Origin of the sequence: Kitasatospora sp. A2-31 (assembly GCF_022288725.1) — a bacterium.
Lineage (GTDB): Bacteria > Actinomycetota > Actinomycetes > Streptomycetales > Streptomycetaceae > Kitasatospora.
Genome location: NZ_JAKNTA010000019.1, coordinates 46997 through 103868, shown reverse-complemented (window position 1 = coordinate 103868; position 56872 = coordinate 46997). Strand labels below are relative to the sequence as shown.

Below are 56872 nucleotides of genomic sequence, written 5' to 3'. Positions count from 1 at the left end.
CCCGGCGTGACACGTCCGCGTCCGCAAGGCAGCCGCAAGGCATGAGGAGTCATACCATGGACCAGCCGACGGAGCAGGAGTTCCAGGCACAGCCAAAAGTCCCGGCTGACGACCGGCCGCCGCAGGCCGCGCCCGACCGCGCCGAACCGGTCCTCGCCCCGGCCGCCGCCTCCACCGTCGCCGTCGCCACGGCGGACTGCGGTTGCGACACCGCGCCGCTCACCGCGGAGAGCGGCGGACCGGAGACCGCCAACGCCTACGTGTACGTGCTCGGCCAGATCGACTTCCTGTTCCCGAGCCTGGCGGTCGAGAAGGAGGTCGCCCAGGCGGTGGCCCGGTCCCAGAGCGCGGAGCTGACGGACCGGCAAGCTCTCTGCGCGGTGATCTCGCAGCCGGAGAACCGTTACCTTGCAAGGCAGTTGTGCTACGTCCTGAGTGTGCAGGGAATCGAAACCTACATCCTCCGCCCGAGGGATCCGGTGGAGTTCGACCGGCTGGTCGAGGCCATCCGCCCGGAGCCCAAGGGCGCCGACCTGGACGTGGTCATCGGACACCGCGGGCCGCTCGCCCCGCCCTCCCTCTGCAACGGCCTGACGATCCCGGTCGTGAACTTCGAGCAGATCTACTGCTTCACCAGTGACGAGTTGGTGGCCGCCATCGGCCAGCCCCAGGGAATGAGCGACGAGCAGTTCGGGGCCTCCTCCCACGAACTGCTGCGCCGCGTGATGCAGTTGGCCGATAACGCGGGCGACACCGACGAGCACCGCGCCATCAACTACCTGGCCGTCCGCTATCCGCGGATCTACGAGAAGACCGTGGAGGCGTTCGCCGCCGACTCCTCGCTGAGCGGCGTGAGCTTCCACGAGTCCCGACTGAGCGGCGCCCGCCGGATCATCGACGTCGTGCTCTGCTACACGCACCGCCGGACGGACGTGAGCGAGAAGTTCTTCGTCCGGGTGGACGTGACTGAGCCCTTCCCCTTCCTGGTCAACAAGCTCTGTCCCTACTACGACCGTTGACCCCGCGCCCGGCCGGTGCGGGACCAAGGAGGTGTGAGAGATGAGTGTTCCGGGCTTCACCGCCGATTCGGCGGTCTACCGGACGAAACGCCACTACCGGAGGACGTCCGGCAGCGATCTCGCCGGTCACCGATCGGCCATCATCCCGCAGGGGCTCTGCGCGCTGGAGTGCAGCCACCTGTGCTCGCGTGAGTGTCACCGCAATCCCTTCAGCGCCGCCTGCGAGGAGTGCAGGTGGGAGTGCATGACGACCTGCGACGCCTAGGTCCGCCGGTCCGCCGGTCCGCCGTGGCGAACGAGCTGTGCCCGTACGACGCCGCTGACCCCGCGCCCGGCCGGTGCGGGACCAAGGAGGTGTGAGATGAGTGTTCCGGGCTTCACCGCCGATTCGGCGGTCTACCGGACGAAAGGCCACTACCGGGCGACGTCCGGCAGCGGTTTCGCCGGACCCCGGCAGGCCATCGTCCCGCAGGACGGGTTCTGCAGGCTGGTCGAGTGCCCGCAGGAATGTCGCTCCGCATGCCGTGGCGGGCCGGAGAGCGCCAGCTGCGAGCGGTGCATGAAGGACTGCCAGATGGACTGTGAGTCCCCAGGGAGCCGTTCGTTCACCACCCGCCGTGCCTGAACGTCCGGTGACGACCCGCGGCCGACGACCTCCGGCACCGAGGACGATGCGATGACGGCACCGCTGGACCAGGTCGGGCTCACGTCCCTGATGGCGCGCAGCGCCGGCCGGCCGGAGATCACCGTGGGGGTGGTCGACGGCCTCGTCGCCCTCGACCACCCGGGACTGGCTGGCGGTCACCTACGCCTGCTGCCCGGCGGCGTAAGCGGCGTAAGCGGCCTCGGCGGCGTCGGGGGTGCGGGGGCCGACACGGGCAACCGGAACGGGCACCGGGCCGACTGTGGCCGCGGCCGTACGGACCAGGATCCCTCCTGCCGTCACGGCACCTTCGTGGTCGGCCTGCTCGGCGCGAACCGGACGTCGGATCCGCCCGGCATCTGCCCCGGCTGCACGCTCCTGGTGCGCCCCATCTTCGGGACCGGCGGGACCGCCGGCGGAGCCACCGCACGGTTCGTCTCGGCCGCGTGGCCGGAGGACCTCGCAGCCGCCATCGTGGAGACCGTCGACGCGGGTGCCCGGGTGCTGAACCTGAGCGTCGCGCCGGAGCGGCCCTCCAGCGCCGGGCACCGCGAACTGGAGTGGGCGCTGGACCATGCGGCCGACCGCGGCGTCATCACGGCCGTGGCCGCGGGGAACCAGGGCGTGGTCGGCACCTCCGTGCTCACCCGCCACCCGTGGACCGTCCCCGTGGTCGCGTACGACCGGCGAGGGCGACCGATGGACCTGTCCAATCTGGGCGGATCGATCGGCGGACGCGGCATCGGTGCGCCCGGCGAGGCGGTCCTCGGTCTCGGCGTCGGCGGCCGCCCGCAGGCGCTCACCGGGACCAGCGCGGCCACCCCGTTCGTGGCCGGCACCGTCGCCCTGCTGCTGTCCGCCTTCCCCGCGGCTTCTCCCGCCGAGGTACGGGCGGCACTCCTGCGCACCGGTTCCGGGCGGCGCCGGACGGTGGTCCCGCCGCTGCTGGACGCCCGGGCCGCGTACGGCGCGCTGCACCGGACCGCAGGCGGATGACCGGGCTCAGAGTGCGCCGATCGGCGTGCCTTTCGACGATCGCCACCGAGACCAACGAGGAGCGGCTGAAGACCCTGCGCGAGGGACGGGCGTACTGCGCGGCGGGGCACCCCGTCGACGCCCGCGAGGACGCACTGCGCTCCTACAACGCGGTCCGCGCCCAGCTCCCTGCACTCCTCGAACTGCTTGGCGACCCGGCCGCGGAGATCCGCACCAAGACCGCGTACCTCTTCGGCTGGGCGCTGTCGGGGATCCGGGCGGGGTCTTCTGGAGGTCGTCCGCGTCCTCCTCCGTATCGAGGGCGGTGCGGCGCACCCCACCAACGCGGCTCTGCGCCTCCTGGACAACGCACGCCGTTCGGTGCGCTGCCTCCGGGCGCTCGCAGCCCTGGTGGGGCACGCGGCTTGTCAGGGAGTGTCAGCAGAGGAACTTGTGCGAGGCGTTCTGATTCTTCATCGTCGAGTTGAGATTGGCCCAATCCCATCGAGGGATGACCTGGTATGCACGACTCAGATCATAGTTTGAGTTGTAGTAAACGATGACATCACAACCGCTGTTGTTGTATACGGATGCCACATTGTTCCACACTCTCTGCCCCGCCCCATTGCAAAGCGGAGCATCCCCCCGGGACAGCTTACTGCAGACAAATTTGGCATACGACTGATCGCCAACAGGGAAACCATAATTCGCAATGTTGAAGCTCACATCGAAAATGGCCCCCGCATTGTCCGAGTTGTAGTAGAAACAGACCTCGCCCTGGTCGCACCAGCCGTCCAAGGACGATGGGTAACCAGGCGCCGCCTGTGCCTCGCTCGAGATTGCCAAGTTCGTACCGGCCAACAGGAGCGTCATCGCTCCAAGAGCTGCAACGCGCTTCAACAGCATGGTGGTCCTCTCGCTTTAGTAAAGCCGCCGACGCCTCGGTCTGAGACGATGCGACGACAAGTGAGCGCAACTGTAGCCCCTCTGACGCTGCCTCTCATTTGCCTACCGGAGTGTCAGCGGAATCCTTGGAGTCGCCGCCGGATCTGCAGGCGCCATCCCCACACGAACGAGCACAAATGCGACGAGAACCGCAGTGCGTCCGCACGCGGAACCGGCACAGGACAATGGCGAGGTGACGCCACCCCTGAGTCGCGACTGCTCCCTGGAAGAACTTGAAGCACACCCTGGCCGACCCTGTCAGCCGACACGACTACGTCTTGCCACCTCTGCGCAACGCTTTTGCGGCGCCGGCCAATCGGCGAGCCGACCGTTGAGGACATGCGCCTGCTGGTTAAGGCAGGACGCAGGACTGCCCTACTCCTGCCACTGACGCTGGAGGTGCTCCGACTGCCGGGCCCGGCTCGCGCGGCGCTGGGCGTGACCGCCTATCCGCACCTGCGGCACTACGTCTTCTCCCGTAGCCTGACCGGGAGCCCGGACGCGGCGGCCGAGGTGGTCTCCACCGACCCGCTCGCGAAGGTGCGCGAACTCAAAGCCCACGATGGCAAGGGGATCTGGCTGGTCGGCGGCGGCGAGCTGGCCGGAGCCCTCTACCGGAGATCGACGAACTCGTCCTCAAAGTCAACCCGGTCATCATCGGCGCAGGCATCCCGCTCTTCGCGGGGAAGGTCGAGGCGGATCCGCGAGCCTTCACGCTGACCGACCACACGGTACTGCCCAGCGGCGTCGCCTTTCTCACCCACGCCCGTGCCTGACGGCTGCATCAGGCAGCCGGCCCGAGACGGGAATCCGTCCGCCCCGCAACACTGACGGCGACCGTTGGCGAACGTCCCATCGCACTCCACGTGCTCGGGGCAGCGGAAGGCGCCGCCTCCCCTCGACCGTCGGCCTCCGCCCGCCCGCCGCCCCGGCACCCCACGGCCGCGCCCGCCGACCGGTGCGCGGGGCACCGGCCGGCGGGCGCGGCCTGCTGGTCGGGGATCGGCCAGGGCCTGGGGTCAGAACCGGGCGCTGACGGTGACGCCGCTGAAGTCGGTGACGGCGTAGAGGCTGATGTAGCGGTAGCCGGCCGTCGCGTTGGTCACGGTGATGGACTGGGTGGTGCCGCTCTGGGTCGACGAGGCCGTGAAGGCGGACGGTGAGGCCCAGGTGTCGGCGTTGTAGTACAGGTGGGCGGTGCCGGTGCCGCCGGAGGTGTCGACCTTCAGCGTGCTGGTGCCGGCCGGCAGGTAGACGTACAGGTAGTCCAGGTTGCCCTTGGTGCGGGCGCGGTCCGCGCGGGAGCAGTTCCTGCCGAGCTCGTCCTGGCGGGTCTGGGTGCAGGCCGGCAGGGTGACCGGGGCGCCGTCGACCGTGGTGGTCACGGTGGCCGGGGTGGTGGCCGAGCGGCCGGTGTCGTCGGTGGTGGTCAGCGCGACGGTGTAGGAGCCCGCCTTCGCGAAGGTGTGGCTGGGGTTGCGCTCCTGCGAGGCGGGGGAGCCGTCACCGAAGTACCAGCTCCACTTGACGATCCGTCCGGCACCGGTCTGCACCGAGCGGTCGGTGAGCTGGACGGTCGCGCCGTTCACGGTCTGGTCGAACAGCGAGGTCGGGCCGGGGGCGTCGCAGGCACCGGCGGCACAGGCGTTCAGCCACACGTCGAAGTCGGCGTCGTAGCGGGTGCCGAAGCCGTTGTAGAGCGCGTAGGCGCCCTGGTAGTCGGCGATCCGGAAGCGCTCCAGGATCGCCTTCACGTCGGCCGGGTGCTTCTCCAGCATGTAGCGGACCGCCAGGTAGCCCCAGGGGTAGACCCGGGTGGAGTCCGCGTTGCCGTAGGTGGTCTGGAACAGGTCACTGAGCTTGTAGGTGTGCTTGGCCGCCTGCGCCATCGCATCCACGTCGGTGGCGCCGCGGTAGGTGTAGGAGACGTACTCGGCCAGTCCCTCGACCCACCAGATGGTCGGCACCGACATCTGGGTGGAGAAGTTGCCCTTCATGTCGTAGATCGCGTCGAGGTAGTGGGTGTACTCGTGGTTGAGGTTCCACACCCGCGCCGGGTCGTTGACGTTCCATGCCTTCTGGTGCATCACGATGCGGGCCTGGTTGTTCGGGTCGGTGGCGTCCATCACGGTCTGGCCGCCGTTGTCGGTGCCGTTGTTGAAGATCGGCCACGAGTAGGTGACGTAGTCGGCCTTGTTGGCGAAGATCCCGACCACCACGGTCTTGGCGTACTGGTCGGGGATCGGGCCGTTGTCCTTGACGATGCCGTGAACGACGGCGTCCTCGTTGCGCAGGCTCGCACAGACCTCGTCCAGCTCGGCCCGGGACAGCGCCTGGGCTTTGATGATCCTGTTGTCGCAGGTGAGCTGGTTCGGCAGCACCTTGGCGGTCATCACGGCGGGCAGGTCACAGGTGCCGTAGTACCCGCAGTCGCCGGGCCAGCTGACGCTGACCTGGTAGGCCACCTTCACCCAGAGTGCGCCGTACGGGCCGGGGATCGGGGCCGATTCGAGCACCCGCTTCACCTGCGGACGGGCGACCGCCGCGATAGTGGCGTTGGCGCCGGAGAGCTTGGTCAGGTTGTTGCCCGCGTTGGCGGCCAGCGCGCCGTTCGCACCGGCGAACAGGTCGCGGTGGTTGACCGCGAAGTCGGCCAGCGTGGTGAGCAGGCTGGTGTCGGCTGTCAGCGCGTTGATGAACTGCGGGTTGGAGGCGCCGCGCCAGGTGGGGGTGCGGAAGATGGTGTTGACCGCGTTCGACATCTTCGCGTTGGCGTCGTACGAGGCGTCGTAGGCGTTCAGGTAGCGCTTGTAGACGTCGAGGAAGCTGCCCTGCAGGTTGATGCTGTCCGTCAGGATCAGCGCTTCCTTGAGGATGTCCGCGTTGGCGTCGGTGACGTCGTTGGAGCGCGGGTTGGCGAAGTAGGCGTCCGCGCCGAGTTTGACCGCGTTGGTCAGGCTGCCGTCGTAACCGCCCACCGTGCCGGAGAACTTGTACTGCGCGTAGTAGCCGGCCCGGAGGAACAGCACCAGTTGCTGGATTCCGTTGCCGTTGGTGCCGTTGTAGGCGTCGGCCTTCTCCTTGTACGCGGCGGCGACCGGCACCATCTGGGACTGCTTGAAGACGCCCGGCGCGGTGGTCGCGTCGACGCCCTCGAACAGCGTCGTGACGCAGTCGGTGGTCGAGCCCAGGATGAAGCTGACCAGTTCGGTGCCGGTCCGCGAGGAGAAGTCCGAGGGGGTGCAACCGGGCGCGGCGGCGGCAGCGGCCGCCAGACCGGTCGGCTTGCCGGCGGGCTCCGGGGTCCTGGTGGTGGCGCCGGGGACGGTCAGTTCGCTCGGCTGGCTGAGCACTTCGGGCGACAGCGGGGCGACCACGCTGTGGTGGTGCTCCTCGGTGCCCGTCTCGGTGGCCTGGTCCGTCGAGGCCCCTGCAGGCTTGGGGAATGCGGGGGCGGTGGCGGGGGCGGCTTTGCCGCCGACCGCGGCGGGCACGGCGGTCGCGGGGGCGGGCATCAGTGTGCCCGCCGCGATGCAGCCGGCCACCAAGCCGGCTGCGAGGGTGGGCAGGGGTATGCGCAGACGCACGGCCAAGTCCTCTTCGTCGTGGGGGTGAAGCTCGCGGGACCGTCAGGCAGGCATGGGGGAACCGGCATGCATCCTGCCACCCCTGAGGGAAGAGAGCAATGTCACAGTTCATATGTCATACCTGGAGCCTTCTCGGGCCCGCCGCTCGCCGGTCACCCCCGGCGCTCCCGGTCGGAGCCGCCCAGACCCGCACGGCCCCCCGGACGCTGCTCCGGAGTGCCCCTCAGACACCGGCCGGTACCGACGTCCCCGAGCCGGCCCGTGGAGGTCAGAGTCGGCTTGTCGGGCCGAACGTGGGGCCGGCGAGGCGCGTGTTGCGGTTTTGCGTTGCATGGTCAGACTGGGGTCTCTGTCCCCGTCGGCAACGCGTCGACGGAGACGAGTAGCCGAGGGCCACGCGAGCAGAGAGAGCCGCCGAAGCTGGGAAGGAGGCGGACCCGCGTCCGGACCCGCGTCCGAGGTGAAGACGGTCCCGAGTGCGGGGAGGAACGGCCTTCGGGTCCGATGCCCCGCCGGTTCGCCCCCGTCACAGGGCCGTCCCTCGGGGCGGTGAAAGTGCGGTGGCACCGCGAGTTCCCTTCTCGCCCGCACTCCCAAGGGATCATGACGACAGCCCCCTGACGACGGGCCGGATCCCGGCGAACGACCGCACGTGCACCTGACCCGCCGTGGAGCGGCCCCGACGAGACGGTGGCTGTTGGCCGCCCGCTTCTCGGCCCCGGCTGACTGGGGGTGGGAGGGTGGGTGCAGCACGCCGACACGGCGACCGGGCGGCCCGGGCCCGGCCGGCTCCCGGGCCCTCGCCTACCCCGGACCCGATTTCCGGGCGCACCGGTCCGTCGCGGGATGGCGCGGGCCCGGCTGGTGCACGATGGCTGCGTCGTGGCCGTGCCCGGAACGGCCACCGTCAGCCGGGAGGGTTTCCATGTCCGTGTCCCGCTCACGCGTTGTCGCCCGCGCCGTGACCGTCACCGCGTCGGCTGCCGCCGCCGTCGCGCTGACCGCCACCGCGGCCCTCGCGCACGTCGAGGTCGAGTCGGACGACGCCAGGGCCCTGGCCGTGAACGTGACGGTCACCTTCACCGGTGAGGCCGAGTCGGGCACCGCGGGTCTCGCGAAGGTCCAGGTCGTCCTGCCGGAGGGGATCGCCCCGGGCGACGTGGCCCTCGCCGGGGCCCCCGCCGGCTGGACCTTCGCCACCACGGCGGACGGCTACACGGTCGGCGGCCCCGCGCTCGCGGTGGGCCAGGACGTCACGCACAAGATCACGATCAGGCAGTTGCCCGACACTGACGAGGTGGCTTTCAAGACGCTGGAGACGTACGGCGACGGCCACGTCGACCGGTGGATCGAACTGCCGCAGGGCGGCGTGGAGCCGGCGCACCCGGCTCCCGTCCTGAAGCTCGCGCCGGCATCGCCGGGTGCCACGCCGCTCGCCCCCTCCACGGCCGCGCCGAGTACCGGTCCCGCGGGCACCGTCGCCCCAAGTGCCGCGCCGTCCGTGTCCCCGTCCGTGTCCCCGTCCGTCTCGTCGTCCGTCTCGCCCGTCGCCGCCACCTCCGCCGGCGACGACGGCGGTTCGTCCTCGGCCGTCCCCGTCGGCGTCGGCCTCGGCGTGCTCGCCGCTGCCGCCGGTGTCTGGTGGTGGCGGCGCGGACGGAGCCGGGACTCCACAGGCTGACCGGTCGCCCCGACGCCGCGTGCCCGCCCGCGTGGTGCGCGGGGCGGCGGGCACTCCGAACCGGGTCGGCTTCCCCCGAGCGTCGTGCAGCGGCCCGGCCTACCGTGGAAGTGGAAGGGGGCCCGCAGGGCGCTCACCAGGCGAAGGGCCCCGCGACGGCCCGATCGCCGCCCGGCTCCAGTGCGGCCGGCGCGCGCCCGTGGAACGGTGGCTCCCGTGCATGAACCCGTGATCGCCACAGCGCTGCTGATCGCCCTGACCGGCTTCTGTACGGTCCACTGCGTCCTCGTCGTCGTGGGACGCGGCTGCCACGACCGTCGGCTGGAACCGGCCGAGATCGTCATGGGTCTCGCCATGGTCGGGATGATGGCACCGGCGTTCGACCCCCTGTCACCCGTCCTGTGGGCGGCCCTGCTCACCGCTTCGGTGGTCTGGCCGACACTGCTCCTGGCGGGGCGGTTGGGCCGCCACCCCCGTACCGCGTTCGCGGGCACCTGGAGCCACTACCCCCACCACGTCCTCAGTGCGGCTGCGATGGCCGCACTGGTGCTGTGCGTGGCACCGGCGCACCAGCATGCCGGTGGCGGTGCCGCCCACGGGGGCGTCGTTTCGACCGTGCCGGAGTGGGCGCTGCTCGCCCTGGCCGCGTACTTCCTGGGCTACGCCGTCCGGGGCGCCGGCTCGCTGCTGCTGCGCCCGGCCACCGGCGCCCGGCTCACCCGCGCCGGCGGACCGGCCCTCCTGACCTCGTCCGGGCTGGTCTCCGCGCGGCGCACGGTGATGGCGATGGGCATGTTCTACATGCTGCTCGCCATGGGCTGACGAGCCGTCGCCCCCTCCCGCCGGTCCTCGTTCCCTCGACCGGCAGAGGACCTGCAGGGCGAGGGACCGGGGACCGGCGGGGCAGACGCCGCGCAGAGCCCGCACGGACGCCGCACGGAGCCCGGTCCAGCCCGATCGGAATCGTCGACCGTCCGTCAGTTGTCGCGCACTGTGGTTCTGGTCACTCCCCGTTGCCGCGGCCGTGGCAACGGGGAGTGACCGCCAGCGCCCCCGCCCGGGCTCCCCGCGCGTCGTACGGCGCCCCGGCCTACCTTGGAGAACGGGGGTAAGGCCACCGGAACGGGGGTTCCCGTGCAAGAGCCTGTGAGCGACACCGCCCTGCCCGCCGCAGCGACCGGCCGGCGCACGCGGCCCGCAGAGCCGGGTGCCCTGTGGGCCGCCCCTATCGCCGCGGCCCGGCCGGGCCGTCCGTCGACCGGGTTACACGCCGTCGCGTCGCACCGCGAGGAAGCTCGCGGTCTGCCCGGCGGGCGCGCCCCCATGAGGCTCCGCCCGCAGCACCGTCCCGGCGAGGACCTTCCGCTGGTCGACCCCGGTCTCCCAGTGGCGCAGGATGATGCCGTCGTACTCGTAGTGGAAATCGGCGATGGGCGGCCGGCCCCGGCCGCTCAGGGTGAACGAGACGCCGGACGAGGCCGATGCCCGTCCGGTCATATCCATGACGATCAACGGTTGCTCTCCCGGATCCGAGAGGATCAGCTCACCGCTGACGGAGCCGTCCGGTGCGGCCACCAGGTTCAGCTCCGCCTGTGCGAACCGCAGCTTGTTGAAGTCGTCGACGGGATCCGGAAGCTCCAGAAAGCTCCGGTACGTGTAGCTCCCGCTCAGCTCCGTGACGTTCATGTCGTCCCTCCTGGACAAGGTGAGGCACATCGAGCACCTCGTTCCAGGTTCCTGCGACCGCCACGCTCCGCCTGCGTCGCGCGTCCGGATAGCACGCGCGGTTCACCCGCCCGAGGTTTGTAGACGAAAGACATGTGCGGTGGTCGTCGCCGCCGGTACGAATCCGGGGCGCCCGACGAGGGCGTCCCGCCCAACCACAGGAGTGACATGTCGAACGGTACGTTCGTGCGACGAGACGCGAGCAAGATGGACGACTGGGACCCAGTGCTGTACTGGTACGCCCGGGCCGTGGGACGGCTGCAGCAGAGGCCCCTCACCGACCCGACCAGCTGGGTGTTCCAGGGGTGCATCCACGGCGTCCCTCCCACCGTGACGGAGGAGAACGAGGCCTTCACCCAGTGTCCGCACGGCGGCTGGTTCTTCCTGCCGTGGCACCGGGGCTACCTCTGGTACTTCGAGCGGATCATCCGTGCGGCCATCAAGGAGATCGCCGCCGAGGAGAACATCACCCCCGACCCCTCCGCGACCTGGGCGCTGCCCTACTGGAACTACGCCCTGGACGCACCCACCAAGACCCCGCCCACGACCTTCACCTCGCGCGCGCTCCCGGCGGCCTTCCGCAGCCCGAAGATGCCGGACCGCCCGGGCGGCACCAACCTCACGGTCGACAACCCGCTCTTCCTCCGGGACGACTTCGAGCCGGCGTCGGAGGCCGAGTTCTGGGAAATCCCGCACCGCGCCAAGAAGAAGAACTCCGCCCACCAGATCCTCCGATACCCGGACGTCAATCCCTTCAGAGCGATGAGCGAGACGATCTTCGCCGCCACGAAGAGCCAGGGGCAGTCGACCCAGCCGACCTTCGGCAGCGAGATCACCTACACCGACATGATCCACTTCCAGCTCGCCTTCGGCGACCTGGAGGACGTCCCGCACAACCAGGTGCACGGGGGTGTGGGCGGCTGGATGGGCCGGGTGGACGGATCCCCCCGTGATCCGATCTTCTGGCTGCACCACGCCAACCTCGATCGGCTCTGGACGGCCTGGCTGGACAAGGGCAATCACAACCCGGACCACGCGTCCTGGCTGGACCACGAGTTCATCTTCTTCGACGAGACCGGGAAGCAGAAGCGGCCCTCCACCGAGACGGTCCTGAAGGATGCGCAGGACTACACGTACGAGTCGCTGACCGACGGGGCGGGCACCCGCCCGGCGCGCGTACCGCCGGCCCAGGCCCCGCAGGCAGGCGAACGGGTCCTGGCGACCACCGCCGTCGGCAACCCCACGGCAGCTGCTCGACGCCCAGGCTGCGACGACGGTGTCCCTGGAGCCGAGCGGCGTCCAGGGGGCCATGCGCTCGCTCGCCGCCAGCGACGAGCCGCAGACCAACCTCATCCTCACCGTGCACAACGTGCACTCCGAGCTGCCGCCCGGGACACCGTTCCACGTCTTCCTCAACGGCCCCAGCGGTGACCTCGACCCGGAAGGCCCCTACTTCGTCGGCTGGATCTCCTTCTTCGGGATGGCCGGCGCCAGCGGGCACGACGCGAGCTACGACGTCACCGATCAGGTCCAACGGCTGACGGAACAGGGACTGCTACCGGACGGTCCGCTGACCGTCTCGATCGTGCCGTCCATCCCGCAGCCGGAGACACGTGCCCCGAAGCCCAGCTTCGAGAGCGTCAGCCTCACCAGCATCTGAGACGCTCCCGACAGCGGGCCGTCCGCCCGGTTCGTCGAGCCCCGGCAGGTCCTACGGGACCTGCCGGGGACCTTCGGGTCGGGCTCCGAGCGCGCGGAGCCGTTCGAGTGGACCTTCTCGTGGATCACCGCCCACCGACGCTTCGCACGGGACTACGAGAGCAGTCCGGCGCACGCGGAGACGATGATCCGCTGGGCGATGATCGGCGTGATGGCGCGCCGGTTGGCCCGGGGCCGAGCAGCCGTCCGGAGCGGCTCGCGGCTCCTCGTCGGCGCAGGTTCAGGTGTCGTAGCAGCCGTTCCAGGGCGCGTTGAAGCCTAGGCCATCGGGATGGAACTCGGCCCATACCCCGTCGTCTTCCTCCGCGTCTTCCTCGTCCACGTCGTCCTCCACCTGCGGGAAGGACCCTTTCCTGTGCTGCCGGTCGGCAGTGAGCTGGGTTGGGGCGCCGCCGATCGCGGGTGGCAGCCGGAGCGTGGCGTCAGGGTGTGCGGGCCTCGGCAAGGTAGCCGGAGACAGCCCGGGTAGTGGGATGGTCGGGGCCGAGCGCCTTGGTGAGACCGGCGATCGCCGCCTCGTAGAGGGGGATGGCGCGGTCCAGATGCCCGTCAGCCTGGTGCAGTCTGGCCAGTCCGCTGAGCGTGGTGAGGGTCTCGAAGTGGTGCTCGCCCAGCACCTGGGTGCGTCGGTCCAGTGCGGTGGTGAACAGGTCCCGGGCCCGGTCGAGGTCTCCGGCCTCTCGGCAGGCGGCGGCCAAGTTGTGGAGGTGGTTCAGGGCATCGGGGTGGTCAAGCCCGGAGAGCCGCTGCTGGCCGATCAGCGCCTTCTCGAACATCGGGACGGCCGCTGCGGCGTCCCCCAGCCGGAGGCGGCAGAACGCCAGGTTGGCCAGGGTGCGCAGGGTTGCGGGGTGCCCGCTCCCAAGAACCTTCTCGCGTTGACCGAGGGTCTCCTCGAACAGTTCGGCCGCCCGCTCCAGGTCGCCGGCGGACTCGTGGGCCGAGGCCAGCATGTTTCGGCTCAGCAGCGTGTCGACATGGGTCCGGCCCAGGATCTGCTCGCGCTGGACCAATGTTCGGTGGCACAGCTGCAGTCCGGCTTCCACCTGGCCATTCGTCAGGTACAGGTTGGCGAGGTTGCTCTGGCTCAGCAGGGTGTCGGGGTGGTCCTCGCCCAGGGTCGCCACCCGTTGCTCCAACACATCGTGGTAGATGGCGGAAGCTTCATCGAGTCGACCGGCCGACTCCAAGGCGTAGGCCAGGTTGCAGAGGCAGTCCACGGTGGTCGGGTGCCCGGCCCCGAGGAAGGCAGTCAGCTCGTTGTGGGCCTTGCGGTAGTGTGCGATCGACTCCTCGTACCGGCCGAGACTTTCGTACGCTCCGGCAAGGTTGTTCCGAACCCGGGCCACGTTCGGCGCCGGTAGGGTCGCGTCGTCGTCCCCCCGGACCAGAAGCCCATCGTCACGGAGCAGGTCTTCGTAGATGTCGATCGCCTGCTTGACCCGGCCGCTGTCCTGGTACGCCAGGGCTAGGCCGTTGCGAAGGGCCAGGGTCTGAGTGTGTGTCGGGCCCAGGTGTTCCGCGGCAACGGCGGTGACGTCGATGTACTCCTCGATCGCGGAATCGAATCGGCCGCTGTCGTGGTAGGCGGAGGCCAGGTTGGCGCGGATGTTCAGGGTTGGGAGGACGCCCGGGCCGAGCGCCCGGATGCTCCGCTCGCGCAATTCCTTCAGGGCCTCGATCGCGCCGCCGAGCTCGCCGGCCGCCGCCAAGGCGGAGGCGAACGCGTTGCAGCCGATCAGGGCCGTCGGATGGTCGGGCCCGAAGCCCGCCACGACCTGCCGTGAGTATGCCCGGAGGACCGGTAGGGCCCGAATGGTCTGACCCTGGCGGCGCAGGTGCTGTGCGGTGTCGTCGAAGAGCTGGGCAGGCCCGGGGCGGTAGGTGCCGGGGTCGGTGGTGGAGAGTGCGGTCGCGTGTGCTGCGAGCCGGGCGAGTTGGACGGTGTCGGGATTCTCCTCCGGCCCGTTGGGGTATACGGCTGCGAGCAGGATGCGCTCGGCGGCCTCCCGTCCGCGCGGTGCGGGAGGCGGCCCGTCTGCGGTGGCCCGCGCGGCCGCTTCGCGGGTGGCCCGGTCGCGCAGCACCTTCTGCACCAGCCGGTGGACGGTCACCTCCTCCAGGGAGAGGGTGACCATGTTGTACGCGCGCAGCAGACCGAGCGCTGTCGTCGCTCGAACCGGGCTGGTGGTGAGTCCGGCCAGCAGCCCCCGAGGGAAGCCGTCGGGGGCGAGCCAGGCCAGGGTGTGGAGCAGCTCGACGGAGAGCGGGTTGCTCTCGGCCAGCGCGGTCAGGGTCAGGGTCCAGACGCCGGCGATGGTCTGCTCGTCGCCGGCGTGGTCAAGGGCGGCCTCGTCCAGGATCTCGTGGAGGCTGCTTCGGTACTCCTCGATGCTGGTCATCGTCTGGTTCATGTAGGCGCCGGCCTGTTCCAGGGCGAGTGGCAAGTCGCCGAGTTCCCTGGCGAGCTGGCCGGCGTGCCACTCCTCCTGGGGGGAGGCGAACGGCACCCAGGAGCCGATCAGCGCCACGGAGTCGTTGCGGGGGAGGACGTTGAGGCCGACAAACCGTACCTGGCGATGTTGCCAGCCGGTGGCATTCCGGCTGGTGATCAGATGGTGTCCGCGCGGGAGACTGCCCAGGAGTTCCTCCAGCAGGGCCGGTTCCTCCACGTTGTTGTGGATCAGGAGCCACCTGTCGTGCTGTTGCAGCCAGGTCCTGGCCCAGGCGGCCCGGGCGGAGAGCGACGGCTCCGTGCCCGTCCAGTGCGGGCTCAGTTGCTCGGCGATCGCAGCGAGGGCCGCCTCGGTGGCTCCGGGGACGGCGGACTCGATCCACCAGATCAGGTCGTACGACTCACTGTGCAGGTGGGCGTACTGCAGGGCCAACTCGGTCTTGCCGACCCCGCCCAGACCGTGCAGGACCACGGCCGAAGTGCCGGTGCTCCGGGCCAGCTCGGCCCGCACCTCGGTCAGCTCGGCCGTCCGGCCGGTGAAGGTGTGCTTCCGGGCGCGCAGGGACACCACGCCACGGGCCTCGGTATCGGCGGCGTCGCGTACCGCACTGGCGGGCAGCACCGTGGTCCGGATGGTCACCGAACCGTGGATGCTGCCGCCGGCGGCTACCGACGCGATGCCCTCGGCGTGGACCGAGATGGCACCGGGTGTGTGAGGGTTCGTCACTCGGCGCCGCCCGGCGCCGCGGTGGGTGAGACGGGCGTGGTGGTGACGTTGGTGGTCACCGGGCCGTGGATGCTGCCGTTGACCGCGACCGAGCCGGCGCCACTGGCCTCCACCCTTGTGGTGCCTTGGGGTTCCCCGGCGGGCAGCAGTGCGGCCAACTCGGCCAGCAGTTCCGGATCGGAGCGCAGGGCACGCCGGATCTGGTGGCGCACGGCGCCCAGCGCGTCGTCGTCGCCCGGCCGGGTGGCATCGTCCAGGCAGGCCTCCAGCTCGGTTCGCTGCTGCGTGTCCCTGCGGCGCCAGACCGAGGCGATGATGCGTTGCCCCAGACCCACGGTCGCGTCGGCCGCGGCCTCCTCGGCCCGGATCAGGACCGTGCCGCCGTAGGCGGCCGCTGCGGAGGTGACGGCCGGACCGGCCAGTGCCATGAACGCATCGAGTTCCATGATCCCCAACTCCCCTTGACCGCACCGGATATGGGCGATCAAGGCCAAGTCTACGGAACTCCGGGACAGGGCGGCGGGAAAAGGTCCGGATCGGGTCAGGCGGGCCACTGTTCGTGGCGACCGAAGCCATGGGCCTTGTCGATCAGGCGGAGGTCGGTGGGGCGAGTTCCCAAAGGGCGGTGCGGGGCGAGGGCGGCGAGGGTTCGGAGCTGGAGCTGCGGCTTCGGGCGTCTGAGTCTGAACTCCATGGGACTCCATGCGGTTGACGTGCAGTGCTGCAGGTGGATCGAGGATGTCGTAACTGCAGGGATAACCATCCTGGCGCCGCAGCAGTCGAGGTTGTGGGTTCTGGGGCCGGGTGCGGGGCTGTGCCGCTGCCGCCGCCCGGGTCGGGGTGGGGTGATCAGGCCGGGGTTGGGAGGTGGGCGCGGGTAACCCCGTTGGTCACGGAAGTCCGGCTGCCGCCGGATCCGGTGCGATGCGTGCCGGTCCCCAGCGGCGCCTGGCGGGCCTTCGGGCTGCAGCCGCGGCGGACGGAGACCTTCAAGATCTCTCCGGACCCACTGCTGATCGACAAGATCCGGGACGTGGTCGGCCTCTATCTGGCCCCACCGGCGAACGCAGTGGTCTTCGCGGTGGACGAGAAGCGCAGATCCAGGCCCTGGAGCGGACCGCGCCGGTGCTGCCGATGGTGCCCGGGGTCCCCGAACGCCGCAGCTTCGACTACGTCCGCCACGGCACCGTGGATCTGTTCGCCGCGCTGAACGTCGCGACCGGCAAGGTCATCAGCCGAGTGTCCGCCCGGCACCGCGCCGTGGACTTTCGGGACTTCCTCGAGGAGATCGACCGCCAGACCGAGCCGGGCCTGGCGGTCCACGGGATCTGCGACAACCTGTCCACCCACAAGTCGCCCGTGGTGCACCGCTGGCTGGGCGCGCATCCCCGCATCCAGTTGCACTTCACGCCGACATACTCGTCCTGGATCAACCAGGTCGAGCGATGGTTCGCGGAGCTGGAACGGCGCTGCCTCGAGCGTGGAGTTGTTCTGCTCGCTCGACGACCCGAAGACCACGCTCGAGGACTGGATCAAGAACTGGAACGACAGCGCCCGCCCTTTCAAGTGGACCGAGACCGCCGACCAGATCATCGACCGAATCTGCCGATACTGCTCAGGAATCTCCGGACCAGCTCACTAGCGGGGGCTGAGCAGGCAGAACTCGTTGCCCTCCGGGTCGGTCAGGATCCGCCAGGAGATGGCGGACTGGTCGATGCCCGGGTCGGAGGCGCCCAGAGCACGCAGCCTGGCCTCCTCGGCTGCCGGGTCGTCACCGGGGTAGGGGCTCACGTCCAGGTGGACCCGGTTCCAGCCGCTCTTGGTGTCGGGGGTGCGGACGAACTCCAGGTAGGGACCGACGCCGTGGGCGGAACGCATGGTCGCGTGGTCGTCGGCCACCTCGTGCACCGTCCAGTCCATGGCCTCGCCCCAGAACCTGGCCATCGCCCGCGGGTCGGTGCAGTCGACCACCACCGCGGCGATCGGCCCGGTGTCCCGGTAGATCTCCCGGGGCTCCAGGACGCAGAACTCGTTGCCCTCGGGGTCGGCCATGACCGTCCAGGGGACGTCACCCTGGCCCACGTCGGCGAGCGTCGCGCCGAGGTCCTTCAGACGGGCGACCAGCTCGGCCTGATGGGCCGTCGACGTGGTGGCCAGGTCGACATGCACCCGGTTCTTCCCCGTCTTGGGCTCCGGGCGGGCGATGAGGTCGATGCAGACGGCCGTCGGGTCGGGGTAGGCGAAGCCGACCGGTTCGAGGTTGGTCACGCCCGGGCCTTCGCTGTCGACACCCCAACCGAGTGCCTCCGCCCAGAACCGGCCGAGCGCGGCGTCGTCCTGGGCCTTCATGTTGATCTGCACGAGTCGTGTTGCCATGCGCAGATCCTAGATCCACAGACGGCCGGTTTCAGCCGGATTTCCAGGGCGTCGAGCCAGCTCCGCGCGGTGGGCGGGCGGCGGGCGGCCCTGGAGCCCGGGGTGGCGGGGCGGTGTGTGCGGAACGGACCTGCGTCTGCGCGCCTCGACGATCCGGATCGACGACCCCGACGAGCGGCCGACCGAGCGCGACGTCACCCGGGCCCCTCGACCCAGTCCGCGCCGAACGGGGCGGAGAGCTCGGCCAGTTCGGACGGGTCGAGGTCGAGATCCGCGGCCGCGGCGGAGTCGCGGATGCTGGCCGAGCGGCGGGCGCCGGGGATCGGGACCATGGCGGGGGAGAGGGCGAGCAGCCAGGCGAGGCCGACCTGCTGGGGCGAGACCCCGCGCGCGGCGGCGATCCGGTGGAAGGCGCCGGTCGTGGCCGCCCGGTCCGCCGGGTCGTCCAGGACGCTGCGGGCCAGGCCGCCCAGCGGGCTCCACGGGAGGAAGGCCAGGCCCAGGCGTTCGCTCAGCCGCAGCTCCGGCTCCGCGGTGCGGACGGCGGGCGAGAACCGGTTCTGCACGGAGACCAGGGCCGGGCCGAGGATCTCCCGGGCCGTCAGGATCTGCTGCTCGTCGACGTTGGAGATCCCCGCCGTGCGGACCTTGCCCGCGTCCACCAGGTCGCGCAGGGCGCCCACCGACTCCGCCCACGGCACCCGCGGGTCGGGTTTGTGCAGCTGATAGAGCCCGACGGCCCCGATGCCGAGGCGCCGCAGCGAGCCCTCGCAGGCGCGGCGCAGGTGCTCCGGCCGACCGTCGACCGTCCAGGAGCCGTCGCCGGGCCGGCCGCGCCCGCCCTTGGTGGCGACCAGGACGGCCGCGCGGTCGCCGGCCGGGCGCTCGGCCAGGACGCGGGCCACCAGCCGCTCGTTGTGGCCGACCTCGGCGGCGTGCCAGTGGTAGGAGTCGGCGGTGTCGATCAGGGTGACGCCGGCGTCGAGCGCGGCGTGCAGGGTGGCCAGGGCGGTCTCCTCGTCCGGCCGGCCCTCGACCGAGAGCGGCATGGCACCGAGCCCGATCGCGCTGACCGCAGTCCCGCCGATGGTGCGCTGGCGCATGTCAGGCCGCCTTTCGCGCTGCCGCTGCCGCGGCGGCGTCGGTGACGGCCCCGGGCAGCCAGTCGGTCACCGGCGAGAAGCGCAGCCCCAGCCCGTGGGCGCGTCGGCCGTCCATCGGGTACCAGCGGTCGAAGGAGAACGGCGAGACCTCGCCGCCTTCGACCACCCGGTGGTGGGCGGTGGTGCCGAGCCGTTCGGCGACCAGGCCGGCCAGCGCGAGCACGTCCAGCGGCTCGGGGGAGCAGGCGTTGACCGGCCCGACGGCGTCGGCGGCGGCCACCCGGACCAGCGCGGCGGCGATCTCCTCGTGGTGGACGAAGGAGGTCGGCTGCGGCCGCGGGTGCACGGCGACCGGCCGGCCCGCGGCGATCAGCCCGGTGTAGTGCGTCAGCCGGCCGGTGAAGTCCAGGGCGCCGCCGCCCAGGACGTGCGCACTGCGCACGGTGGCCCAGGAGAACGGCGCGTCCTGGGCCAGGACGGCCTCGGCCTGCCGCTTGCCCTCCGCGTAGCGCGTCGCCTCGTCGAAGCGGCGGGCGAGCGCCGCTGCGTCCTGCCAGGGGAGGCCGAGGTCGACCGGCCACTGCGCCGGGTCCACGGTGTCCTCGGGCACCGGGACACCCGGGGTGGTGTGCACCAGGGGCGAGGTCGCCGGGTCGTAGACCTCCATCGTCGAGGTCATCACGTACCGGCCGGTGCGGCCGGCGAAGACCCGGCGGGCCACCACGGCCTCCGCGGGGGTGTACAGCACCTGGTCGAGCACCGCGTCGAAGGTGCGCCCGCCGAGCGCGGTGGCGAGGGCGGCCTCGTCGGACCGGTCGGCGACGACGTGGTCGACCCCGGGCGGCGGTGGTGCCGAGCCGCGGTTGACCAGGGTGACGCGGGCTCCGGAGTCCCGCAGGAGGGTGACCAGGCGGAGGCCGAAGTAGCGGCTGCCGCCGATGACGCAGACGTTTCGCAGGGCGTTGTTCACGGCCACCACTCTGCTCACCTATGCTCCCCAGCAGAACTGCCGACTTGCTGAACGCGTCATCAGCGGAGCTGTTGACCGGGAGCGCACCTCGACCGGGGAGCGCACCTGTGACCGGGGGAGTGCCATGATCGACGTCCGGAGGCTGACCGTGCTGCGCACGGTCGCCGAGCACGGCAGCTTCAACCGGGCGGCAGCAGCGCTGCTACTCACCCCGTCCGCGGTGTCCCAGCAGGTCGCGGCGCTCGAACGCGGGCTGGGGACGGCCGTGGTGGAGCGCTCCACGCGCGGGGTGCGGCTCACCGAGGCCGGGCGGCTCCTGGTGGACGCGGCCACGGCGATCTCCGCGGAGCTGCGGCACGCCGAGGAGCAGATCGGCCGCCTCGCCGCGGCCCGGCACCGGCTCACCCTCGCCACCTTCACCAGCGGCGGCCGCCACCTGCTGCCCGGGGTGCTGAGCCGGTTCGCCGCCGACCACCCGGACGTCGAACTGCGGATCCTCGAACGCGAGCCGGAGGACAGCCTGCCGATGGTCCGCGAGGGCACGGCCGACCTGGCCCTCGCCTACCACTTCGACGGGCCGCTGCCGGTCCTGCCCGGGGACCGTTCCGGGCTCGACTGGGAGCCGCTGATGGACGATCCGCTCTCGGTGGTGCTGCCGGAGGGCCACCGCCTGGCCGGCCGGGACGCCCTGGACCTCGCCGAACTCGCCGAGGAGCGCTGGGTGATGGGGTGCCTGAAGACGGAGGACTTCCTGCGCCGGCACGCGGCCGTGGCCGGGTTCGACCTCCGGGTGGCGGGCTCCACCACCGACTACTTCTTCGCCCGCTCCCTGGTCGCCGCGGGCGTCGGGGTCTCCCTGGTGCCGTACGTGGCGCTCGACCCGGTGCTGCCCGGCACCCGGACGGTGCCGGTGACGCCGCCGCGTCCGGCCCGGCACTTCGGGATCGCCCGCGCCCGGCGCCGCCCGCTCCCGCACGCCGACGCCCTGGCCGGGCTCCTGCACGAGGCCGTGCAGGAGCAGCGGCGGTCGGCGACCGGGTCGGCCGGCGGCGCCGCGCACGGGTGACGGCGCGGGCAGCCGGCCGGCACCCGGCTCACCGTTGCCACGCTGACTCCGGCCTGCGGGCCGGACCACCGGCCGCCAGCAGCCGGCCCGGTCAGCAGCCGGCCCGGTCAGCAGCCGACCGGCCCCTGGCCGTCCGGCTCAGACCTGCCCGGTGAGGCCCGCCCGGACGGCGACGTCCAGCGCAGGCTCCACGCTCAGCGGCCCGCGCTCCTCGTCCCCGGGGCCGGCCGCCGCCAGGAGCTCGGCGACCACCGTGGCGTCCACCGTCCGGGCCTCGGCACGCCGCAGGTACCGGGTGAGCGCGTCGGCGAACGCGGGCTCGTCGGGGCGGCGCACGCAGGCCAGCGCAGCCGCCTCGCGGCGGAACTCCTCCTCCGAGCCCAGCCACTCGGCGGCCCCCTCCAGACCGTCGTCGTCGAGCTGCTCGGGGTAGTCGATGCGGTGCCAGGTGCCGTCCTGGGACCAGTAGACGAAGCCGAACAGGTTGCCCTCGGCGTCCTCGCGCAGCTGCTCCCAGGGCAGCCAGTCCGGCCCGCCGGCCAGGAAGTCGATCTGCCGGCCGTCGAGGTGGGTGCGACTGCCGTCGGAGTCCTGGCCGCAGAAGACCACGTTCCCGTTCTCCGCCCGGCTGGCGCGCCACCAGTACGAGCCGGCGCTGGCGTCGCACCAGACGCCGTGCTCGTCCAGCCAGTGGCCCTCGGGCTTCCCGGTGGCGGCCTCCAGCAGGGCGAAGGCGACGGCCCGCGCCCACACCCGGTCGGCGTGGTCGAGGTCCTCGGGTCGGCTCGGCCTGTGCATGATCGTTCCCCTCCTGTGCGGTCGGGGCCCAGCGTGCCACACCCGGCCGACACCGGGCGCCGGGTGCGGCACGCTCCGAAGGAGAGGCCCCGGGCCGGACGGGCGCTACGCGGCCACGGGCCTCACCCGGACACTTCCCGGGCCCCGCCGGCGAGGTCGAGCAGCAGCTTCGCCGCCACCGACGCCCCGTCGGCGTCGATCGTGTCGGCCACGGCGGCAGCCCGGGCGCGGGTCTCCGGGGCCAGGGCGACCTCCAGCGCGGCCGACAGGGACTCGAAGGTCGGTGTCGGACCGTCGTGGGCCGCGCCGATGCCCAGGCCGGCCACGCGGCCGGCCCAGTACGGCTGGTCGGCCAGCTGGGGCACCACCACCTGGGGCGCGCCGGCCAGGGCGGCCGTCGTCGTCGTGCCCGCGCCGCCGTGGTGCACGACCGCGGCCACCCGGGGGAACAGCGCGTGGTGGTTCACCTCGCCGACGGCGAGGCAGTCGTCCTGGTCGTCGGTCAGGGCCAGGTCGGCCCAGCCGCCGGAGAGGAGCACGCGGCGGCCCTGCGCACGGACCGCCTCGACCGCCGCGCGGGCGACGTCCTGCGCGTCGCGGACCGGCATGCTGCCGAAGCCCACGTACACCGGGGGCGTGCCCGCCGCCAGGAACGCCTCCAGCCCGTCCGGGAGCGGGCGTTCGTCGGCCCGGAGCCACGCCCCCGTCTGCAGCACGTCGAGGTCCGACGGCTCCGGCCACGGGCTCAGCGTCGGGTCGGCCGCCAGCCACGGCCGGTCGGTGAGGACGTAGTCGCGGAAGTGGTCCACCGGCGGCAGGCCGACCGTCTCCCGGTGGGCGTTGAGGCCGGTGCCGAACAGGACGTTCATGTTCTCGACGTCGAGGTCCCACAGCACCCGGTTGTCCGTCACCTCCGGCGGGAACGGCCGCCCCGGCCGGGGGAACGGCGGGTGGTGCGGGGACGGCAGGTAGCTCGGGAAGTAGGCCACGAACACGTACGGGATGCCCAGCTTCTCGGCCGCCGACCGCGCCGCGGCCGCCGCCGGGAGCAGCCCGGTCGCCACCACCGCGTCGCAGTCCCCGGCCGCCGCGACGACCGCGTCGTAGGTCGTGGCGACCAGCGCGGCCGCGCGCTGGGCCAGGCCCTCCGCCGGCATCGGCGCCTTCCCGGTCACCGCCGCCGTCGCCACCGGGCGCAGCGGCTGTCCGATCGGCGCCAGCGGGAGGCCGGCGGCGTCCAGCAGCTCGGCGAAGTCCGGCGGCGCGCACACCCGCACCTCCGTGCCGAGCGCCCGTAGCCGTGCCGCCAGCCCGATCATCGGCTCGATGTCCCCGCGCGACCCGTAAGCCGTCAACAACACGCGCATGTCGCGGTCCCCCGTCTCCTGTGAGTTCTCGGTCTCGGTCCAAGATCATGCGTCATGATCACCGGCTTGCCGCAAGCCCCCCGGTGCGCGGTATGTTGACCGTGGAAGAGCGCGTGGAGTGCTCTCACGCACCGTCACATTGTCCTTCGATACGACGAGTTGATCGACCCTCAGTGGCGGGGCGGGTGAACCCTTGTCACCGCAGCGTGCGGCGCGCCGTCCGCTGGATGCCGAGGCCGACCACCGGGAGCGCCACCAGCAGGGCGGCCCAGAAGGCGCCGTGGCCCCAGAACTCGGCGACGGCCCCGAACTGCCCGCGTGCCACCGGGATGCGCAGCGCCTCCAGCGGGCCGAGCGGCGGCGGCCAGGAGCCGAGCACCATGGCGCCGACCACCCAGAGGCCCAGCAGCCGACGTGCGGTCCGCGGCGTGGCGAGGGCGCTCAGCGCGGCCAGGGCGGCGAACAGCAGCGCGAAGTCGGCCTGATAGCCGGCACCGACCTGACCGGTGCCCCAGGAGGCCGGGGTGGGGTGGTCGCCGGTGGCGGCCAGCCGGACCTCGACGGTCGCCCAGAGCAGGACCACCAGCAGATGGGTGGTGCCGAGGACGTACAGCACGCGGTCGGCCAGGCCCGCGCGACCGGGCCGCCACCGGGCCGGGTCCGGCGCGGGGGCGGGCGCGGGCTCGCGTGAGCCCCCACCTGCCGGTCGGCGCCGGGCGGCGAGGCGGCTCCACTCGCGGGCGGTGCGAGCCCGGGCCTCGTGCACGGGCTTCAGCATCCCGGTCGCGGCGCGTTCGACCAGGAACACGGTCAGCGGCACCACCAGGGCCGCGGCCACGCCGGCCCAGCTGCCCAGCCCGCCCTCGAACACCACGATGCGGTCGGCCAGCGCCTGCGGCGGCCGTGCGAACGTCATCGGCGGGCCGAGCCGCAGGTAGCCCACGGCGAACGCGGCGGCGGCGGCGAGCAGCAGCGTCCAGCGCCCGACCCGGGCCGGGAAGACGGCCGCGACGACCGCCGCCACCAGGGCCGCCCCGAGCTGGCCGACCACCTGCCGGGCTGCGAGCTCACCGGCGCCCCGCAGCGGGCCTCCGAAGCCGCCGTTCGGCAGGATCAGCAGCTCGGCCCGCGCGTCGAGGGCGAACCGCCACACCGCACCCGACCAGAGCATCAGGGCGAGGGCGAGGGTCACCAGCGCGACCGCGCCGACCTGTCGCGGCAGTGCCGTCCGCGCGTGGGGCCACCAGACGCCGAGCCGGTCCCGCCAGGCCGGCGGGCGGCGCCCGTTCGGGCCGGCCGCCGGGTTGGTCCTGGCCTGCAGCACCGCGGCGGCCACCAGGGCGGCCCGGCCGGGCACCGCGGCCGGGTCGGCGCCCACCGCCCGGCGTCGCAGCGCGGACCAGCGCCGGCGAACCGGATCCGGCGCCTCGCGGCGGACCGCGGTGCGCACCGCCAGGGCGGCGTCCACCGCGACGGCCGAGGCCACGGCCACCGGCGTGGACAGCCGCGCCGGTTCGGCGAGCCGGTGCAGGACGGCGGGCAACGGCGAGAGCCGGGCCACCAGCTCGGGGTGCTCCTCGGCGCGGACGGCCAGCAGGACCACCAGGCGGTACGCCTCGGTCCGCTCGTCCGCATTCAGCCCGTCGCCGCCGCGCCGGCCACCGCCGACCTCCCGGGCGGCCTCCTCCACCCCGGCCAGCACGGCGGGCAGCTCGGCCAGGGCGAGCAGCCGCGCGCACTGCTCGCCGAAGCACTCCGGGTGGTCGCAGTCGTACCGGGCCGCGACGGCCGGCACCGAGCCGGCGACCAGCTCGTCCACCAGCGCGACCAGCCCCGGGTCGGCGGCGAGCCGGGCCAGCCCGGCCGAGTCGATCGGGCGGTTCCGGTAGGAGGGCACGCTCCCCGGTGCGAACGCGGCGCCGAAGGCCAGGACGGCGACCGCGGCCGCGGCGGCCCGCTCGGGTCCGCGCAGCCGCTCCACGTCGCGGAGCTGGCTCAGGTCGACGACGGTGTCCCGCACGTCGTCGCTCAGCCACTCCCGCAGCCGCTGGGCGCCGCCCCGGGCCATCCAGTGCGCCGCGTCCGCGGACCGTCCGAGCATGGCCGCGGCCAGCGCGGCCGGGTCGTGGAAGAGGTCGCCGAGGAAGGTGATCGGGCGGTGGGCGGGCGCGACGGGCGTACCTCGCGGCGGGACGGCCGGCCGCACCACCTCGGGGCTGCCACCGGCCAGCCACGTCCGGACCTGCGGCGCGGTCCAGCGGTGCGCGGGGTTACGGGTGAGCAGGCCCTGGAGCAGCAGCTGCCGGCGCGGGTGGGCGACGCCGGACAGGTCCACCTCCGCGGCCATCACCAGGTCGTACTGCAGCACCTCGTCGCTCAGCAGCAGCCCGTCCGCGTCCAGGTAGCGGGGGCGGCCGGTGAACAGCTCGTACAGCACGTTGCCCAGCGCCCACCAGGGGCCCTCCGCGCGGTTGGTGCCGGCCAACTGCTCGGGCGCCATGTACGCGACGGTGACCTGCATCTCGGGGGAGAAGCTGCGGCTGGCGGTGAGGCGGGCGACGCCGCCGAAGTCCGCGATGACGAACTCGGGGGGCCCGGCCGTGCCGTCGGGTGCCGTGGTGGGGCGGAGCAGGATGTTGGACGGCTTGAAGTCGACGGGGTTGCGCCGGATCCGCTGCTGCCAGAAGTCGAGCAGCGCGACGAGCTCGCGCACGATCCGCTCGGTCTCCGCACCGTCGGCCGCCCGTCCCGCCCGCCGCAGCTCGGCGAAGTGGTCGGTCAGGGTGACCGGCAGGTACTCCATCGCCACCCAGTCGCAGTGCGCCCCGGCGTGCTCCACCCGGCCGTGCCCGGTGATCAGCGGTACGTGGCGGCGGTAGCCGTCGTCGCGCAGGTGCTCCAGCAGCTCCGGGTCCATGGCCTGCCCGGCCACGGTGACCTTCACCGCGGCGTCGCCGCCGCCGTCGGTGCGGCGTACGTGCCAGACCGTGCCCTCGGTGCCCGACCCGGCCACCCCGAGCGGTTCGTAGCGGTCGCGCAGCGCCGCCGGGAAGGCACCGCCGAAGTCGCTCCCGCGCCCGGGGGCGGGGACGGGGGCGGCGGGCGGGGGCGGCGGGCGGGGCGGCCGGGGGTGGGCCGGGCGGTGCGGGTTCGGCGGCGGGTTCGGCGGCCGGCGGGTCCACCGGGGCCGACGCGACCTGCAGCACCCGGGTCGGCGGGTTCGGGACGGCCTCGGGAGCCGGCCGGTGGGCGGGGATGCCGAGCCGCGAGGTCGGTTGCCGGGGCCCGTTCCGCCCGTCGCCGCGCCACCCGTGGAGCAGCCGGTCCACCTTGGTGCGCGGGACGCCCGGACGTTCCCGCCCGCCGTCCGCCGCGCCCGGCTGTGCCGTCGTGCCGTCGGCCATCCCGTTCCGCTCCCCTCCCCGCCCCCGGGCCGCCCGGGGGAGTGCCGCGCCGGCCGGCCGCCGGTCTCGCGGCCGCCGCCCACGCCCCGGCCGTCACCGTGGCGTCATGCCGGTCGGGACACCTTACTGCCCCCGGCGCCTGGCGTCGGCCGGTGCGTCAGGATCATTGACAGGGCGTCAGATCGAGGCGGCGGCGTCCTCGCAGCGTCGGCGATGCCCTCGGGCGGACCCGGATCGTGCCTGCTCGGGGCGGTGGCCCAGAATGTCCGGGTGAACGATGTGGACTACCGGGTACTGCTGGACGACGCCATGGAGACGGCCCGCCGGTCGCCGGAGCGCGGTCGGGTCGCCGACTACATCCCGGCGCTCGCGCAGGCCGACCCGACCGCCTTCGGGATGGCGATCGCCACCGTCGACGGCGAGGTGTTCGGCGCGGGGGACTGGCAGCACCCGTTCTCGATCCAGTCGGTGTCCAAGCTGTTCACCCTGGCGCTGGCCCTGGCGGAGGGCGGCGACGGCCTGTGGACCGGGGTGGGCCGCGAGCCCTCCGGCAACCCGTTCAACTCGTTGGTGCAGCTGGAGAGCGAGCAGGGGATCCCGCGCAACCCGTTCATCAACGCCGGCGCCCTGATCGTCACCGACCGGCTGCTGAAGCTGACCGGCGACGCGGTGGGGGCGGTCGGCGGCTTCCTGCGGGCGGAGTCGGGCAACCCGGAGGTCGGGGTGGACGACTCGGTGGCGTCCTCCGAGGCCCGGCACGGCCACCGCAACGCCGCCATGGCCCACTTCATGGCCAGCTACGGCAACCTGCGCAACCCGGTCGACAGCGTCCTCGCCCACTACTACGCCCACTGCGCCATCACGGCGAGCTGCCGCGACCTCGCCCTGGCCGGCCTCTTCCTGGCCCGCCACGGGATCCGGGCCGACGGCAGCCGGCTGCTCTCGCGCAGCGAGGCCAAGCGGATCAACGCCGTGCTGCTGACCTGCGGCACCTACGACGCGGCCGGCGAGTTCGCCTACCGGGTGGGCCTGCCGGGCAAGAGCGGCGTCGGCGGCGGGATCCTCGCCGTACTGCCGGGCCGGGGCACCGTCTGCGTCTGGAGCCCGGGCCTGGACGCGGCCGGCAACTCCGTCCTCGGCGTGGCCGCGCTGGACGCCCTCACCACGGCGACGGGCTGGTCGGTGTTCTGAGCGGCCTCGCAGCGACCGGTGTTCGCGGTCGGCTGTACGGACCCCCGGCAGTACGGACCCCCGGCAGTACGAACCCCCGGCTGTACGGACCCCGGATGCAGGCCGGCACCGAGCCGCGGCCGGCCCGTGTGCCGAGTGGTCCGGGCCCCGTCGCGTCGTCCGGGCCTGCGGCGGCCCCGGTCGCTGCGGACCGGAGCGACCGCGGCGACCGGGGCGACCGGCGCCGGGCCCGCGCGGGCTCGGGGGCGACCCGCGCGGGAGTCCCGCGGAGAGGGCCTACTGGCGAGCGGCGCCGCCCAGCGCGGCCACCTCGGTGCGCAGCGCCGGCAGGCTCGCGTACATCACGCCGCCCGGGCAGTCGGTGGCGAGCCAGTCGCGGTGGCCGCTGATCATGTCGACCGGCCTGGTCACACCGTTGACCGGGTTGACGTAGGTGACCTTCGCCTGCGGGTCGAGCCCGTGGGTGCCGGCGGCCAGGGCGAGCAGGCCGGTCAGCGAGCGGCGGGCCTGCGGCGTGGGCTCCTGGCCGGTGAGGGTGCCGAGCAGCGCGATGCCGAGGTTGCCGGAGTTGAAGCCGGCGGTGTGGAAGGCGGTCACCACCTTTCCGGTGGCGTCCTGCGCCGGGAGGCCGTCGTCGCCCGACCAGCGGCCCTCGTAGATCCGCCCGGCCTCGTCGATCAGGAAGTGGTAGCCGATGTCGCCCCAGTCCAGGGTGACGGCGTGGTACTCGTAGATCGCCCGGACGGTGGCCGCCGGGTCGGGGTCGGCGTTGGCGGTGTCCGTGTGGTGAACCGTCAGGGTCTGCAGCGGGTAGTACTTGGCGGGGGAGTTCTCCACGCCGTTCTTGAAGCGCTTCGACTCGTCGGCGCCCCACGCGGCCCGCGGCAGGTACTCGGCGCCGCAGAGCGAGGCCGGCGCGGCGGCGGCGACCACCGCGGTGCGGGCCGGGCCGTGCACGGTGTCCAGTGCGGTGGTGCGCAGGTTGCCCGCGCCGTCGGGCAGCCGCAGCTCGTAGCCGGAGGCGCCGTCGGCGGCGATCAGCGCGGTGGCGGAGCGGGGGCTCGCGTCGGCCTCCCGGTGGGCCGGGCGGTCGGGGCCGCCCGCGCAGCCGGCGGGCAGGGGGCGCCACGGGCCCGGTGCCGCGCCGTCCCGGTGGAGCCGGATCGCGGCACCGCGGTGCGGGCCGTCCCAGCTGACGCCGACGTACCGGATGGGGAAGTCGGCCTGCACGCTCGCGGCCTCCGCGCCGGCCGCGGAGTGCGCCCGGGTGGCGGGGACGCTGACGGTGCGGGCGGTCTGCGACCGACCCCCGGCGGCGCCCGTGCCGGGCGCGGGGGCGGTGGTCGCCGCGGCGGCCGCGGGGGCGGCGGGCGAGACGGCGAGTGCGGCGGCCGCCGCGCCGATCGCGCCGACGACGGCGCGCCGGCTGACGGCGGGGTGCGGAACGGGCATGGGCGTCCTGTCTCAGGGAGGGGCGGAAGGGGCGCCGGCGTGGTGCACGGCGGCATGCACCGCCGTGACAGCCCTGCCGACTGATCGTCAGACCTCCGTGAATCTACCCGAATGATCGTTTCCGTACCGAGCCCTTCCGATCACCTCTGCCCGAAGGTGCAGCTCCCACGGCCCCGGAGCGGCGGCCCCTTCCGCCGAGGTGCCCGGCCGTTCCGCTACGCGTCCGTGCCCGGGAGGGCGGCCTCGACGGCCGCCTTGATCCGGGAACCGAAGGCGGCCGCGTCCCGGCGTGCGGCGCTCAGCGCGAGGCCGACCAGCAGCTTGCCGAACCCGTGTCCCTCCAGGACGTTGAAGATCCGGATCCTGGTCGCCCCGGCCGACAGCGGCGCCAGGTCGTAGCCGCCCGAGGCGGAGGTCACCAGGTTCTTCGACGTCTCGGTCCACCGAAGCCGGGTCGGGCCGGTCAGCTCGGTGATCAGGATCTCCCGGCTCGTCCTCATCCCGGCGTCCTTGACCCGGCTGGTGAACACGGTGCCGACGGCGGTCGGGCCGTCCGGGTTCCGGCGGATCTCCAGGACGCGCGGGCTGAAGGCGGGATCGTTCCGGCCGTCGGCGAGGAAGGCGAAGACGTCCGCGATCGGGCGTTCGACGTCGACGGTCGCCTCGAACTGGCCTGGCATGCGTGCTCCTTCGGCATGGGGACGGCGCAGGGCGCTGCCGTCGCGCCATGCTCCCAGCCCGCCGGCGCGAACGGCGGAAGGCGCGGCGCGGCGCCGGACGCCGGGCCGGACGCGGCCGGCTTGCCGCGACCGCCCGCACCGGCCGGTAAATCCGGTGTGGGGCATGGCCCGACCGGTCTATCCTGCCTGCCGTGATCGACTGGAACCGGATCGAAGCGGCCGACTGCGCCGTCCCCGACGGCCTCCCGAAGGACGTGCTGGTGGGCGAACTCTCCCGCGCGCTCGCGGATCCCGACCCGCTCGTCCGGGACGGCGCCGCCTACACCGTCCTCGCCACCTGGATCGAGCGCGGCGTGATCGACCGGCCCCGGCGCCTGGCCCTCGGAGACGAGATGGCGGCGCGCTTCGGCGACCCGGAGGTCCAGGCCCGCACCTTCGCCCCCCTCGTGCTCGACATGATCGTGGAGCAGGGGGACGTCCGGCCTGCCTGGGTCGATGCGTTCGAGCGCTGGTACCCGGCCGAGCAGGACCTCCGCGGCCACGACGGGAAGCTCGGCTGGCTCCACGCCGTCGCCCACGGGGCGGACCTGCTGGCCCGGCTCGGCTGCCACCCCGACGTGGACCCGGTGCGGATGCTGGAGCTCGCCGCCGCACGGCTGACGGCGCCCACCGACCACGTCTTCGACCAGCTGGAGGACGACCGGCTGGCCCGGGCCGTCGGCCGCGTCCTCACCCGGACCGACCTCGGCGAACGCGCGGCCACGGCCTGGCTGGAGCCGATCGCCGCCCGCTACGGGGCCGATCGCATCACCACCCCGGTGCCCGCCGGCCTCACCAACTGCCTGCGCACGCTGCGCCTGCTCTACGTCATGGCCGACCGCGGCGTCCGTCCGGACAGCGAGTCCGCACCGCAGGCGATCCCCCACCGGGAGGCGGTGAAGACGCGCCTGGCCGACGTCCTCGACCGGATCGTCAGACGGTGAGCGGGGCGAGCGTTCCGGGGCACGGGCGGGGCGGCTCGACGGCTCCGCGGTGCGCGAGCGCCGGAGTCGGTGACGGCGGGCGCCGCCCTGCATAGACTCGGGCGGCAGCCGTCCGGACGAGCCGAGGAGCCGCCGCATGCCCACCCCGTCCCCGAGCCTCAGCGCCGGTACGTCGGCCACGCCGCTGCTGGACGAGACGATCGGCGCCGCCCTGGACCGCGCCGTCGCCGCCCACCCCGGGCGCGAGGCGCTGGTCGACGTGCCGGCCGGGCGCCGCTGGACGTACCGCGAACTGGCCGCCGAGGTGGACCGGGTGGCCGCCGGGCTGCTGGCTCTCGGTGTCGGCTGCGGCGACCGGGTCGGGATCTGGGCGCCGAACCGCGCCGAGTGGGTGTTCGTGCAGTACGCCACCGCACGGATCGGCGCCGTCCTGGTGACCGTCAACCCCGGCTACCGCGTGCACGAACTCCAGTACGTGCTGCAGCAGTCGGGCATCCGCACGGTGATCGCCGCGCCCTCCTTCAAGACCTCCGACTACGCGGCCATGCTGGCCGAGGCCGGCCCGCGCTGTCCGGACCTCAAGGACGTCCTGCTCCTCGGGTCGGACGCCTGGCACGACCTGCTCGCCGCCGGCGACCGCCTCGACCGCGGCCGGCTCGCCGAACTCGGTGCCGCCCTGCACCCGGACGACCCGATCAACATCCAGTACACCTCGGGCACCACCGGCTTCCCCAAGGGCGCGACGCTCTCCCACCGCAACATCCTCAACAACGGCTACTTCGTCGGCGAGCTCTGCGGCTACTCCGAAACCGACCGGATCTGCGTGCCGGTGCCCTTCTACCACTGCTTCGGCATGGTCATGGGCAACCTGGCGGCGCTCGCCCACGGCGCCTGCGTGGTGATCCCGGCGGCCGCCTTCGACCCCGCCGCCACGCTGCGCGCGGTCGCCGCCGAACGCTGCACCTCGCTCTACGGCGTGCCGACCATGTTCATCGCCGAGCTCAACGACGCGGGCTTCGCCGAGCACGACCTCAGCAGCCTGCGCACCGGGATCATGGCGGGCTCACCCTGCCCGACCGAGGTGATGAAGCAGGTCGTCGAGCGGATGGGCATGCGCGACGTGTCGATCTGCTACGGGATGACGGAGACCTCGCCGGTCTCCACCCAGACCCGTGCCGAGGACCCGCTGGAGCGCCGGGTCTCCACCGTCGGCCGGGTCGGCCCGCACCTGGAGGTGAAGGTCGTCGACCCCGAGACCGGCGAGGTCGTCCCGCGCGGCACGCCGGGCGAACTCTGCACCCGCGGCTACTCGGTGATGCTCGGCTACTGGGACCAGGCCGACCGCACGGCCGAAGTGATCGACGCCGACGGCTGGATGCACAGCGGCGACCTCGCCGTGATGGACGACGAGGGCTACCTCAACATCACCGGCCGCATCAAGGACATGGTCATCCGGGGCGGCGAGAACGTCTACCCGCGCGAGATCGAGGAGTTCCTCTACACCCACCCCGACATCCTGGACGCCCAGGTGATCGGCGTCCCGGACGCCAGGTACGGGGAGGAGCTGATGGCCTGGATCCGGCTGCGCCCCGGCGCCGCCGAGCTCACCGCCGACACCCTCCGCGAGTTCTGCACCGGACGGATCGCCCGCTACAAGATCCCGCGCTACGTGCACCTCGTGGACGAGTTCCCGATGACGGTCACCGGGAAGATCCGCAAGGTGGAGATGCGGGAGCAGGCCGTCGCCCTGCTCGGTCTCGAGGCGGAAGCCGCGACCCGGCACGCCTGAACCGGGGCGGCGGGGCTCAGGCCGTCGGCGCGACGATCAGTTCGCCGACGAGCTGGCCCGCCGCCTCCCGGTCCTCCTCCGACAGCCCGTCGTCGGTGACCAGGACGTCGATCTGGTCCAGGGAGGCGAACGAGGCCAGGCCCAGGGCGTTCCACTTGGTGTGGTCCGCCACGACCACCACCCGGCGGGCGGACTGCAGGAAGGCCCGGTTGGTCTCGGCCTCGGCGAGGTTGGGCGTGGTCAGCCCGGTCGCCGGGGAGAGCCCGTGGCAGCCCAGGATCAGCACGTTGACGTGCAGGGACCTGATCGCCTGGTCCGCCACCGGGCCGACCAGCGCGTCCGAGGGCGTCCGGACCCCGCCGGTGCGGATGACCGTCGCGGTGGCCGGGGTGCCGTCCTCGCCCGGCTCCTCCAGGGCCTCGGCGATCCGCAGGGAGTTGGTCACGACGGTCAGTCCCTCGACGCCGCGCAGCTGCCGCGCCACCAGGTGGGTGGTGGTGCCGGCCGCCAGGCCCACCGCCGAGCCCGGCGCCACCAGCGCGGCGGCCGCGCGGGCGATCGCCGCCTTGGCCGGCAGCTCCCAGGACGCCTTGGTCTCGAAGCCGGGCTCACCGCTGAGCGGCGCCTCGATCCGCACCGCGCCACCGTGGACCTTGTTGACCAGGCCCTGGGTGGCGAGCGCGTCGAGGTCCCGACGGACCGTCATGTCGGAGACCCCGAGTTCGCGCACCAGGTCGGCGACCCGGACCGCGCCGCGCGACCGCACCCGCTCCAGGATCAGCATGCGTCGCTGTCCGGCGAGGGGCTGGGCGCTGTCGGCCATGGCGGATCACCTCCGGGTCGGCGCCGACGCTCTGCCGGCGGTCAACGCCATCATGGCAGGCGGGCGGGGGATCCCCTCAACGGGTTCTATCGCTCGTTGTCCGGTCATGGTCCCTTCTGTGGCTTTCTGTGGCCTTCTGTGCCGCCCATGACGCGTTCGGTACGCCTGGCGGCACCTCCCGGCGGGCACCTCCCGGCGGGGACCCCCCGGGCGGGCGCCGCGTCGGGGAGCCCCCGACGCGGCGCCGCCGTTCGGTCACGCGGTGCCGGTTCGGCTGCGGTCAGCAGCTGAGCACGGGGCCGGCCCAGTCCGCGTGGTCGCTGTTGGTGCCGTCGCCGCCGTCGGTGACCACGAGGTGCAGCTCGTAGGCGCCGGTGAGGTCGGCGGTGAGGTGCTTGGCGGGGGTGCTGCCGGTCATCCGCCCGCTGTCGGCGACCTTGGTGCCGTCCGCGTAGATCTCGAAGGAGACGGTGCCCCGGCCCTGGGCTTCGGCGTCCACGCCGACGTCGGTGGCGAGCGACGAGCAGGTGCCGCCCAGGTAGTAGACGATCTCGCTGAAGGCGTTGACCCCGAGTCCCTTCTCGTACGTGGCGCCGCCGATGGTGATGGTCCTGCCGTCGTGGGCCTGGTTGTCGCCGTTGCTCATGTCCTTCTCGACCGGGCCCCAGCTGTTGCCGGCCGAGGTCCAGGCGAGGGCGGAGAGCGGGTGGGCACCGGCGGCGGGGCCGTTGCCGCAGGCGAGCCTGGCACCGGCCCAGTCGGCGTGGTCCCAGCTGGTGCCGTCGCCGGCGTCGGTGGCCACCAGGCGGACGGTGGCGGCCCCGGTGAGGTCGGCGCTCAGGTGCTTGGCCGGGTCCTTGCCGGTGAGTGTGCCGCTGTCGGCGACGAGGGTGTCGTCCTTGTAGATCCGGAACACCACCGAGCCGTGGCCGTAGGCGTCGTCGTCCACCCCCACGTCGGTCACCAGGTTTTTGCAGGTGCCGCCGAGGTGGAAGGCGATCTCGCTGGGCGCGTGTGCGCCGAGGCCCTTCGGGTAGGACCGGCCGCGGAGGGTGATGGCCTGTCCGTCACCGGCGACGTGGTCGCCGTTGCTGCGGTCGCGTTCGACCGGGCCCCAGTAGTTGGTGACGGACTTGAACGGGAGGTCGCTCAGGTAGGTCGTCCCGGTGGGCGGGGAGACCGGCGAGCTCGGCGTGACCCGGAACATGGCGGTGCCGTGCCCCGGAACCGTGGCGCTGATGGTCCCGTCGCCGGTCGTGCTCTTCTTCGACCAGAGGTCCTTGACCGTGTAGGAGCTCGCGCCGCCGATGCCCACGGTCTGCGCCGTGGTGGTGATGGTGGCGTCGTAGGAGCCCTCGTTGGTCAGCGTGACGGCGCGGCTGCCGTCCGCCAGCGGCTTGGACATCACGACCAGGCCGTTGGCGCTGGAGACGACCGAGCCCTGCTTGCCCAGCGGATCCTGGTCGATGGCGATCACGTCGGCGTTGGTCAGGATCTCGAAGGTCTCCGGCTCGGCCATCCGCAGGTCGGTGCCGATCATCAGCGGGGCGGCCATCTCGGCCCAGAGGCTGAAGTGGGTCCGGTACTCCGTGCCGGTCATGCCGCCGTTGCCGACCTCCAGCATGTCCGGGTCGTTGAACGCCCCCGGCTTGGCGTAGTTGGCCAGGCCCTGGTTGGCCTGGGCGATGGAGATCATGCTCTGCCAGGTGTCGCTGATGTCGCCGGTGGTGCGCCACGAATTCCCGATCGGGGCCGCCCAGTTCCACGGGCCGGTGCTGCCCCACTCGCAGATGCTGTAGAGGATCGGCCGGCCGGTCTTCTTCAGCGCGTCGCCCATGGTCTTGTAGCGCTTCTGCGCGTCGATGCCCATGTTGTTGCAGTTGTCGTACTTCAGGTAGTCGACGCCCCAGGAGGCCCAGAGGTCGGCGTCCTGCTGCTCGTGGCCCAGGCCCCCGGGGAAGCCCTTGACGTCGCAGGTGTGGATGCCGGCGCTGGAGTAGATGCCGAACTTCAGGCCCTTGCCGTGGACGTAGTCGGCGAGTGCCTTGATCCCGCTGGGGAAGCGGACCGGGTCGGCGACGAGGTTGCCCTCGGCGTCGCGCAGGGGCAGCGCCCAGCAGTCGTCCAGGTTGACGTACTGGTAGCCGGCCGCCTTGAGGCCCTTGCTGACGAAGAGGTCGGCGATCCCCTTGATCATGTCCTCGTTGAACTGGGCACCGCACCAGGTGGAGTTCCAGTTGTTGAAGCCCATCTGGGGCGTGAGGTTGAGGCCGTTGTCGACGGCCGCGGCGGGCGGCGCGGTGGCGAGTTGGAGCCCGGTGGAGAGGGCGCCGGCGCCGGTTAACAGCGCCAGGGCGGTCAGCGCCGACGCGATGCGGCGGCGAGGTGCAGAGCGGCGGGAACGCAAGGGTCCTCCAGGAGTGGGTGTGCGGACGGGTTGCCGGCACCGCCGGCCCGGCGGCCGGCGGTGCCGAGGGGAGGGAAGGTCAGTTGAGGAGAGACCAGGACTGCCCGGCGGCCGCGCCGTTCGGCCGGCTGAGCACGACCGGCGAGGTCGCGGCGGTCTGCGGGGAGTCCAGGACCAGGCCGGTGGCGACGTTGGTGATGGTGAGCGCCCCGGTGGCGGTGTTCTGCTCCACCCGCCACTTCTGGTGCGGGCTGTTCGGGTCCCACCGGTTCAGCACCCAGGCGGCGCCGCCCGGGGAGTCCGGGCCGGTGAGCGTGCCGTGCCGCTGGGTGGGGGTGTCGCAGTCGTTGGTGATGCGGACGGTGCCGTCGGGGTTCGGGGTGAACGTCCACTTCTCCGAGGTGTGCCACCACCACCAGGTGTTGACGTCGAGCACCGAGCCGTCCGGCGCGCTGCAGGTGCCCTGCACCTCCAGGGCGAGGCCGCCGGTGCCGCCCGCGCCGAGGCCGTGGTAGCGGCCGTCGCCGACCACCGCGGCCGGGACGGTCACGGGCAGCGGCTTGAGCCGGTACATCGCGACGCCGTGCGGCTCCACCGAGGCGGTGAGCGTTGTGGTGACGTTGCCGGTGGAGCCGGTCCACAGCTCCTTGGCGGAGTAGCCGGGGCCGGTCAGCCCGAGCTCGGCCAGCGTGGTCGAGACGGTCCGGGCGGCGGCCGGGTCCTGGTTGACCAGCAGGACGGCGGTGTCGCCGCCCGCGAGCGGGCGCTTGAGCACGAGCGGCGCGGTGCTGTTCGCGGGCGGGGCGCCGACCAGGGTGGCGGGCTTGGCGAGGCTGTCCTGGTCGACGGCGACGACGTCGGCGTTCTTGTAGACGGCCAGCTGCTCGGGGGTGATCCCGGTGGACCAGGTGTAGCCGTCCTCGGTGTGCCGGGAGTTCTCGGGGCTGCGGAAGTCGGCGCCCGAGATGAGCGGCGAGGCGGTCATCGCCAGGACGGACATCTCGCTGCGCGACTCGGTGGGCGTCATCGGCTTGTGGCAGGGGCAGGTGTCGGTGGTGCCCCAGAGGCCGTAGGGATCCTGCCAGCCGGAGAACATCATGTCCATGTCGTTCCAGCTGCCGGGCCGGACGTTGCCGGGGTACTGCAGGGTCGTGCGCAACTGCCCGTTGTAGAGCACGCCTTCGAGGTCGGGGCCGCGGTCGCCGCCGATCCGGCAGAGGTTGGCCACCTGGCCGCACCAGACGCCGGTGGGCGCGTAGCCGGGTGCCTCGTACGGCCGGTTGCCGGCCGCGATCACCACCGGGTCGGTGCGGGCCGGGTCGTCCCCGGCCAGCAGGTACGGGATGCCGGTGTGCACCGGCTGCGCGGAGACGCTGACCGTCACCCGCGGCCGGCCCTGTGCGGCGGAGGCTGCGTCGAGCGCCCGCTGGAAGTCGCGGACCCGGGCGTAGACGGACCGCGTCAGCTCCCTGCCCTCGCCCTGCGTCCCGTAGTTGTGACCGTCCGGGCCGGTGATCGGGGGGCCGTAGGGGCAGTCGTCGTACTTGACGAAGTCCACCCCCCAGGCGACGAAGTCGGCCGCGTCGGTGCTCTCGTGGCCGAGGCTGCCGGGGTGGCCCTGGCAGGTGGTGTAGGTGTCGGTGGCGTAGAGGCCGAACTTCATGCCCTTGCTGTGGGCGTACCAGGACAGGTACTGGATCCCGTTGACCGGTTGCCCGTTGACGGTGCGTGCGGGGAAGCGGCCCGGGTGGGGGATCAGGTGGCCGCTGGTCGGGTCGGTCCCGGTGCCGTCGGTGCCGCTGACCGGGTTCCCGGCGGCGTCGTAGAGCTGCATGGCGCCGTAGGAGTTCTTGACCAGGTCGGTGGTCTGGCCGTCGCGGTGGTTCTCCGACCAGCCGTCGTCGATGGTGACGGTGTCGTAGCCGGCCCGGACCAGGCCGTTGGCGGCCATGAAGTCGATGGTCTGGACGACCTGCTCTTGGGTGACCTCGGTGCCCAGGGTGTTCCAGGAGTTCCAGCCCATCGGCGGGGTGAGGGCGAGTCCGTTGCCGAGGGCGGGGCTCTCGGCCGGGGCGGCGCCCGGGTTCGGCGTGGGGGTCGGGTTCGAGGCGGCGCTCGGGTTCGGCGTGGGGCCGTTGCCCTGGGCGGCCGCGGGGGCGGCGGCGCCGACGGCGACGCTCCCGAGTCCGGAGGCCGCGAGGGTGAGGGCGGCCAGCAGCCGGGCCAGGGCGCGGGGCCGTGACCGGGGCGGGGGTGTTCGCATGGGTGCTCCAGCATCCGCAAGTGTGGGGGGTGGGGGAACGGTGAACCATTCCGTTCGTTTCTGTTGGAACGTCAAACAGAAAGCAACGCAGCATAGGCGCGCCCGGAGGCTGGGCTCAAGGGGGTCGTCACTGATCGATCTCGCCGGTCGAATCGGCCATTACATAGGCGAGTTGGCGAAATCGACCAGGTCATGTCACAGCTTGATCTCGGCGCGTCCGAGCCCTTGACGGCCGGGATGGGGGCGATGCGATATTTCACATCACGTTTGAACCTGTTGAGATCTGACTGTTCGTAGGGCGGGTCGGACAACCGTGACCCGCCGCCCGGCGCAGAGGAGCAACCCCCTGATGATCCGACGCACCACCGGCCGCGCCTCCGCCGGCCTCCTGCTCGCCCTGGGACTCACCGCCGCCGGGTGCTCCACCGGACAGGAGACCACCTCGGGCTCCCCGTCGGTCGCCCCCGTGGAGGGCAGGATCTCGATCACCTACCTGCAGAAGCAGGGCGACCAGGAGTACTTCGTCGGCGAGGCGGCCGGAGCCAAGGCGAAGGCCGCCGAACTCGGCGTCGACCTCAAGGTGGTGAACCTCGGCAACGACGCCAACAAGACCGTCAGCGAAGTGCAGGCGGCCATCGCACAGAAGACCAACGGCGTGATCGTCGTGGTGCCCGACCCCGCGGTGGGGCCGCAGGTCGTCCAGACCGCCCGGGACGCGAAGATCGGTCTGCTCACCTCGGACGACCAGGTCTGCGCCACCGGCCCGGACCCGGCGTCCTGCGCCAAGACCGACCTGGTGCCGCGGGTCGGTTTCAGCGGGGCCCAGATGGGCGGGGAGGTCGGCAAGCGGGCCGCCCAGGAGTACAGCAAGGCCGGCTGGACCGCGGCCGACACCCGGATCATCGCGGCCTGGAAGCAGGACGTCACCGTCTGCGGGGACCGGGTCAAGGCGGCCAAGGAGGCGTTCGACGCCGCCGCCCCGGGCGTGCGCACCCTGGAGGTCGCGACCGACAACACCCCCACCGGCGCCCAGGACAAGGTCGCCGCGACGGTCACCGCCAACCCCGGCGTCAAGCACTGGGTGGTCTGGGGCTGCAACGACGAGAACGTGCACGGCGGGGTCACCGCGCTGCGCAACGCAGGCGTGGGCGCCGACGACGTGATCGGCGTCGGCCTCGGCGCCTACCTCGCGTGCAAGGACTGGGGTGGCACCCAGCCCACCGGCATGAAGGCCGCCCTCTACATCAACGGCCGGGACGTCGGCGCGCTCGCCGTCCAGACGATGTACGACAAGCTCAAGAACGGCAAGGAGATGCCCGCGGAGGTGTTCGCCAAGACCACCATGGTCGACGCCGCCACCTGGAAGAGCGCCGGGGTCACCTGCAACTGACCGGTTCGCACCCGTGGCCGCCCGGCCCCGCGCCGGGCGGCCGCCCGACCGCACCGCCCTCCCGCCCGAAGCACCGAGGTGACCCAGCCGTGACCAGCGCGTCCCGCCCCACCGGAGACCATGACCCCTCCGGCGCACCGCCCCTGGCCGAGGAGCACGCGGCCGAGGACCAGCCGGCCGAGGAGCAGCCGGCCGAGGACCGGCCGGCCCGACCCCGGCCGGCGGAGGACCGGCCCGGTGCCGGCCGGCCCGGCACCCGCCGCCCGACCGCCGGCGCCACCGGATTCGCGGACGTGAGCAAGCACTTCGGCACCGTCCAGGCCCTCACCGGCGTCACCCTCGACTTCCCGCCCGGCCGGGTCACCGCCCTCATGGGCGAGAACGGCGCCGGCAAGTCCACCCTGCTGAAGATCCTGACGGGGGACCACCGGCCCAGCACGGGCCACGTCCTCATCGACGGCGAACGCGTCGAGCTCCGCTCGCCGACCCAGGCCAGGGCCCTCGGCATCCGGATCGTCCCCCAGGAGCCCGAGATCGTCCCGCACGTCTCGGTCGCCGAGAACGTCCACGTCGGTGCCCTGCCCACCACCGCCGGCCGCCGGCTGGACCGCGCCGAGCTGCGCCGCCGCACCACCGCGGACCTGGAGCGTTTCGGCTTCTCCGGCCTGCTCGACCCCGACCTGCTCGGCTCCGAGCTGACCGCCGCCCAGCGCCAGCTGGTCGAGATCATGCGCGCCCTCACCGGCGAGGCCAAGCTGATCGCCTTCGACGAGCCCACCTCCTCGCTCTCCGAGCACGAGACCGAGGCCCTCTTCGCGCTCATCGACCGCCTGCGCGCCCAGGGCATCGCCGTCGTCTACGTCTCGCACCGCATGCGTGAGATCTTCCGGATCGCCGACCGGATCGCCGTGCTGCGCGACGGCGCCCTCGTGGGCGTGCAGGACGCGAGCCGCACCACTGAGGGCGACCTGGTCCGCCAGATGGTCGGCCGCGACCTCTCCACCCTGTTCGAACGGCGCGAGGTCGCCACCGACCGCGTCGTGCTGGACGTCCGGGACGTCACCACCGACCACGTCCGCGGCGTCGACCTCACCGTCCGGGCGGGTGAGGTCGTCGGCCTGGCCGGCCTGGTCGGTGCCGGACGCTCCGAACTCGCCCTCGCCCTGGCCGGCGACCTGCCCGTGCGCAGCGGCAGCATCACCCTGGACGGCCGCCCGCTGCCCCCGGGCAGCCCCGGCAGGGCGATCCGGGCCGGCCTGGGGCTCGCTCCCGAGGAGCGCAAGGACCAGGCCCTCTTCCTGCACCGGTCGATCCGGGAGAACACCTCCATCGCCGTCCTGGAGCGCCTGCGCCGGCTGCGCTTCGTGCGCCGCTCCGCCGAGCGCGACCTCGCCCGGCAGTACGCCGACCGGCTGCGGGTGCGCACCCCGTCCATCGAACAGGAGGTCCGCACCCTCTCCGGCGGCAACCAGCAGAAGGTCGTCCTGGCCCGCTGGCTGGCCCGCCGGCCGAAGGTGCTGATCCTGGACGAGCCGACCCGCGGGATCGACGTCGGCGCGAAGGCCGAGATCTACCGGATCATCGCCGACCTGGCCGAACAGGGCGTCGCCCTCCTCGTCGTCTCCTCCGAGCTTCCCGAACTCCTCGGCCTCGCCGACCGGATCGTGGTCATGCAGGGCGGGCGGGTCACCGGCGAACTCAGCCGGGCCGAAGCCACCGAGACCGCCGTCCTGCGACTCGCCATGGCCGACGACATCACCACCACGACCGCCTCCGGAGCCTCCTCATGACCAGCGCCGCCACCCCGCCGGCCCTCGAGCACACCTCCAAGAGCACCGCCCGCACCCGGCCCGCCGGCCCGCTCGGCGCTCTCGCCGGGCTCGGCGGGCAGAACCTCAGCCTGGTCGGCGCGCTCGTCGCGGTGCTCGCCGTCTTCGGGATCCTCAACGACAACTACCTGAGCTGGACCAACATCCAGGTCATCGCCGAGGCCGCCACCATCACCGGCCTGCTCGCCGTGGTGCAGACCGTCGTCATCATCTGCGGCGGCCTGGACATCTCGGTCGGCTCCCAGGCCGGCCTGGCGTCCGTGGTCAGCGCGATGGCCTTCACCTCGGCCGGCTCCAACGCCTTCGCCGGCATGGCCGCCGCGCTCGCGGTCGGCGCGCTGGTCGGCGTCCTCAACGGCGCGGTCATCGTCTACGGGCGGGTCAACGCGACCATCGCGACCCTGGCCGGCCTCGCGGCCTACAAGGGCGTCGCGCAGCTGGTCTCCGACGGGCGGGCCCAGGGGTACGTGCTCAACGACGCGGTGTTCGTCTTCCTCGGCCGCGGGAAGATCGCGGGCCTGCCGGTGATGGTCTGGATCCTGATCCTGGTAGCGGCGGCGGTGCACGTGCTGCTGAAGTACACCGACATCGGCCGCAACCTCTACGCGATCGGCGGCAACGACACGGCCGCCCGGCTCGCCGGCATCGCGATCAACAAGTACCTGGTCGCGGTCTACGCCCTGATCGGTGTGGTCGCGGCGGTCGCCGGCGTCCTGCTCACCGCCCGCACCGGCTCCGGCCAGCCGGTCTCCGGCAGCGAGGGGCTGGAACTGAAGGCGATCACCGCCGCCGCGCTGGGCGGCTGCGCGCTGAAGGGCGGCAAGGGCGGGATCGGCGGCACGCTGCTCGCCGTCGCGCTGCTGGGCGCACTGGACAACGGGCTCACCGTGCAGGGCATCAACTCCTTCTGGCAGAACGTCGCCCAGGGCACGCTGCTGGTGGTGGCGGTGGTCGTCCAGCAGCGGCGCAGCGGCGACCGCGCCGTCGGCCTGCCGGGCTGACGGGCCGGCGGGTCTGCGGCCGGCGGGTCTGCGGGTCTGCGGGATGGCGGGTCTGCGGGTCTGCGGGTTGACGGGCCGGCGGGTCGGCGCGGGCCGGCCCGCAACCGTTCGGGCCCCTGCTTCGTCCGGACCGGGTGGGGTAGGGTCGCGGGACCACGCCCGGGACAGAGGGGGAGGGCCGGTCCGGCACCATGAGCAGGGAACTCACGAAGGCCGCGCGGGTGCGCATCGCCGATCTCACGCCCGGGACCGAGCTCTACCTCGGGGTGCACCTGGACGCCCCGGGGCTGGTGATCGACGTCAGCTGCTTCGGCCTGGACGCCGAGGAACGGCTGAGCGACGACCGCTACTTCGTCTTCTTCAACCAGCCCGCCAGCCCCGAGGGATCGGTGCGGCTGCTGGGTGCGCAGTCCGGTGACACCGAGGCGTTCCGCGTCCTGCTGCCGGACGTCCCGGCGGCGATCCACCGGCTGAGCCTGACCGCGGCGATCGACGGCGAAGGCGTGATGTCACAGGTGGCCTCCGGCTACGTCCGGCTGGTCGCGGACGGCGCGGAGGTCGGCCGGTACTCCTTCACCGGCGCGGAGTTCAGCACCGAGCGCGCGGTGATGCTGGCCGACCTGTACCGGCGCAACGGCGAGTGGCGCTTCACCGCGGTCGGCCAGGGTTTCGACGGCGGCCTGCGGGCGCTGCTGGAGAACTTCGGCGGCGAGGCCGTCGAGGAGGACGAGCCGCCGACCGCCACGGTGCCGGCGCCGGCACCGGCCCCGCCGGCCGACGTGCCGCCGACCCCCGCACCCGCGCCCACCGTTCAGGTGCCGGCGCAGCAGGTGCCCGTGCCGTCCGCCGCACCGGTGCCGCCCGCGGCTCCGCCACCGCCCGTGGCGTCCGTCCCTGTCCCCGAGCCGCCCGGCGTCCGGATCAGCCTGGTCAAGTACGCCGAGGTCCCCGAGCAGTCCGGCTGGGTCCGGCAGAACGACCACCTGGTGCGCTACACCCTCACCAAGGACCAGGACGTCCTGGCGCTGCACGGCAGCATGGTGGCCTACCAGGGGCAGGCCGACTTCGCCCACGAGAGCTCCGGCATGCTGCGCAAGCTGACCGCCAACCTCACTGGCCAGACGCTGAAGCTGATGCGCGTCTCCGGCGAGGGCCAGGTGTTCCTCGCGGACGAGGCCAGCCACCTCCACCTCGTGCGGCTGGAGGGCGACGCGCTCTGCGTCAGCTCCGACCGGGTACTGGCCTTCGACGCGCACCTGGAGCACGAGGTCCGCCGGATCGAGGGCGAGGGGCTGCCGAACGGCGGCTTCTACACGCTCCAGTTCAGCGGCCACGGCACGGTCGTCGTGAAGACCACCGGCATCCCGGTGGTGCTGCCGGTCACTCCGGCACCCGAGACCTACGCCGACCTGCACGCCCTGGTGGCCTGGTCCCGCGGGGCGCAGGTGATCACCACCGCGCCGGTGCGGATCCGGCGCTCCGCGTACCGGGGCCACGCCGCGGAGGCGTTCAGCGTGCAGTTCCGGGGCGGGCCGGGCAACTTCATCGTCGTCCAGCCGTTCGAGGTCTGAGCGGGCGCAGAGCCCGGAGCAAGGAGGTACCGATGGAGCGGCAGGTGCTCTCGGGCACGTACCTGGAGGAGTTCACCGCCTCGCCGGCCACGGCGCGGATGAGCAACCACGGCGGCGCGATGTGCAAGGTCGCCGTCACCACCGGCCAGGACGTCCTGGCCAAGGCCGGCGCGATGGTGGCCTACGACGGCTACCTGCAGTACGAGCCGGTGTCCCAGTCCTTCCGGCGGGCGCTCGGCGAGTGGGCCTCGGGCGAGCGAAGCCCGCTGCTGCGCTGGTTCGGCGACGGCACCCTCTACCTCGCCGACTTCGGCGCACACGTGCTCAACCTCCAGCTCGACGACGAGGCGCTGTCCGTCAACGGCTCGCACCTGCTCGCCCTGGACGCCTCGCTGGCGTGCACCGTCGAGAAGGTGAAGGGGCCGGCACTGCTGGCCGGCACCGGGCTCTACAACGTCACCGTGCGCGGCAGCGGCTGGGTGTCCGTCACCTCCCACGGCGTCCCCGTGGTGCTGGACTGCGCCGAGGCGCCGACCTACGTCGACCCGGACGCGCTGGTCGCCTGGACCACCGGGCTGGAGATCCAGACCAGGCGCACCCTCAAGGTCGGCTCGCTGATCGGCCGCGGCAGCGGCGAGGCCCTGCAGCTGGGTTTCCGGGGCTCGGGCTTCGTCGTCGTCCAGCCCAGTGAGGAGACCTCCGACCGATTCAAGATCCGCGGCTGAACAGTCCGCAGCTGAGGAGCAACGATCACCGTGCACAGCCCCCTTCTCGACCACACGGCCCTGACCGGCGACGAGCGGTTCGCCCTGCAGAACCCGCAGCTGCTGCGCGTCGTGCTGGACGGGCGGGCCGAGGTGCTGGCCCGCACCGGCGCGATGGTCGCGCACACCGGCCGGGTGCGGTTCACCGCCTGGCGGCCGCCCCGCGGCCAGCGCAACCAACAGGGCGGTCCGGCGCAGCCGCCCCCCGCCATGGACCTGATGCGCTGCACCGGCACCGGCACGGTCTACCTCGCCAACCTCGCCCAGCACCTGCACGTCCTGGACCTGCGGGGCGACCGGCTGACCATCACCAGCGCCTACGTCCTGGCCTTCGACGCGGGCATCACGTGGCGGACGGTCGCCGTCGAGGGCGGCGAGCGGATCTCCGGCATCGGCAACCACAGCCTGGAGCTGTCCGGCAACGGCCGGCTGGTGGTGATGACCTCGGGACGCCCGCTGGTGATGCCGGTGCGGGCCGGCGAGTACGTCTACGCGGACGCCGACGCGGTGGTCGGCTGGTCGTCGGCGCTGGAGGTGCAGCTTCAGGCGCAGAGCGCCAACACCGAGGCCTGGCGCCGGCACGGCACCGCGACCGAGGGCTGGGAGCTCTCCTTCACCGGGGACGGCTTCGTCCTCGTCCAGCCCAGCGAGCTGCGCCCGCCCCAGCGCCTCCCCCGGCGCTGAGCGGGTTCCCGTGCCCGGGGCCGGCGGCCGGTGCGTCAGCCCGCCGGTCCGGCGCCGCCCAGGGCCCGGCGTACGGCGTCCGCGCTCCAGTGCCCGGCCGCGCCCGGCCGGCTGCTGAGGTAGTCGGCCGCCCGGCCCGGACCCCAGCCGTGGGCCTCGGCCAGCCCGGAGGCGAGGTTGCGCAGGTAGGCGGCGGACGGCGCGTTCAGCACCGCCTCGGCCAGCGACCAGGACGCGGTGAACGTCAGCACCGGCCGTCCGTCCAGGTCGCCCGGGTGGACCAGCGTCTCGTACCGGCCGGTCCCGAGTTGCTCGCGGCCGGTGGCGAGCACCGGCGAGAGGTCGAGGTCCTCCAGCGGAGCCCGGCGCATCTCCTGCTGGGCGATGTCGCCGAACTGCTCGGCGGTCAGCAGGTAGGCGCGGGCCGGCACCTCCCCGTCCGCGGCGGGATCGTAGAACCCGGACCCGCCCGTCCACATCAGCGACAGCGAGGCGAAGTAGAGGACCCCCGGCAGCAGCACGGGGAGGCTGCGCCGCGGTGGCCGCCGGTCCCGCGCCCCCGGGCAGCTGCGCGCCCCGCCCGCCGGCCGCCCGCCCCGGAGGTAGACGTTCAGCCGCTCGGCGTGCATGTTCGACCCGTACGCCGCGTACCAGACCAGCCCGGGCACGGCCGGGCGCTGCGCCGCCGCCCGCCCGGGCTCCGGGCGCTGTGCCGCCGGGCCGACGACCCGTCGAATCTCCACCACACCCGGACGCTAGCCGACCCGCCCGACCCGGCGCCCGCGACGGGCCGGGCCGGGGTGTGTCCGGTGACCCGGGGCAGCGGCTCGGCCGGGACCGCCGGGCGGGGGCGGGTCAGCCGGCGAACTCGTGCACGCCCCACCAGCCGCTGGAGTCGTGGAAGAGGCCGACGCCGATCTCCTTGTAGCGCGGGTTGATCTGCGCGGCGTGGTGGCCCGGGGACTCGGTCCACATCCGCTGGAACTGGACCGCGGCCTGTTCCCCGGTCATCGCGGCGTCGCCCCACATGACGATGCACTCGCCGGTCAGCGTCCGGCTCCCGGTCAGGCTGGGACCGGCGCCCGAGGCGTTCTCCGAGTGGGCGAACCCGGTCTCGCGCATGTGGCGGGCCCACTTTTCGGCGAAGGCCGTCAGGTCGGCCTTCACGACCAGGGCCGGGACGCCGTTGCGGACCCGCTCCTCGTTGATCAGGCGCAACGAGAGCGCTTCGGCGCCGCCGGCCGAGCGGTCCGGCGCCGCGTTGCCGGTGCCGGTGCCGGTGCCGTTGTCGGTGTCGGTGCCGGCGTTCGGAGCGGTCCGGGGCGACGGCGTGGCGGCGCCCGGACGGGGCGCGGCACCGGCGGGCGTCTTGGCGGCCTGGCCCGGCCCGGCGGCGCCGGCCGGTGCCGTGGGAGGGACGCTCGGGGCCGCCGGGCCCGGCGTGGCCCGGGTGGCCGCCGCGGTCGGGGTACCCGTGGGCGTCGACGTCGTGGCCGTGGCGGACGTCGTGGCCGCCGCGCTCGCCGTCGCCGTGGGGGGAGAGGAGGCGGAGGCGGTCGCCGACGGTGCGGAAGCCGGCTCCGCGGACGGGAGGCCGGCGACGGGTGCCACCGTCGCGGCCACCGCACCGGACCTGTCCGAGGCCTGTGCGCCGGGCTCCGGGCCGCACGCGCTCGCTGCGGCTGCCACGACACCGACCGCCACGACAACGGCCAGCCCCTGCCGGCGACGTATGGACTGCATGAGGACACGGACTCCTTGTCTCCAACCGGCGGCCCGGTACGGCGTCGCGGCTCTCCCACCACGCGCGCCCCACCCGGCCGGCCGACGCGTCACGCGTCGACACCACAGGAGACCCGCCGGATGAACGGGGATAACGCAAATTGATCGCACACCTGGCAGAACCCGCTCGCCCTCGGTTGGGAAGCGATCGAGTCGGCCTACGAACGCCCGGGCAAGCCGGACCGGTGAGGGGCGGGGCCCGAAGGACGAGTCGATGCCGTCGGACCCGCGTGGCACCCTGCGGGTATGGAGATGACGCTGCAGCTGGTGGTCGACTGCGCCGACCCGCGCAGGCTGGTGAGCTTCTGGTCCGAGGCGCTGGGGTACGTGCCGGAGCCTCCGCCGAACGGCCACGCCACGTGGCGGGAGTACTGGTCGGACATGGGCGTGCCCGCGGAGGAGCTGCCGGCCGGGGCCGGGGAGACGCCGGAGTCGATCGTCGATCCGGCGGGGCGGGGGCCACGGGTCTGGTTCCAGCAGGTCCCGGAGCCGAAGGTGACCAAGAACCGGCTGCACCTCGACCTGAAGGTCGGCGGAGGGCGCGAGGTCCCGCTGGCGGTCCGCACCGAGCGGGTCACCGCCGAGGTCGAGCGGCTCACCGAGGCCGGTGCCACGGTGCTGCGGATCATGGACGAGCCGGACATGGAGTACTACGCCGTCGTCCTGCAGGACCCCGAGGGCAACGAGTTCTGCGTCGTCTAGGACCGCTCGTCCGGCCGTCAGACGTCGAGCAGCTCGACTGTCACCGACGCGGTGTCACCCGACTCCAGGCCTTCGGCCTTGCGGACCGCGCGCTTGACCGGCAGCACGTAGCAGCCGCGAGCGCTGTCCGGGAAGATCGAGGTCAGCCAGGTGCTGCCGCCGACGGTGACCTGAACGCGCCGCGAGCCGAAGCCGCGCGGCGGCCCGCCGGGGTGGTCCCGGATCTCCTCGGACGCCTCCGTCGGCAGACTGACGAACGTCCAGCTGTCGGACCGTCGGGCGTCCCAGATCCACAGCTCGGCATCGAATTCGAAGCGCACGGCCCCAGCATGGCACGCGGCACCGACAACGGGCGGCGCCGAGACCGGCGCGGGGCGGTGATGATCACGGCGGTGTGATCAGGCCGTCCGCTCCGTCCGCTCCGTCCGCTCCGTTCACCGGGCCGGCCGGCCGGCCCGGTGAACGGCGTCGCGACCCGCCGGGTCGCCGGGCGCCCGGTCCGCGCCCGGCTCCCGCCGGGGGAGCAGGAGAGGCGTCGCCAGCGCCAGCAGACCCGCGGTCGCGATCGCCGCGCGCGGGCCGGCCACGGCGGCCAGCACGCCCCAGAGCGCGGTGAACGCCGCGATGACGGCCTTTCCGGTGACGGACCAGGCCGCGAGGGTGCGGGCGAGCCGGTCCGTCGGCGTGCGGTCGAGCCGGTCGGTGGCGAGCACGGGGTTGAACACGCCCACGCAGAGGATCAGCCCGAACTCGACCGCCATCACGAGCAGCAGCCCGCCCGGGCCCGGTCTGACGAAGGCCAGGCCGGGCAGCCAGCACACCCGCAGCACCCCGGTGGTGCGCAGGACCCGGTGCCGGCCGAACCGGGCGACCAGCCGCCCGGCCAGCCGCGAGCCGACCAACCCGCCGACGCACGGCACGGCGAAGGCCAGCCCGTACTGCCAGGGGGCGAAGCCGAGCCCGCCGATCATCAGGACGGCGAGCGGCGGCTCCGCCGCCATGATCAGGCCGTTCACCAGGACGGCGTTGAGGAAGAGCGGGCGCAGCACCGGGTCGGTGAGCAGGTGCCGCCACCCCTCGGCCGCCCCGGTGGGGCGCAGGAGCGGGGCCGTCGGACGCTCGGGTCGCGCCTCCCGCCCGCCGATGGCCCGCAGGCCCAGGGCGGAGAGCAGGTAGCTCACGGCGTCGACGGCGATGGCCGCCACCGGCCCGAACAGGCCGGCTGCGGCGCCGCCCAGCGGCGGTCCCAGGACAGTGGTGGTCCAGGCCGTCGATTCGAACCTCGCGTTCGCGCGGAGCCGGTCGGCCGGTGGGACGAGCGCCTTGAGGTGGGCGCCGGAGGCCGCGCCGAAGGCGATGTCGGCGGCGGCGACGACCATTGCCACAACCAGCAGTTGGGTGAAGCCGAGCACGCCGAGCGCGTACGCGGCCGGGACGCTGATCAGCGCCGCGAACCGCACGGCGTCCATCGCGACCATCACCGGCCGCTTCCGGTGGAACTCCACCCACGGTCCGAGCGGCACCGCCACCGCGGCGCCCACGGCGGCGCCGGCCGCCGCCAGGGCCGCCACCCGCGCCGGTCCGACGTGCAGGACCTGCAGCGCCACCAGCGGAAACGCGTTGAAGGCCAGCCGCGTGCCGAGCGCACTGACGGCGTACGCCGCCCACAGCCGGCGGAACGGCCGCCCCAGGGACGCCCCGGCGCCGCGTCGTCCCGCACCCGTCTCCGCCACGCCACCCCGCCTCTCGTCCGTCGCCGACGACCGGCATCCAATCGAGCCGCGGGGGCCGGGGGCAAACAACCGCCCGGCGGCCGGGACACAACCAGTGGTTGTGTCACCAGGATCGCGACGCCCCTAGGCTGGCGGGCATGGACCTCGAAGCCGTACGCACCTTCGTCGCGATCGTGGACTCGGGCCGGTTCCAGGAGGCCGCGGCGGACCTGTCGATCACCCAGCAGGCCGTCTCCAAACGCATCGCCGTGCTGGAGAAGGAGCTCGGCGTGCGTCTGTTCACCCGCACCGCGCGCGGCGCCCGGCTCACGGTGGACGGCCAGGCGTTCCTGCCGCACGCCCGGGAGGTGCTGCGGGCGGCGGAGCGGGCCGCGGACTCGGTCCGGCCGGGCCGCCGGGCGCTGCGCGTCGACGTGATCGGCTCCCGGCTCGCGCCCTCGGCGCTGCTGCGCGAGTTCCACCGGGCGCACCCGGACGTCGACCTCGACGTGGTGACCCTGTTCGACGCCGCGACCGCACTCGCGGAGGTCGCCGCGGGCGCGATCGACGCGACCTTCCGCGCCGTGACCGCCCCCGGCCTCCAACTGCCCGACGGCATCGAGGCGGCCCCGGCGCTGGACGAGCCGCACGAGCTCCTCACCGGACCGGGCCACGCGCTGGCCGACGCCCGCTCGGTGACGCCGGCCGAGCTGCCCGGGCACCGGATCTGGATCCCCGGCATCGTCCCGGGGACGGAATGGGCCGCCTACTACGACGACCTCGCCGCCGCGTTCGGGCTCGGCATCGAGTCGACCGGCCCCAACTTCGGCATCGAGGGCCTGCTGGAGGTGGTCGCCGACTCGACGACCCTGGCGAGCCTGGTCGGCGCGCAGACCCGGCTCGTCTGGCCCGCCGGCTACGACCTCCGGCGCATCCCGGTGCTCGACCCGACCCCCGTCTACCCGCACTACCTGCTCTGGCACCGCGACAACGCCCACCCGGCCCTGGCCCTGCTCCGCCGCCACCTCGCGGTGCCGTCGTCCGGTCCGCAGCCGGTCTGGAAGCCGGACTGGGCCGACTGACCGGGATCGGCCGGGTCAGGGGGCGCCTCCGGGGAGATCCTGGGTGGTGCGTGCCAGGATCCCTGGGTTTCCCGGGACTGGTGTGACTACTGTGATGATTGTGGCGGCCGTTCCACGATATGCTCCGCGCCGCATCCACGTAGTTCACGGCCGGACGGAAGTCCGGCGCATCAGGGGGACACGACACATGACGGACACTCAGTCCGACGCCTCGTCGGAGACGACCGAGACGATCTCCGGTCCGGAGGGCGGCCGGGGCCGTAGGCTCCGGCTGTTCGGCGGGGCCGCGGTGGCCGTGGCGGCGGCGGTGGTCGGGGCGGTGGTGGTCCTCGGTGACGACGAGGAGGCCGGGCCGAAGCAGACGCTCTGCGGTCTGGAGCGGGCCGCCGGCACGCCGCTCGCCACCGTCCTGCCCAAGGGGCGCCCGGGCACCGAACGCCGTGACACGACGGACGCCAAGCGCGTCTCCTGCGAGATCGAGGTCGACGGTGAGACCGCCGTGCGGGTCTCCGTGGGCCGTTTCGATCCCGAGGGGCCGGCGGAACCCGGTCACGCGGAGACGAAGGACCTGATCGGCCGGGGCGTCATGGCGGCCGGGCCGGGCGGGTCGGTGATCGACTACTGCGCCGGGGACCACTCCAAGGGCGTCATGGTGGTGGTGAGCGCCGACAGCAGCATCATCCCGGCGACGCCCGCGGGCCGGGACGCGATGACCAAGGCGCTGGGCAAGTTGACGGAGCGGGTCCTGGCCGACCAGCAGGGCGCGGTCTGCCGCTGAGCCGTCCGCCGGCCGTCCCCTCCGGCCCGCTCTCTCTCCACCGCCCTTCCACGACTCTCTCCACCCACCCTTCCATGACGGGCGCGTTCTCCCCGGAGAACGCGCCCGTCGCCGTTCCCTGCTGCCTCCGTCCCCGCCGCCTTCACCCCGGGAGTGTGCAGACGTCGCGCGATGTCGCATCTTCCCGCAGAGAACTGCGCATAACGCTTCCCTGCTCTGTTCAAAGATGCTTGAATCAAGCGCAAAGAGATCAGTTATCGGCAAGCGCTCATGAGGGAGGTGGCCGATGGCGACCCATGTCGAGGCCGAGATCGCCAGCCAGCCGGACTGCTGGCGCCGAGCGGCGGAGCTCGCGGGGACGGACTGCCCGGCGCTGCCCGAACACGGCGAGCGGGTGGCGGTCGTCGGGTGCGGGACGTCGCTGTTCATGGGACAGGCCTACGCCGGGCTCCGGGAGGCGGCCGGACACGGCGTCACCGACGCCTTCGCCGCCTCCGAGTTCCCGGGCGTCCGCTCCTACGACCGGGTGCTCGCCCTCACCCGCTCCGGGACCACCACCGAAGTGCTGACCCTCCTGGGCGGGCTGCGCGGGCAGGTCCGCACCTCCGCGATCACCGCCGACCCGGACACCCCGGTGATGGGCGCGGCCGACGAGCTCGCCGTCCTGGACTTCGCCGACGAGCGGTCCGTGGTGCAGACCCGGTTCGCCACCACGGCGCTCACCCTGCTCCGCGCCCACCTGGGCCTGCACACCGGGGCGGTCGAGGCGGACGGGCGGCGCGCACTGGCCGAACCGCTGCCCGAAGGCCTCACGGGCTGCACGCAGTTCACCTTCCTCGGCACCGGCTGGACCGTCGGCCTGGCCAACGAGGCCGGGCTCAAGCTGCGGGAGGCGGCGCTCGCCTGGAGCGAGGCGTACCCGGCCATGGAGTACCGGCACGGACCGATCAGCATCGCCGCCCCGTCCACCGCCACCTGGATGCTCGGCACGGCGCCGGCCGGTCTCGCCGAACAGGTGCGGGGGACCGGCGCGCGCTGGATCGAGGGCGGGCTCGACCCGCTCGCCGAACTGGTCCGCGTCCACCGGCTGGCCGCGGCCCTCGCCGCCGCGAAGGGCCTGGACCCGGACCGGCCGCGGCACCTGACCCGCTCCGTGGTCCTCACCGGTTCATGAGCGTGCGCCACCCGACGAGCGGGTCGGCGCGGGCCGGCCTGACCGACCCTCGGCACGCTCCCGCGCCCGTCCGGGGCGAAGGCGGGGCAGCGCGCCTGGTCGTCGCCGTGGACGTCGGCGGCACCGGGATCAAGGCGGCGCTGCTCGACCGCGAGGCCGCCGTCCGGCACCGCGAACACCGGGCCACCGGGCGCGAACGCGGGCCCGGGGCCGTCGTCGACACGATCGTGGCGGTGGTCGCCGAACTGCTCCGCCACGCCGAACGGCAGGGCGCCGAGGTCGACGCCATCGGCCTCGCCGTCCCCGGTGTCGTGGACGAGGACACCGGCACCGGGGTCCACTCGGCCACCATCGGCTGGCGCGACGTCCCCTTCCGCGCGCTCCTGGCCGAGCGCACCGGCCTACCGGTCGCCGTCACCCACGACGTGCGGGCCGGCGGCACGGCCGAGGCACGGCTCGGCGCCGGACGCGGCGCGGAGCGCTTCCTCTTCGTCCCGGTCGGTACGAGCATCGCGGCGGCCGTGATGACCGGTGGCCGGGCCGAGCCGGGCGCGCACCACCGGGCCGGGGAGATCGGCCACCTCGTGGTCCGGCCCGGCGGGGAGCGGTGCGCCTGCGGGGCGCTCGGCTGCACGGAGACCTACGCCTCGGCCGCCGCCGTGTCCCGCCGGTACGCCGGGGCCGCCGGGCGGCAGGCCCCCGCGGAGGAGGTGGCCCGGCTGGCGGCCGCGGGCGACCGGGCGGCGCGCGCGGTGTGGGCCGAGGCGGTGGACGCCCTGGCCGACGCACTCGCCGCGGCCGCCCTGGTCCTGGACCCGCCGCTGGTCGTGCTCGGCGGCGGGCTGGCCGAGTCCGGCCGTCTGTTGCTCGACCCGCTCGCGGCGGCCCTGGCCGCCCGCGCGCGGATCCTGGTGCCGCCGCGCCTGGTCCCCGCCGCACTCGGGGCGGCCGCCGGCTGCCTGGGCGCCGGCCTGCGGGCCCTGGACACGGTGACCGGCGCATCGCCGGCACCCGGCCCCGCTCCCGCCCCGACGCCTGCCCCCACCCCGACGCCTGCCCCTGCCCCGACGCCTGCCCCTGCCCCGATGGCCGCCGCGACGCCTGCCGTCGCCGCGACGGCTGCCGCCCCGACGCCCGGACGGACCACAGCCCCGTGATCCTGACCGTCACCCCCAACCCCGCGCTCGACGTCACCTACGCCGTGCCCGCGCTGCGCCCGCACACCACCCACCGGGTGGCCGCCGTCCACGAACAGGCCGGCGGCAAGGGCGTGAACGTCGCCCGCGTGCTGCACGCCCTGGGCCGCCCGGCCACCGCGCTGCTGCCGCTGGGCGGGCCGACCGGCGACGTCGTCCGGGCCGAGCTGGACCGGTCCGGCCTCCCGTACCTGCCCGTCCCGCTCCGCCCCGGCGCCGCGACCCGGCGCACCGTCACCGTCGTCGACGAGACCGACGCGACCGTCCTCAACGAGCCCGGGCCCGAGCTCGCCGACGAGGACTGGGCGGCGGTCCTGGCGGGTGCCGCGCGCCTGCTGCCCGCCGCCCACGCCCTGGTGCTCGCCGGCAGTCTGCCCCGCGGGCTGCGCCCCGGCGCCTACGGGGAGCTGGTCCGCCTCGCCCACCGGCACGGCGTCCCCATCGTCCTCGACGCCGGCGGGCCCGCACTCACCGAGGCGCTGGGGGCCCGGCCGACGGTGGTCAAGCCCAACGCGGCCGAGCTGCGGGACGCCACCGGGATCGCGGACCCGCTCGCCGCCGCCCGGGCCCTGACGGACGGCGGCGCCCGGGCGGTGGTCGCCTCGCTCGGGCCGGCCGGCGTGCTGGCCGTCACCCCGGACGGTGCCTGGCACGCCCGGCTCCCCGAGGACCGCGCGGTGCGCGGGGGCAACCCGACCGGTGCGGGCGACGCCGTGGTGGCCGCGCTCGCCGCGGCCCTCGCCGAGGGCAGCCCCTGGCGGCAGACGCTCGCCCATGCGGTGGCGCTGTCCGCCGCGGCCGTCCGGGCACCGTACGCCGGCCACGTCGACCGCCGGGCGTACCTGCACGACCTCCCCCTGGTCGCTCTCCGCCCGGCCTGACCGGCCCGCTCCTGCGAGGGCTCCGTCGGAGCCCACCCGAAGACACCACGGCGACCGCCCCGCAACCTCACACACCCTCAGGAGAGCCCATGCCCCTGGCAGCCACCGGTGACCTGGTCGGCCGGGCCGCGGCCCGGCGCGGCGCCGTCGCCGCCTTCAACGTCATCACCCTGGAGCACATCGAGGCCGTGGTCGCCGCGGCCGAGGCGGCCGGGGCGCCGGTGATCCTCCAGATCAGCGAGAACGCCGTGCGCTACCACGGCGGACGGCCGGGCCCGCTGGCCGCCGCCGCGGTGCGGTGCGCCGAGCCGAGCACCGTCCCGGTGGCGCTCCACCTGGACCACGTGACCGGCGACGGGCTGCTCCGCCAGGCCGCCGACTGCGGGTTCAGCTCGGTGATGTTCGACGCCGCCCACCTGCCGTACGAGCAGAACGTCGCCGCCACCCGCGCCGCCACCGCCTGGGCACACGGCGCGGGGCTCTGGCTGGAGGCCGAACTCGGCGAGGTCGGCGGCAAGGACGGCCGGGGACCGCGGGACGCGCACGCACCCGGGGCCCGGACCCGGCCCGAGGAGGCCCGGCACTTCGTCGCCGAGACCGGTGTGGACGCCCTCGCCGTCGCCATCGGCAGCACGCACGCCATGACCTCCCGCGACGCCCGGCTCGACCACACCCTGCTGGCCGACCTGCGCGCGGCGCTGGACGTCCCGCTCGTCCTGCACGGCTCCTCCGGCGTACCGGACGACGAGCTGCGGCGGGCCGTCGGCGGCGGCATCACCAAGGTCAACATCGGTACGGCGCTGAGCATCGCGATGACGGCCGCCGTCCGCGCCCACCTCGCCGGCGACGAGCGCGCCGTCGACCCGCGCGGCTACCTCGCCGCCGGCCGCGGCGCGGTCACCGAGGCCGCCGCCCGGCTCCTGCCCACCATCGCGACGGCGCCCGTCGGATGAGCCCTCGTCGGGCGGGCGCTGGTGCGCGGACCGTGCAGCCGCCCCGGCGCACCCGCCCCGGCGCACCCGCCCCGGCGCACCCGCCCGGCGCCGTCGCCGTCAGGCGCGGCGGACCCGCACCCCGCAGGCGGCGAACGCCTTCGCCTGGGCGTCCGTCAGGCCGGCGTCCGTCACCAGGTCGTCGACGTCCGCGAGCGGACAGATCCGCGCGAAGGTGACCCTGCCCGCCTTGGTACTGTCGGCCAGGACGACGGCGCGGGCGCTGCTGCGCAGGAACGCCCGGTCGGTCTGGGCCTCCATCTCGTCGTGCGTGGTGCAGCCCTCCTCGGCCGTCAGGCCGTCCACCCCGATGAACGCGACGTCGAGGTGGTACCGGGAGAGCATCAGGTCGGCGGCCGGGCCGACCAGCTCGTAGCTCGCGGTGCGGGCGATGCCGCCGATCACCACCAGCCGCACCTCGGGCCGGACGATCAGGTCCGCGGCGACGTTCACCGCGTTGGTCACCACGGTGATGCCGCCGCGTTCGGCCAGCACCCGGGCCAGCTCGCTGGTGGTGGTTCCGCCGCTGAGGCCCACCACCGCACCGTCCGGCACGAGTTCGGCGGCGGCCTGGGCGATCCTGCGCTTCTCCTCGCGCTGCTTCTCGCTGCGGTGGCGCAGCGGCAGTTCGAGGTTGACCGGGCCGGTCACCGCGCCGCCGCGCGTGCGGTGCAACAGCCCCTGCTCGTGGAGCTCCTGGAGGTCCCGGCGGACGGTCGCGGTGGAGACGCCCAGGAGCCCGGCGAGCGCGTGCACGTCGGCGCTCCCCGCTTCGGTGACGTGCGCGAGTATCCGCGCGGATCGATCAGCTTTGAGCATGCCGCGAGTCTAGCCCCGGGCCCGGCCTTTCAGGCCTGCTGCGACCGGATTCCGGGCCCCCGAGGGGCTGTCCTGCCGCTCGAAGCTGACTATGATGGCAACTCTTCAAGCAACTTCACTCAGCCAAGCCCCCGAAGTCCTGCTTCCGGACGTTCGTTCCTGACCAATCGGACGCGCCCACGGTGCGGAAGCACGCCTGCCCGTCCAGATGCCCGTCCAGAGCCCAGGGGGGTGGCCGCGTGACTGTCGCGGACCGTACTGCACTGTCCGGCGCCCGGCTGGTCCTTCCGTCCGGGGTGGTCGAGGACGGCCGTCTGGTGGTGGAGGGCGCGGTGGTGGCCGGTGTCGGCGGCGCGGTGGCGCCGGG

At 73.5% G+C, this 56872-nt stretch carries 46 protein-coding genes and 2 pseudogenes; 27 read left to right on the top strand and 21 right to left on the bottom strand.

Going from position 1 to position 56872, the window contains the following annotated elements:
- Window positions 1–56: 56 nt before the first annotated feature.
- The 3 genes from MCM47_RS34825 (at window position 57) to MCM47_RS34815 (ending at window position 2658) form a co-directional block, all read left to right on the top strand.
- The gene (locus tag MCM47_RS34825; protein ID WP_238950957.1) at window positions 57–1019 is read left to right on the top strand and encodes a hypothetical protein; all 963 of its coding nucleotides are present in this window, start codon (window positions 57–59) and stop codon (window positions 1017–1019) included.
- A gap of 40 nt (window positions 1020–1059) precedes the next feature.
- Window positions 1060–1284, top strand: coding sequence for a hypothetical protein (locus MCM47_RS34820; protein WP_238950955.1), 225 nt, complete (start codon window positions 1060–1062; stop codon window positions 1282–1284).
- 411 nt (window positions 1285–1695) lie between these two features.
- On the top strand, window positions 1696–2658 hold the full coding sequence (locus MCM47_RS34815; RefSeq protein ID WP_238950953.1) for a S8 family serine peptidase: 963 nt from the start codon (window positions 1696–1698) through the stop codon (window positions 2656–2658).
- Between the two features lie 417 nt (window positions 2659–3075).
- On the opposite strand, the gene MCM47_RS34810 is transcribed toward MCM47_RS34815, so the two are convergent.
- Window positions 3076–3543, bottom strand: coding sequence for a peptidase inhibitor family I36 protein (locus MCM47_RS34810; RefSeq protein ID WP_238950951.1), 468 nt, complete (start codon window positions 3541–3543; stop codon window positions 3076–3078).
- A 378-nt stretch (window positions 3544–3921) separates the two neighbouring features.
- On the opposite strand from MCM47_RS34810, the gene MCM47_RS34805 reads away from it, so the two are divergent.
- Window positions 3922–4302: a dihydrofolate reductase family protein gene (locus MCM47_RS34805; protein WP_238950948.1), complete on the top strand. Its 381-nt coding sequence runs from the start codon at window positions 3922–3924 to the stop codon at window positions 4300–4302.
- 299 nt (window positions 4303–4601) lie between these two features.
- Here MCM47_RS34805 and MCM47_RS34800 read toward each other — a convergent pair whose 3' ends face one another.
- Window positions 4602–7169 carry a collagenase gene (locus MCM47_RS34800; protein WP_238950946.1) on the bottom strand — a complete coding sequence of 856 codons (2568 nt, stop codon included), beginning with the start codon at window positions 7167–7169 and terminating at the stop codon, window positions 4602–4604.
- A gap of 925 nt (window positions 7170–8094) precedes the next feature.
- Between MCM47_RS34800 and MCM47_RS34795 the strand changes: the two genes are divergently transcribed.
- Together MCM47_RS34795 and MCM47_RS34790 are read left to right on the top strand one after the other, a co-directional pair.
- Complete coding sequence (locus MCM47_RS34795) at window positions 8095–8850, top strand: DUF1775 domain-containing protein (protein WP_238950944.1); 756 nt, start codon at window positions 8095–8097, stop codon at window positions 8848–8850.
- Window positions 8851–9066: 216 nt separating this feature from the next.
- Window positions 9067–9672 (top strand): DUF5134 domain-containing protein, encoded by a 606-nt coding sequence (locus MCM47_RS34790; RefSeq protein WP_238950942.1) that lies wholly within the window; start codon window positions 9067–9069, stop codon window positions 9670–9672.
- A 441-nt stretch (window positions 9673–10113) separates the two neighbouring features.
- Here MCM47_RS34790 and MCM47_RS34785 read toward each other — a convergent pair whose 3' ends face one another.
- On the bottom strand, window positions 10114–10536 hold the full coding sequence (locus tag MCM47_RS34785; protein ID WP_238950940.1) for a hypothetical protein: 423 nt from the start codon (window positions 10534–10536) through the stop codon (window positions 10114–10116).
- 207 nt (window positions 10537–10743) lie between these two features.
- Here MCM47_RS34785 and MCM47_RS34780 point away from each other — a divergent pair, with 207 nt between their 5' ends.
- Window positions 10744–12006 carry a tyrosinase family protein gene (locus MCM47_RS34780; RefSeq protein WP_238950938.1) on the top strand — a complete coding sequence of 421 codons (1263 nt, stop codon included), beginning with the start codon at window positions 10744–10746 and terminating at the stop codon, window positions 12004–12006.
- Window positions 11945–12235: a hypothetical protein gene (locus MCM47_RS34775; protein WP_238950934.1), complete on the top strand. Its 291-nt coding sequence runs from the start codon at window positions 11945–11947 to the stop codon at window positions 12233–12235. The genes MCM47_RS34780 and MCM47_RS34775 overlap by 62 nt, the downstream gene beginning before the upstream one ends.
- 481 nt (window positions 12236–12716) lie before the next feature.
- On the opposite strand, the gene MCM47_RS34765 is transcribed toward MCM47_RS34775, so the two are convergent.
- Both MCM47_RS34765 and MCM47_RS34760 read right to left on the bottom strand, forming a co-directional pair.
- Complete coding sequence (locus MCM47_RS34765) at window positions 12717–15389, bottom strand: tetratricopeptide repeat protein (protein ID WP_238950932.1); 2673 nt, start codon at window positions 15387–15389, stop codon at window positions 12717–12719.
- 83 nt (window positions 15390–15472) lie between these two features.
- A complete protein-coding gene (locus MCM47_RS34760; RefSeq protein WP_238950930.1) occupies window positions 15473–15922 on the bottom strand; it encodes a hypothetical protein in 450 nt (149 codons plus the stop codon).
- A gap of 478 nt (window positions 15923–16400) precedes the next feature.
- Here MCM47_RS34760 and MCM47_RS43555 point away from each other — a divergent pair.
- Window positions 16401–16898 (top strand): annotated as a pseudogene (locus tag MCM47_RS43555) (transposase); the annotation flags it as partial.
- 216 nt (window positions 16899–17114) lie between these two features.
- Here MCM47_RS43555 and MCM47_RS34750 read toward each other — a convergent pair.
- The 3 genes from MCM47_RS34750 to MCM47_RS34740 all read right to left on the bottom strand — a co-directional run bounded on the left by MCM47_RS34750 (window position 17115) and on the right by MCM47_RS34740 (window position 19943).
- Window positions 17115–17852, bottom strand: a complete 738-nt coding sequence (locus MCM47_RS34750; protein ID WP_238950928.1) for a VOC family protein — start codon at window positions 17850–17852, stop codon at window positions 17115–17117.
- 194 nt (window positions 17853–18046) lie between these two features.
- A complete protein-coding gene (locus MCM47_RS34745) occupies window positions 18047–18955 on the bottom strand; it encodes an aldo/keto reductase (RefSeq protein ID WP_238950926.1) in 909 nt (302 codons plus the stop codon).
- A gap of 1 nt (window position 18956) precedes the next feature.
- Window positions 18957–19943 carry a reductase gene (locus MCM47_RS34740; RefSeq protein WP_238950924.1) on the bottom strand — a complete coding sequence of 329 codons (987 nt, stop codon included), beginning with the start codon at window positions 19941–19943 and terminating at the stop codon, window positions 18957–18959.
- Between the two features lie 106 nt (window positions 19944–20049).
- Here MCM47_RS34740 and MCM47_RS34735 point away from each other — a divergent pair, with 106 nt between their 5' ends.
- The gene (locus MCM47_RS34735) at window positions 20050–20991 is read left to right on the top strand and encodes a LysR family transcriptional regulator (protein WP_238950922.1); all 942 of its coding nucleotides are present in this window, start codon (window positions 20050–20052) and stop codon (window positions 20989–20991) included.
- A gap of 138 nt (window positions 20992–21129) precedes the next feature.
- On the opposite strand, the gene MCM47_RS34730 is transcribed toward MCM47_RS34735, so the two are convergent.
- From MCM47_RS34730 to MCM47_RS34720, 3 genes are all read right to left on the bottom strand, one after another.
- Entirely contained in the window at window positions 21130–21789 is a 660-nt protein-coding gene (locus MCM47_RS34730; protein WP_238950919.1) for a hypothetical protein, read from the bottom strand.
- Between the two features lie 122 nt (window positions 21790–21911).
- Window positions 21912–23156: a glycosyltransferase gene (locus tag MCM47_RS34725; protein ID WP_238950917.1), complete on the bottom strand. Its 1245-nt coding sequence runs from the start codon at window positions 23154–23156 to the stop codon at window positions 21912–21914.
- Window positions 23157–23352: 196 nt separating this feature from the next.
- Window positions 23353–26169: a hypothetical protein gene (locus MCM47_RS34720; protein WP_238950915.1), complete on the bottom strand. Its 2817-nt coding sequence runs from the start codon at window positions 26167–26169 to the stop codon at window positions 23353–23355.
- Between the two features lie 670 nt (window positions 26170–26839).
- Here MCM47_RS34720 and MCM47_RS34715 point away from each other — a divergent pair.
- Window positions 26840–27751 (top strand): glutaminase, encoded by a 912-nt coding sequence (locus tag MCM47_RS34715; RefSeq protein ID WP_308222579.1) that lies wholly within the window; start codon window positions 26840–26842, stop codon window positions 27749–27751.
- A gap of 276 nt (window positions 27752–28027) precedes the next feature.
- Here the strand turns inward: MCM47_RS34715 and MCM47_RS34710 are convergent, their stop codons facing one another.
- Both MCM47_RS34710 and MCM47_RS34705 read right to left on the bottom strand, forming a co-directional pair.
- Window positions 28028–29203, bottom strand: a complete 1176-nt coding sequence (locus MCM47_RS34710) for an N-acetylmuramoyl-L-alanine amidase (RefSeq protein WP_238950913.1) — start codon at window positions 29201–29203, stop codon at window positions 28028–28030.
- A gap of 215 nt (window positions 29204–29418) precedes the next feature.
- Window positions 29419–29883: an SRPBCC family protein gene (locus MCM47_RS34705; protein ID WP_238950911.1), complete on the bottom strand. Its 465-nt coding sequence runs from the start codon at window positions 29881–29883 to the stop codon at window positions 29419–29421.
- 191 nt (window positions 29884–30074) lie between these two features.
- Between MCM47_RS34705 and MCM47_RS34700 the strand changes: the two genes are divergently transcribed.
- Both MCM47_RS34700 and MCM47_RS34695 read left to right on the top strand, forming a co-directional pair.
- Window positions 30075–30866, top strand: a complete 792-nt coding sequence (locus MCM47_RS34700) for a DUF2785 domain-containing protein (protein WP_238950909.1) — start codon at window positions 30075–30077, stop codon at window positions 30864–30866.
- 136 nt (window positions 30867–31002) lie between these two features.
- Entirely contained in the window at window positions 31003–32655 is a 1653-nt protein-coding gene (locus MCM47_RS34695; RefSeq protein ID WP_238950907.1) for an AMP-binding protein, read from the top strand.
- Between the two features lie 16 nt (window positions 32656–32671).
- Here MCM47_RS34695 and MCM47_RS34690 read toward each other — a convergent pair whose 3' ends face one another.
- From MCM47_RS34690 to MCM47_RS34675, 3 genes are all read right to left on the bottom strand, one after another.
- Window positions 32672–33478 carry a DeoR/GlpR family DNA-binding transcription regulator gene (locus tag MCM47_RS34690; protein WP_238950904.1) on the bottom strand — a complete coding sequence of 269 codons (807 nt, stop codon included), beginning with the start codon at window positions 33476–33478 and terminating at the stop codon, window positions 32672–32674.
- Window positions 33479–33758: 280 nt separating this feature from the next.
- Window positions 33759–35885, bottom strand: coding sequence for an NPCBM/NEW2 domain-containing protein (locus MCM47_RS34680; protein ID WP_374209261.1), 2127 nt, complete (start codon window positions 35883–35885; stop codon window positions 33759–33761).
- A gap of 79 nt (window positions 35886–35964) precedes the next feature.
- Window positions 35965–38148 carry an alpha-galactosidase gene (locus tag MCM47_RS34675; RefSeq protein WP_238950902.1) on the bottom strand — a complete coding sequence of 728 codons (2184 nt, stop codon included), beginning with the start codon at window positions 38146–38148 and terminating at the stop codon, window positions 35965–35967.
- Window positions 38149–38497: 349 nt separating this feature from the next.
- Between MCM47_RS34675 and MCM47_RS34670 the strand changes: the two genes are divergently transcribed.
- The 6 genes from MCM47_RS34670 (at window position 38498) to MCM47_RS34645 (ending at window position 45387) form a co-directional block, all read left to right on the top strand.
- On the top strand, window positions 38498–39538 hold the full coding sequence (locus MCM47_RS34670) for a substrate-binding domain-containing protein (RefSeq protein WP_238950900.1): 1041 nt from the start codon (window positions 38498–38500) through the stop codon (window positions 39536–39538).
- Between the two features lie 89 nt (window positions 39539–39627).
- Window positions 39628–41328 carry a sugar ABC transporter ATP-binding protein gene (locus MCM47_RS34665; protein ID WP_238950897.1) on the top strand — a complete coding sequence of 567 codons (1701 nt, stop codon included), beginning with the start codon at window positions 39628–39630 and terminating at the stop codon, window positions 41326–41328.
- The gene (locus MCM47_RS34660) at window positions 41325–42368 is read left to right on the top strand and encodes an ABC transporter permease (RefSeq protein ID WP_238950895.1); all 1044 of its coding nucleotides are present in this window, start codon (window positions 41325–41327) and stop codon (window positions 42366–42368) included. Before MCM47_RS34665 ends, MCM47_RS34660 begins: the two co-directional genes overlap by 4 nt.
- 191 nt (window positions 42369–42559) lie before the next feature.
- Window positions 42560–43939 carry a TerD family protein gene (locus tag MCM47_RS34655; protein WP_238950893.1) on the top strand — a complete coding sequence of 460 codons (1380 nt, stop codon included), beginning with the start codon at window positions 42560–42562 and terminating at the stop codon, window positions 43937–43939.
- A gap of 32 nt (window positions 43940–43971) precedes the next feature.
- Complete coding sequence (locus MCM47_RS34650; protein ID WP_238950891.1) at window positions 43972–44664, top strand: AIM24 family protein; 693 nt, start codon at window positions 43972–43974, stop codon at window positions 44662–44664.
- A gap of 30 nt (window positions 44665–44694) precedes the next feature.
- Entirely contained in the window at window positions 44695–45387 is a 693-nt protein-coding gene (locus MCM47_RS34645) for an AIM24 family protein (RefSeq protein ID WP_238950889.1), read from the top strand.
- A 35-nt stretch (window positions 45388–45422) separates the two neighbouring features.
- Here the strand turns inward: MCM47_RS34645 and MCM47_RS34640 are convergent, their stop codons facing one another.
- Complete coding sequence (locus MCM47_RS34640) at window positions 45423–46133, bottom strand: histone deacetylase (RefSeq protein WP_374209260.1); 711 nt, start codon at window positions 46131–46133, stop codon at window positions 45423–45425.
- A 109-nt stretch (window positions 46134–46242) separates the two neighbouring features.
- On the bottom strand, window positions 46243–47130 hold the full coding sequence (locus MCM47_RS34635; RefSeq protein ID WP_238950887.1) for a CAP domain-containing protein: 888 nt from the start codon (window positions 47128–47130) through the stop codon (window positions 46243–46245).
- Window positions 47131–47415: 285 nt separating this feature from the next.
- Here MCM47_RS34635 and MCM47_RS34630 point away from each other — a divergent pair, with 285 nt between their 5' ends.
- On the top strand, window positions 47416–47871 hold the full coding sequence (locus MCM47_RS34630; protein ID WP_238950884.1) for a VOC family protein: 456 nt from the start codon (window positions 47416–47418) through the stop codon (window positions 47869–47871).
- Between the two features lie 17 nt (window positions 47872–47888).
- Here the strand turns inward: MCM47_RS34630 and MCM47_RS34625 are convergent, their stop codons facing one another.
- Together MCM47_RS34625 and MCM47_RS34620 are read right to left on the bottom strand one after the other, a co-directional pair.
- Window positions 47889–48191 carry a DUF1905 domain-containing protein gene (locus MCM47_RS34625; protein ID WP_238950882.1) on the bottom strand — a complete coding sequence of 101 codons (303 nt, stop codon included), beginning with the start codon at window positions 48189–48191 and terminating at the stop codon, window positions 47889–47891.
- A gap of 114 nt (window positions 48192–48305) precedes the next feature.
- Entirely contained in the window at window positions 48306–49604 is a 1299-nt protein-coding gene (locus MCM47_RS34620) for an MFS transporter (RefSeq protein ID WP_238950879.1), read from the bottom strand.
- A gap of 137 nt (window positions 49605–49741) precedes the next feature.
- Between MCM47_RS34620 and MCM47_RS34615 the strand changes: the two genes are divergently transcribed.
- The 6 genes from MCM47_RS34615 to MCM47_RS34590 all read left to right on the top strand — a co-directional run bounded on the left by MCM47_RS34615 (window position 49742) and on the right by MCM47_RS34590 (window position 55647).
- Complete coding sequence (locus MCM47_RS34615; protein WP_238950877.1) at window positions 49742–50665, top strand: LysR family transcriptional regulator; 924 nt, start codon at window positions 49742–49744, stop codon at window positions 50663–50665.
- Between the two features lie 187 nt (window positions 50666–50852).
- Window positions 50853–51443, top strand: coding sequence for a hypothetical protein (locus MCM47_RS34610; RefSeq protein ID WP_238950875.1), 591 nt, complete (start codon window positions 50853–50855; stop codon window positions 51441–51443).
- Window positions 51444–51729: 286 nt separating this feature from the next.
- A complete protein-coding gene (locus tag MCM47_RS34605) occupies window positions 51730–52617 on the top strand; it encodes an SIS domain-containing protein (protein ID WP_238950872.1) in 888 nt (295 codons plus the stop codon).
- Window positions 52614–53774 carry an ROK family protein gene (locus MCM47_RS34600; protein WP_238950870.1) on the top strand — a complete coding sequence of 387 codons (1161 nt, stop codon included), beginning with the start codon at window positions 52614–52616 and terminating at the stop codon, window positions 53772–53774. Before MCM47_RS34605 ends, MCM47_RS34600 begins: the two co-directional genes overlap by 4 nt.
- Window positions 53771–54694: a 1-phosphofructokinase family hexose kinase gene (locus tag MCM47_RS34595; protein WP_238950868.1), complete on the top strand. Its 924-nt coding sequence runs from the start codon at window positions 53771–53773 to the stop codon at window positions 54692–54694. Before MCM47_RS34600 ends, MCM47_RS34595 begins: the two co-directional genes overlap by 4 nt.
- Window positions 54695–54783: 89 nt before the next feature.
- Window positions 54784–55647: a class II fructose-bisphosphate aldolase gene (locus MCM47_RS34590; protein ID WP_238950866.1), complete on the top strand. Its 864-nt coding sequence runs from the start codon at window positions 54784–54786 to the stop codon at window positions 55645–55647.
- 99 nt (window positions 55648–55746) lie between these two features.
- Here the strand turns inward: MCM47_RS34590 and MCM47_RS34585 are convergent, their stop codons facing one another.
- Window positions 55747–56505, bottom strand: coding sequence for a DeoR/GlpR family DNA-binding transcription regulator (locus MCM47_RS34585; protein ID WP_238950864.1), 759 nt, complete (start codon window positions 56503–56505; stop codon window positions 55747–55749).
- Window positions 56506–56744: 239 nt separating this feature from the next.
- On the opposite strand from MCM47_RS34585, the pseudogene MCM47_RS44195 reads away from it, so the two are divergent.
- Window positions 56745–56872 (top strand): annotated as a pseudogene (locus tag MCM47_RS44195) (N-acetylglucosamine-6-phosphate deacetylase); the annotation flags it as partial.

Bases quoted from the DNA above. Each gene is read 5' to 3' on its own strand.
- MCM47_RS34615 (WP_238950877.1), top strand. From the start codon at position 49,742: ATGGACCTCGAAGCCGTACGCACCTTCGTCGCGATCGTGGACTCGGGC.
- MCM47_RS34600 (WP_238950870.1), top strand. From the start codon at position 52,614: ATGAGCGTGCGCCACCCGACGAGCGGGTCGGCGCGGGCCGGCCTGACC.
- MCM47_RS34630 (WP_238950884.1), top strand. From the start codon at position 47,416: ATGGAGATGACGCTGCAGCTGGTGGTCGACTGCGCCGACCCGCGCAGG.
- MCM47_RS34590 (WP_238950866.1), top strand. From the start codon at position 54,784: ATGCCCCTGGCAGCCACCGGTGACCTGGTCGGCCGGGCCGCGGCCCGG.
- MCM47_RS34635 (WP_238950887.1), bottom strand. From the start codon at position 47,130: ATGCAGTCCATACGTCGCCGGCAGGGGCTGGCCGTTGTCGTGGCGGTC.
- MCM47_RS34655 (WP_238950893.1), top strand. From the start codon at position 42,560: ATGAGCAGGGAACTCACGAAGGCCGCGCGGGTGCGCATCGCCGATCTC.
- MCM47_RS34705 (WP_238950911.1), bottom strand. From the start codon at position 29,883: ATGCCAGGCCAGTTCGAGGCGACCGTCGACGTCGAACGCCCGATCGCG.
- MCM47_RS34690 (WP_238950904.1), bottom strand. From the start codon at position 33,478: ATGGCCGACAGCGCCCAGCCCCTCGCCGGACAGCGACGCATGCTGATC.
- MCM47_RS34670 (WP_238950900.1), top strand. From the start codon at position 38,498: ATGATCCGACGCACCACCGGCCGCGCCTCCGCCGGCCTCCTGCTCGCC.
- MCM47_RS34820 (WP_238950955.1), top strand. From the start codon at position 1,060: ATGAGTGTTCCGGGCTTCACCGCCGATTCGGCGGTCTACCGGACGAAA.
- MCM47_RS34710 (WP_238950913.1), bottom strand. From the start codon at position 29,203: ATGCCCGTTCCGCACCCCGCCGTCAGCCGGCGCGCCGTCGTCGGCGCG.
- MCM47_RS34735 (WP_238950922.1), top strand. From the start codon at position 20,050: ATGATCGACGTCCGGAGGCTGACCGTGCTGCGCACGGTCGCCGAGCAC.
- MCM47_RS34760 (WP_238950930.1), bottom strand. From the start codon at position 15,922: ATGGAACTCGATGCGTTCATGGCACTGGCCGGTCCGGCCGTCACCTCC.
- MCM47_RS34780 (WP_238950938.1), top strand. From the start codon at position 10,744: ATGTCGAACGGTACGTTCGTGCGACGAGACGCGAGCAAGATGGACGAC.
- MCM47_RS34660 (WP_238950895.1), top strand. From the start codon at position 41,325: ATGACCAGCGCCGCCACCCCGCCGGCCCTCGAGCACACCTCCAAGAGC.
- MCM47_RS34695 (WP_238950907.1), top strand. From the start codon at position 31,003: ATGCCCACCCCGTCCCCGAGCCTCAGCGCCGGTACGTCGGCCACGCCG.
- MCM47_RS34825 (WP_238950957.1), top strand. From the start codon at position 57: ATGGACCAGCCGACGGAGCAGGAGTTCCAGGCACAGCCAAAAGTCCCG.
- MCM47_RS34610 (WP_238950875.1), top strand. From the start codon at position 50,853: ATGACGGACACTCAGTCCGACGCCTCGTCGGAGACGACCGAGACGATC.
- MCM47_RS34795 (WP_238950944.1), top strand. From the start codon at position 8,095: ATGTCCGTGTCCCGCTCACGCGTTGTCGCCCGCGCCGTGACCGTCACC.
- MCM47_RS34675 (WP_238950902.1), bottom strand. From the start codon at position 38,148: ATGCGAACACCCCCGCCCCGGTCACGGCCCCGCGCCCTGGCCCGGCTG.
- MCM47_RS34785 (WP_238950940.1), bottom strand. From the start codon at position 10,536: ATGAACGTCACGGAGCTGAGCGGGAGCTACACGTACCGGAGCTTTCTG.
- MCM47_RS34585 (WP_238950864.1), bottom strand. From the start codon at position 56,505: ATGCTCAAAGCTGATCGATCCGCGCGGATACTCGCGCACGTCACCGAA.
- MCM47_RS34730 (WP_238950919.1), bottom strand. From the start codon at position 21,789: ATGCACAGGCCGAGCCGACCCGAGGACCTCGACCACGCCGACCGGGTG.
- MCM47_RS34650 (WP_238950891.1), top strand. From the start codon at position 43,972: ATGGAGCGGCAGGTGCTCTCGGGCACGTACCTGGAGGAGTTCACCGCC.
- MCM47_RS34805 (WP_238950948.1), top strand. From the start codon at position 3,922: ATGCGCCTGCTGGTTAAGGCAGGACGCAGGACTGCCCTACTCCTGCCA.
- MCM47_RS34810 (WP_238950951.1), bottom strand. From the start codon at position 3,543: ATGCTGTTGAAGCGCGTTGCAGCTCTTGGAGCGATGACGCTCCTGTTG.
- MCM47_RS34605 (WP_238950872.1), top strand. From the start codon at position 51,730: ATGGCGACCCATGTCGAGGCCGAGATCGCCAGCCAGCCGGACTGCTGG.
- MCM47_RS34745 (WP_238950926.1), bottom strand. From the start codon at position 18,955: ATGCGCCAGCGCACCATCGGCGGGACTGCGGTCAGCGCGATCGGGCTC.
- MCM47_RS34725 (WP_238950917.1), bottom strand. From the start codon at position 23,156: ATGCGCGTGTTGTTGACGGCTTACGGGTCGCGCGGGGACATCGAGCCG.
- MCM47_RS34750 (WP_238950928.1), bottom strand. From the start codon at position 17,852: ATGGCAACACGACTCGTGCAGATCAACATGAAGGCCCAGGACGACGCC.
- MCM47_RS34815 (WP_238950953.1), top strand. From the start codon at position 1,696: ATGACGGCACCGCTGGACCAGGTCGGGCTCACGTCCCTGATGGCGCGC.